This window comes from Alkalibacterium putridalgicola, assembly GCF_900109825.1.
Taxonomy (GTDB): domain Bacteria; phylum Bacillota; class Bacilli; order Lactobacillales; family Carnobacteriaceae_A; genus Alkalibacterium; species Alkalibacterium putridalgicola.
In genome coordinates this window covers 1-57,671 of record NZ_FOBL01000012.1, presented here as the reverse complement: position 1 = coordinate 57,671, position 57,671 = coordinate 1, and the positions used below count along the sequence as shown (strand labels likewise).

General features: G+C 44.5%; 43 protein-coding genes (1 of these 43 running past the window's edge). 9 read left to right on the top strand and 34 right to left on the bottom strand.

Going from position 1 to position 57,671, the window contains the following annotated elements:
• The 6 genes from BMX84_RS05535 to BMX84_RS12695 form a co-directional block, all read right to left on the bottom strand.
• On the bottom strand, positions 1–815 hold the 5' portion of the coding sequence (locus tag BMX84_RS05535; protein ID WP_091487911.1) for an SDR family NAD(P)-dependent oxidoreductase. It extends 46 nt beyond the left edge of the window; 815 of the gene's 861 nt are visible here — the first part of the coding sequence; the start codon lies at positions 813–815; its stop codon lies beyond the left edge, outside the window.
• Between the two features lie 19 nt (positions 816–834).
• On the bottom strand, positions 835–1,503 hold the full coding sequence (locus BMX84_RS05530; RefSeq protein ID WP_091487909.1) for a TetR/AcrR family transcriptional regulator: 669 nt from the start codon (positions 1,501–1,503) through the stop codon (positions 835–837).
• A gap of 137 nt (positions 1,504–1,640) precedes the next feature.
• Entirely contained in the window at positions 1,641–2,732 is a 1,092-nt protein-coding gene (locus BMX84_RS05525; RefSeq protein WP_091487906.1) for an ABC transporter permease, read from the bottom strand.
• The gene (locus tag BMX84_RS05520; protein WP_091487904.1) at positions 2,733–4,004 is read right to left on the bottom strand and encodes an ABC transporter permease; all 1,272 of its coding nucleotides are present in this window, start codon (positions 4,002–4,004) and stop codon (positions 2,733–2,735) included.
• A gap of 12 nt (positions 4,005–4,016) precedes the next feature.
• Positions 4,017–4,595, bottom strand: coding sequence for an ATP-binding protein DrrA1-3 family domain-containing protein (locus BMX84_RS12785; protein WP_281282305.1), 579 nt, complete (start codon positions 4,593–4,595; stop codon positions 4,017–4,019).
• Positions 4,592–4,948 carry an ATP-binding cassette domain-containing protein gene (locus BMX84_RS12695; RefSeq protein ID WP_281282304.1) on the bottom strand — a complete coding sequence of 119 codons (357 nt, stop codon included), beginning with the start codon at positions 4,946–4,948 and terminating at the stop codon, positions 4,592–4,594. Before BMX84_RS12695 ends, BMX84_RS12785 begins: the two co-directional genes overlap by 4 nt.
• Before the next feature lie 381 nt (positions 4,949–5,329).
• On the opposite strand from BMX84_RS12695, the gene BMX84_RS05510 reads away from it, so the two are divergent.
• Both BMX84_RS05510 and BMX84_RS05505 read left to right on the top strand, forming a co-directional pair.
• Positions 5,330–6,202, top strand: a complete 873-nt coding sequence (locus tag BMX84_RS05510) for a competence protein ComK (RefSeq protein ID WP_177165476.1) — start codon at positions 5,330–5,332, stop codon at positions 6,200–6,202.
• Positions 6,203–6,394: 192 nt separating this feature from the next.
• Positions 6,395–6,916 carry a hypothetical protein gene (locus BMX84_RS05505; RefSeq protein ID WP_091487900.1) on the top strand — a complete coding sequence of 174 codons (522 nt, stop codon included), beginning with the start codon at positions 6,395–6,397 and terminating at the stop codon, positions 6,914–6,916.
• A gap of 65 nt (positions 6,917–6,981) precedes the next feature.
• Here BMX84_RS05505 and BMX84_RS05500 read toward each other — a convergent pair whose 3' ends face one another.
• The 6 genes from BMX84_RS05500 to BMX84_RS05475 all read right to left on the bottom strand — a co-directional run bounded on the left by BMX84_RS05500 (position 6,982) and on the right by BMX84_RS05475 (position 12,668).
• On the bottom strand, positions 6,982–7,530 hold the full coding sequence (locus BMX84_RS05500; protein WP_091487899.1) for a cysteine hydrolase family protein: 549 nt from the start codon (positions 7,528–7,530) through the stop codon (positions 6,982–6,984).
• An 18-nt stretch (positions 7,531–7,548) separates the two neighbouring features.
• Positions 7,549–7,959, bottom strand: coding sequence for a GtrA family protein (locus tag BMX84_RS05495; protein ID WP_091487897.1), 411 nt, complete (start codon positions 7,957–7,959; stop codon positions 7,549–7,551).
• A gap of 58 nt (positions 7,960–8,017) precedes the next feature.
• Positions 8,018–9,127 (bottom strand): NADH-dependent flavin oxidoreductase, encoded by a 1,110-nt coding sequence (locus tag BMX84_RS05490; RefSeq protein ID WP_091487896.1) that lies wholly within the window; start codon positions 9,125–9,127, stop codon positions 8,018–8,020.
• Between the two features lie 116 nt (positions 9,128–9,243).
• Positions 9,244–9,729 carry a hypothetical protein gene (locus tag BMX84_RS05485; RefSeq protein ID WP_091487894.1) on the bottom strand — a complete coding sequence of 162 codons (486 nt, stop codon included), beginning with the start codon at positions 9,727–9,729 and terminating at the stop codon, positions 9,244–9,246.
• Positions 9,730–10,277: 548 nt separating this feature from the next.
• The gene (locus tag BMX84_RS05480; RefSeq protein WP_091487893.1) at positions 10,278–11,015 is read right to left on the bottom strand and encodes an SDR family NAD(P)-dependent oxidoreductase; all 738 of its coding nucleotides are present in this window, start codon (positions 11,013–11,015) and stop codon (positions 10,278–10,280) included.
• Positions 11,016–11,315: 300 nt separating this feature from the next.
• Positions 11,316–12,668 carry a diguanylate cyclase domain-containing protein gene (locus tag BMX84_RS05475; RefSeq protein ID WP_177165475.1) on the bottom strand — a complete coding sequence of 451 codons (1,353 nt, stop codon included), beginning with the start codon at positions 12,666–12,668 and terminating at the stop codon, positions 11,316–11,318.
• A 190-nt stretch (positions 12,669–12,858) separates the two neighbouring features.
• On the opposite strand from BMX84_RS05475, the gene BMX84_RS05470 reads away from it, so the two are divergent.
• The 3 genes from BMX84_RS05470 (at position 12,859) to BMX84_RS05460 (ending at position 16,823) form a co-directional block, all read left to right on the top strand.
• Positions 12,859–13,776, top strand: coding sequence for an alpha/beta hydrolase (locus BMX84_RS05470; RefSeq protein ID WP_091487890.1), 918 nt, complete (start codon positions 12,859–12,861; stop codon positions 13,774–13,776).
• 387 nt (positions 13,777–14,163) lie between these two features.
• A complete protein-coding gene (locus tag BMX84_RS05465) occupies positions 14,164–15,930 on the top strand; it encodes a DUF4153 domain-containing protein (RefSeq protein ID WP_091487888.1) in 1,767 nt (588 codons plus the stop codon).
• Between the two features lie 80 nt (positions 15,931–16,010).
• Complete coding sequence (locus tag BMX84_RS05460) at positions 16,011–16,823, top strand: aldo/keto reductase (protein ID WP_091487886.1); 813 nt, start codon at positions 16,011–16,013, stop codon at positions 16,821–16,823.
• Positions 16,824–17,201: 378 nt separating this feature from the next.
• Here the strand turns inward: BMX84_RS05460 and BMX84_RS05455 are convergent, their stop codons facing one another.
• Complete coding sequence (locus BMX84_RS05455; RefSeq protein WP_091487884.1) at positions 17,202–17,882, bottom strand: N-acetylmannosamine-6-phosphate 2-epimerase; 681 nt, start codon at positions 17,880–17,882, stop codon at positions 17,202–17,204.
• A 177-nt stretch (positions 17,883–18,059) separates the two neighbouring features.
• On the opposite strand from BMX84_RS05455, the gene BMX84_RS05450 reads away from it, so the two are divergent.
• Complete coding sequence (locus BMX84_RS05450) at positions 18,060–18,776, top strand: GntR family transcriptional regulator (RefSeq protein ID WP_091487883.1); 717 nt, start codon at positions 18,060–18,062, stop codon at positions 18,774–18,776.
• Between the two features lie 59 nt (positions 18,777–18,835).
• Here the strand turns inward: BMX84_RS05450 and BMX84_RS05445 are convergent, their stop codons facing one another.
• From BMX84_RS05445 to BMX84_RS05400, 10 genes are all read right to left on the bottom strand, one after another.
• The gene (locus BMX84_RS05445) at positions 18,836–19,909 is read right to left on the bottom strand and encodes a bifunctional glycosyltransferase family 2/GtrA family protein (protein WP_177165474.1); all 1,074 of its coding nucleotides are present in this window, start codon (positions 19,907–19,909) and stop codon (positions 18,836–18,838) included.
• A gap of 175 nt (positions 19,910–20,084) precedes the next feature.
• Positions 20,085–21,233, bottom strand: a complete 1,149-nt coding sequence (locus BMX84_RS05440; RefSeq protein ID WP_177165473.1) for a plasmid pRiA4b ORF-3 family protein — start codon at positions 21,231–21,233, stop codon at positions 20,085–20,087.
• Between the two features lie 98 nt (positions 21,234–21,331).
• Positions 21,332–22,024, bottom strand: a complete 693-nt coding sequence (locus tag BMX84_RS05435) for a nuclease-related domain-containing protein (RefSeq protein ID WP_177165472.1) — start codon at positions 22,022–22,024, stop codon at positions 21,332–21,334.
• A gap of 115 nt (positions 22,025–22,139) precedes the next feature.
• Positions 22,140–22,694 carry a GNAT family N-acetyltransferase gene (locus tag BMX84_RS05430; protein ID WP_091487877.1) on the bottom strand — a complete coding sequence of 185 codons (555 nt, stop codon included), beginning with the start codon at positions 22,692–22,694 and terminating at the stop codon, positions 22,140–22,142.
• Between the two features lie 581 nt (positions 22,695–23,275).
• A complete protein-coding gene (locus tag BMX84_RS05425) occupies positions 23,276–25,960 on the bottom strand; it encodes an HAD-IC family P-type ATPase (RefSeq protein WP_091487875.1) in 2,685 nt (894 codons plus the stop codon).
• A gap of 127 nt (positions 25,961–26,087) precedes the next feature.
• Positions 26,088–26,936 carry an aldo/keto reductase gene (locus BMX84_RS05420; protein WP_091487873.1) on the bottom strand — a complete coding sequence of 283 codons (849 nt, stop codon included), beginning with the start codon at positions 26,934–26,936 and terminating at the stop codon, positions 26,088–26,090.
• A 76-nt stretch (positions 26,937–27,012) separates the two neighbouring features.
• Complete coding sequence (locus tag BMX84_RS05415) at positions 27,013–28,413, bottom strand: M24 family metallopeptidase (RefSeq protein WP_091487871.1); 1,401 nt, start codon at positions 28,411–28,413, stop codon at positions 27,013–27,015.
• A 117-nt stretch (positions 28,414–28,530) separates the two neighbouring features.
• The gene (locus BMX84_RS05410) at positions 28,531–29,763 is read right to left on the bottom strand and encodes an MFS transporter (protein ID WP_143058673.1); all 1,233 of its coding nucleotides are present in this window, start codon (positions 29,761–29,763) and stop codon (positions 28,531–28,533) included.
• A 103-nt stretch (positions 29,764–29,866) separates the two neighbouring features.
• Positions 29,867–30,724, bottom strand: coding sequence for a metallophosphoesterase (locus BMX84_RS05405; RefSeq protein ID WP_218142335.1), 858 nt, complete (start codon positions 30,722–30,724; stop codon positions 29,867–29,869).
• Between the two features lie 371 nt (positions 30,725–31,095).
• The gene (locus BMX84_RS05400) at positions 31,096–32,136 is read right to left on the bottom strand and encodes an ATP-binding protein (protein WP_177165471.1); all 1,041 of its coding nucleotides are present in this window, start codon (positions 32,134–32,136) and stop codon (positions 31,096–31,098) included.
• Between the two features lie 284 nt (positions 32,137–32,420).
• Here BMX84_RS05400 and BMX84_RS05395 point away from each other — a divergent pair, with 284 nt between their 5' ends.
• On the top strand, positions 32,421–33,119 hold the full coding sequence (locus tag BMX84_RS05395) for an SDR family NAD(P)-dependent oxidoreductase (RefSeq protein ID WP_091487867.1): 699 nt from the start codon (positions 32,421–32,423) through the stop codon (positions 33,117–33,119).
• A gap of 601 nt (positions 33,120–33,720) precedes the next feature.
• Here BMX84_RS05395 and BMX84_RS05390 read toward each other — a convergent pair.
• From BMX84_RS05390 to BMX84_RS05375, 4 genes are all read right to left on the bottom strand, one after another.
• Positions 33,721–36,018 carry a glycoside hydrolase family 65 protein gene (locus tag BMX84_RS05390; RefSeq protein ID WP_091487865.1) on the bottom strand — a complete coding sequence of 766 codons (2,298 nt, stop codon included), beginning with the start codon at positions 36,016–36,018 and terminating at the stop codon, positions 33,721–33,723.
• 249 nt (positions 36,019–36,267) lie between these two features.
• Positions 36,268–37,956, bottom strand: a complete 1,689-nt coding sequence (locus BMX84_RS05385) for an alpha-amylase family glycosyl hydrolase (RefSeq protein ID WP_091487864.1) — start codon at positions 37,954–37,956, stop codon at positions 36,268–36,270.
• Positions 37,949–40,630 (bottom strand): glycoside hydrolase family 38 N-terminal domain-containing protein, encoded by a 2,682-nt coding sequence (locus BMX84_RS05380; protein ID WP_091487862.1) that lies wholly within the window; start codon positions 40,628–40,630, stop codon positions 37,949–37,951. The genes BMX84_RS05385 and BMX84_RS05380 overlap by 8 nt, the downstream gene beginning before the upstream one ends.
• Before the next feature lie 80 nt (positions 40,631–40,710).
• Positions 40,711–42,681: a fructose-specific PTS transporter subunit EIIC gene (locus BMX84_RS05375; protein ID WP_091487860.1), complete on the bottom strand. Its 1,971-nt coding sequence runs from the start codon at positions 42,679–42,681 to the stop codon at positions 40,711–40,713.
• Between the two features lie 193 nt (positions 42,682–42,874).
• Between BMX84_RS05375 and BMX84_RS05370 the strand changes: the two genes are divergently transcribed.
• Positions 42,875–43,633 carry a MurR/RpiR family transcriptional regulator gene (locus BMX84_RS05370; protein WP_091487859.1) on the top strand — a complete coding sequence of 253 codons (759 nt, stop codon included), beginning with the start codon at positions 42,875–42,877 and terminating at the stop codon, positions 43,631–43,633.
• A gap of 123 nt (positions 43,634–43,756) precedes the next feature.
• Here BMX84_RS05370 and BMX84_RS05365 read toward each other — a convergent pair whose 3' ends face one another.
• The 7 genes from BMX84_RS05365 to BMX84_RS05335 all read right to left on the bottom strand — a co-directional run bounded on the left by BMX84_RS05365 (position 43,757) and on the right by BMX84_RS05335 (position 57,225).
• Positions 43,757–46,078 carry a glycoside hydrolase family 31 protein gene (locus tag BMX84_RS05365; RefSeq protein WP_091487857.1) on the bottom strand — a complete coding sequence of 774 codons (2,322 nt, stop codon included), beginning with the start codon at positions 46,076–46,078 and terminating at the stop codon, positions 43,757–43,759.
• A 196-nt stretch (positions 46,079–46,274) separates the two neighbouring features.
• Positions 46,275–48,014 (bottom strand): glycoside hydrolase family 35 protein, encoded by a 1,740-nt coding sequence (locus tag BMX84_RS05360; RefSeq protein WP_091487856.1) that lies wholly within the window; start codon positions 48,012–48,014, stop codon positions 46,275–46,277.
• Positions 48,015–48,390: 376 nt separating this feature from the next.
• Positions 48,391–49,224, bottom strand: a complete 834-nt coding sequence (locus BMX84_RS05355) for a carbohydrate ABC transporter permease (protein WP_091487854.1) — start codon at positions 49,222–49,224, stop codon at positions 48,391–48,393.
• Positions 49,221–50,096: a carbohydrate ABC transporter permease gene (locus BMX84_RS05350; protein WP_091487938.1), complete on the bottom strand. Its 876-nt coding sequence runs from the start codon at positions 50,094–50,096 to the stop codon at positions 49,221–49,223. Before BMX84_RS05350 ends, BMX84_RS05355 begins: the two co-directional genes overlap by 4 nt.
• 116 nt (positions 50,097–50,212) lie before the next feature.
• The gene (locus BMX84_RS05345) at positions 50,213–51,520 is read right to left on the bottom strand and encodes an ABC transporter substrate-binding protein (protein ID WP_091487852.1); all 1,308 of its coding nucleotides are present in this window, start codon (positions 51,518–51,520) and stop codon (positions 50,213–50,215) included.
• A 34-nt stretch (positions 51,521–51,554) separates the two neighbouring features.
• Positions 51,555–54,608, bottom strand: a complete 3,054-nt coding sequence (locus BMX84_RS05340; RefSeq protein ID WP_218142334.1) for a glycoside hydrolase family 2 TIM barrel-domain containing protein — start codon at positions 54,606–54,608, stop codon at positions 51,555–51,557.
• Between the two features lie 283 nt (positions 54,609–54,891).
• Complete coding sequence (locus tag BMX84_RS05335) at positions 54,892–57,225, bottom strand: glycoside hydrolase family 31 protein (RefSeq protein ID WP_091487850.1); 2,334 nt, start codon at positions 57,223–57,225, stop codon at positions 54,892–54,894.
• A 190-nt stretch (positions 57,226–57,415) separates the two neighbouring features.
• Between BMX84_RS05335 and BMX84_RS05330 the strand changes: the two genes are divergently transcribed.
• A partial coding sequence (locus BMX84_RS05330) for a transposase (RefSeq protein ID WP_143058672.1) occupies positions 57,416–57,671 on the top strand: 256 nt, incomplete at its 3' end.

The following is a 57,671-nucleotide window of genomic DNA, read 5'->3' as shown; positions in this document are numbered from 1 at the left end:
TTATCCTGGCTATACTTGGATGATGACACTGTTTGCCTTTTTTCATCGAAGTATTTCCCCGACACAGTGTTCATTTCAGGCGAAAGGGCCAGATACGTATACGTTTCAGCCATCTCTTCCGGTGAAATCGAGAATTTGCTCTTCACTGCATACATGCGTTTCATGATTGCTGACAGATCAGGATACCTGTCCAGATCGACTTTAACGTTCGGCACGCGTATGGCGTTGACTGTAATGGGTGTGTCCTTCAATTTATCAGCCAGCCAGTACGTGTACATGACTTGAGCCAGTTTCGACTGATAATAAGCTTTCTCCACGCTATACTTGCTCTCCCTGAGTTCAGGATCCTCCAGATCGACTTTTAAAAAAGGGTGCATGACCAGTCCCTGTGACGACACAGTGAGTACGCGTCCTTGTTCGCTCCGCTTAAGTTCATCCATCAATAAGTCCGTGAACAATACGGGACCGATATGATTCGTTGCCCAGACCGTTTCAACGTCTTCTTTTGAAAACTGCGGCTTTTTTCTGCTGATATCGAAATCGGCGGCATTATGGATCAGGATATCCAGGACGGGATGTTTCAGCTTGACTGTCTCTGCGGCCTTTTTGATAGACGCCTGTGAACTCATATCGATGAGCAGCAGTTCGACCTCTTCGCTGCCGCTCTGCGCTCTGATATCTTCCAGTGCTGTGCGGCCTCTTTCTTCATTCCGGCAGCCGATAATGACCGTGACGCCGGCCTCAGCCAACTGGATCGCGGCTGCTTTACCGATACCTGAATTTCCACCTGTGATCAGACATACTTTCTTTTTCATGGGTCATTCACTCCCGTCTTCACTCAACGTCTTTAGACTGTTCACCCTTTGAGTTTTTGTAATAGATTTTTTTCAGATGATCCAGATGTTCATAAAACTCTTCATAAAAAGGCTTTAGGTTTTCATTCGTATAGTCCTGGAAATCTGCCTGTTTAAAACGCTGTTCCAGTTCGGCCCGGAAACCTTCGATCGTCCAGCGTATAAATTTAAGCGACGTTTCTTTAGGGATATCTTCTCTGAATTTTGAAAAATCGATATTTCGAGTCAGCAGACTGCCCCAGATTTCTTCAGCCTTCTGCCGCTTCTTAACGAGATCCTCCGGCAAAACATAGTTCTCCGAGTGCATCAGGATATGTGCCATAAAGCTGAGTGCCCGTTCGTAACGGGCATAGACTTGCCACTTCAATACACTCATTTCCTCTATACGATTGAAAAAATCTGTTTCATCAAAATCGATCCGACTCAAATATTCCCTGTAGGCAATCTCAAAAGCTTCGTTGATCAGGTAATTAAAAAGTGTTTCTTTGTTGCCGAAATAATAGAACAGTGTCCCTTTACCTATGCCTGCATCTTTAGCTATCTGATTCGTCGACGCCTGTTTATAACCTTTTTCACTGAACTCTTTAAAAGCCGCATTCAGGATCCTTTCCTGTTTCTCCTTTTCCAGAGATTGAAAAGCATCATCCATGATTTCCCCCCTCGCTGATACATCTTCGACCAGTGCGGTCAGTTTACCTTAAAAAAAATCGACCACTCTGTTTATACGCTTACAGTACCATATCTGACCAGAGTGGTCAATCATCTTCTACCATGACTATCATCTTTCTAAATACTGCTCTTTTCAGAGACACGTTCCACGAGATTAAGCCCGATGCCCATGAACAGTATACCCATGAGCAGCAGGGCTGAGACAGGTTCTAACAGCTCCGTGACCCCTCTGTCCTGGATCACAGCCCCCATCATCCCTTGTATGCCATGCTTGATCGGCGTAAGCTCGGCCAGGAACAATAAGATAGGGTTACTGACTACTTCAAGCGGCCAGAACGCTCCGCCGACCATTGCCATCGATGTTGCGACGATCGGGATCACGACCTGCAGCTGCTGCGGTGACGACACCAGTCCAATGATCAGAAGACCCAGCGAAACAATGGCGAACACGAAGCTCACCGTCACCACCAGCATGGCCACATAATTGTTCCCCAGGCTGATGCCTAAAAGTGCGTCCAAAATAACGAATGCCAGACCGATCTGAAACAGACCGACTAAAAAGTAGTGCAGCAACTGACCCAAATAAATAGTGGTTTTGCTCAAAGGAGAAAAAATCAGCCGGTTCCACGTTCCCGTTTTCTTCTCTTCGACAAGATTGATCATCAGCAGCAGGATCGAAAAAATCGAGAAGTAAAAAGTCATGCCGACTAACAGCATAATGGGGAAGACCTGATTAGTTGAAGCAGCCTCATTACCGGTCACAGTATTTAATGTGATAAAGGTTTCAACTTCCACAGGATCCGTCCCATCGGTTTGTGCGATGGCCGACAGCCTTTTTTCACGCGTAAAAATCTGATCGACATGCTGAACGATCGGAGACATCTCCATATTTTCACGTCCCACTAAAAACCGGTAATCGTCTTCATTCAGCTCCAGAGCAAAGGCTGTTTTATTCATTCGTATCCGTTCATAAACTGTCTCATAGTCACTCTCTTCAAAAATAAATGTTTCATCTTCGTTCAACATTGCCAGCCATTCGTCTAATTCTTCGCTCGACAGTTCCTGGCTGAATGTCCGCACGGTGATTTGCTGGTTGCCCTGGCTCCCGCCCATGAAGTAAACGAAAAGTACCGTCAATCCTAAAAACAACAGGACGAGTAACGGTTTTTTAAAAAGACGCTGCCACTGCAGTTTAAATACAGTCCACATTTAATCCAGCCTCCTTTTCGGAAAGATCACGATACTCATTCCAGCAAGCACGACAGCCATGATGACGACTCTGACCATGAGAGATGAGACTTCTGCAAGAGAAAAGCCCTGCAGGAGCTGCAGATAACTGGTCATCATCGCACCATTCGGGGTCCAGTTCCCTAATGTTTTCAAACTCTCGGAAAACTGTTCGACCGGGGTGAAACTCCCTCCGATAAAAGCAAAGAGCGTAACGATGAGCCCATCGAAGGTACTTGCTGAAGCATCGCTGTTTGAATAGAGCGTAATGGAGGTCAGCAGACTGGTGATCGCCCCTACGACAAACGCCAGGACTAGCGTGGCAAGGCCCGTATCCAGCCAGAATGACAGATTTCTGCCGGAAAACGTGCCAAATATGAGGGTACTCAAGCCAAAGAGGATAGCAACTTGAACGAACGTGATCCCCATACCGGAAACAAGTTTGCTCAAGAGATAGTTTATCGGCCTGGTCCCTGAGACGATAAGTCGGCCGAAGACGTGCTGTTCTTTCTCCTTATAGGCCCGACTCGCCAAAGCGGGGGCAGTGTATAGCGCGAACATCATCCCCATGCCCACCGTATAATATTGAAAGGAAGTGATGGGCTCTGCCGCATTCAGCGAAACGATCTCACCATAGTCGTTATCTGCAGCAGCAGTCTCCTCTTCACCCTCTAAAGCGAGAGCTATCGATAACTCGAGGTTGAACCGGTCCACAAATGTTCTGGTGATACTCCTCAGGATATCCGCCGGTACACTTTGAAAGTTAACCAGCGCCAGATCCAATCCGGACACGGCTCGTTCGTTCAAGAGGACAGTTTTCCAGAGGTTTACTGAAAAACCTTCAGGAATAACGATCACACCTTCTACCTCCCCTTCTTCAAGGGCTTCTTCTGCTGAGGTGCGGCTCGACATTTCTGAAATGGTGACCCATTCACTTACCTCATCACTTTCCAGGACATTGAACAGTTCGTCCCTCGGATTCAAATCGTCCGTGACAGCCAGGAGCTGCGTTCTTTCTGCTTCTCCCATACCGATAGCCATCAAATGGTTTTCAAATGTTTCTACCGCTTCAGCCTCAGTCTGTTCTTCTACGACCGCAACAGAAAAAGGCTCGATGGAAAAGCCGGCCGACAACAGATCTCCCAGAGCAAAGCCCAGGATAGCAATCAGGAGTAACGGCATCAGCAAAAGCTGCATCAGCTCAGAACGGCTGCGGGACAACAGTTGAAAGTCTTTTTTTATTAAATGCAGCATATCATCCCTCCTCTAATCCCTTAAGGTCCGTCCGGTCAGATGCAGAAAGACATCTTCCAGAGAGGGTGTCTGAACTGCCACGCCGATGATTTTAGTTTGTGAGCGTTTAGCCAGTTCGAAAACATCTCCAAGCAGGTCATCGCCTTTTGTGGCAATGACTTTATAGCCTTTCCCCTTCTGCGTCACTTTCTGAACGACGTCATGGGAAGCCAGCCGGTCAGCAAAGTCTTTGTAGAGCGTCTCGACCTCGATCCGGATCGTTTCATTGTTTGCCAAAATATTTTTAAGCTCCTGATTCGTGCCTGAAGCGATGATTTCACCGTGATCCATAATATAGATGCGGTCACACAACTTTTCCACTTCTTCCATATAATGACTGGTATAGAGGATCGTCATATCCTTTTCTCTGTTCAACCGGCGGATCATTTCAAGAATATAATTCCGTGACTGCGGATCGATCCCGACAGTCGGCTCATCCATGATCAGCACGCGCGGTTCATGCAGCAGGGTCACCCCGATATTGATGCGCCGCTTCATGCCCCCGGAATAAGTCTCGACCCGGTCCTTGCTTCTTTCTGTCAAACCGATCATATCCTGGACTTCTTTGATGGCTTTTCTAACCTTGCACCCTTTAACCCGTAAATACGCCCGAAAAACTTCATATTCTCATACGCCGTCAGTTCCTCATACAAAGCGATCTCCTGGGGTACCACACCTAATACACGTCTTAATTCCTGCGGTTTATCCAGGACATCGACCCCGTTATATCGGACCTCGCCGGAAGTCGGCGGAAGCAACGTCGACATCATGGAAATCGTCGTGGACTTCCCGGCACCATTCGGACCGAGCAGACCAACAGATTCCCCTTCTTCCAAATACAGGCTGACATTGGAGACCGCTTCATTGGACTTGAATTTTTTTGTCAATGCTTTCGTTTCCAGCATAAGTGACCCTTCTTTCCTGATCTATAGAGTAAGTATACAAAAAATCGAGACGGCTACCTACTGTTATTACTCCCTATTTTTCGGTTCGTCAAAGTGACCTAAGCCTTGGGCGCACAACGATTTACGATAAGGAGAATCCCTATGTTCAATGACGGATCGACTAGTTTTGTTTTTGGAAGAACTACCGTATGAACTTCGGAAAACAGAGCTATCTTTTAATATAAGTAAATATAACTTTTTATCACCAACTTTTAATGCAAATAGACTGTAATCATCATTTACTGAAACATGTGATATGATAAACTATTTCTATCGGTTAGTCGTCGCAGCCATTTGTAAGCGCTAACTTAATTTGAGATGTTCAATGAAGGAGTCCACGTTATGGTCCAGTTTCAAAAAGACGATGCGATCCATATTTATAAAGATTTAACTGCCTTTTATACAAATAGTCTTCTGCACGACGAATCTCCGCCATATGCCATACATAGTAACACGTATCAGTCCAAACGCACGCTGGAAATCAATACAGAGACACTGACCCGTTCACTGAACAAAGCTATCGAGCAGTCTCAGCTGCTTATTTCAAGGCATTCCTTTTATATTTATGATTTATCGTCTAATACAGAAAGTGAATACAATACCCTTGTTTTCCAGTTGTCGGGTGAAATATTGAAATCCAAAGAAACCACATCTCAGATCATGAAAAGGTATTTTGACTATCGGGAAGTCGACTATGCCTTTATCAAACATTTCGGCAAAACTTTAGGAATAACTCAGCGGTGTCCCTATGTCGTTGGAGAAACCATGTTTGCACCGGATAAAGGCACGGCTAAGAATCATTCCAGCTGGATCGCTTTTCATCATGTCCTTTACTATGAAGAACGTGCATCCAATCAGTTGACCTGCTTAAAAATCAGAGAGCTTCATGAACTGACTCTCCCCTTTTCAAGAAAGAAAGTGGATGATATGTTTATGAAAACATCCAGACTTTACCATACGACCAAAGCTCTATCGACAGATCTTCAGAACATGTTTTCTCCTTTTTATGAAGAAAACCGGTATGAGGATCTTAATATTGTAAAAAAAGAGCTGACCTCCCTGACTGCCGGTCAGACACCTCTTTCGCTGGTGAAAGTTTTTGACTATATGTCGTTACATAGAGCAAACGAGATACTGCAGACGGTTTTAGGCGAAGATAATCCCTATCTGGATGAGATAAAAGCACTGTTTCCTTATTCCATTATTTTTAAATAAATGAACCGGATCAAAGGATAAATGTTTTATTCCTTATTACTTCTTAACTAAAAGCTATCTCTGACGATAATAAGAGTAAGACATTATATTTGAAATCAGTTTCTATCTTCGATAGGATAAAATAGTGGTGGTTTTACCTGTCGCTTCAGCAAACGTTATTTTTCGTTATTTTTATTGAGAGGGGGATATGTCTTGAGCTTTTATGACCGATTAAAATACTTCGTTAAAAATCATTCCACTCAATCGATCGATTTTTTAGGCATGAATACGGTAAAAAGATCCAGTGATGTCTTATCTATTCAAAGCAAACATTATCTCCAGGCCAGCGAGTTGACTGCTGATCAGGAAACAATAGATAAAATAGTTAAAGTGATTATAAAAAAAGATAGAACGCATCGGTATTACATCGGAAAAAAAGATAACAATATAAAAGAAGGAAATAAGGAAATCTATAAGTATGAAAGTCTCTGTACGCATAACGTAACGATCACCCCGACTTCTGAAGGTAATTTTGACCTTTATTTAGAAGGAATCTCGCTGGGGCAGATACCGGAAAAGTTCAATCCGGATGTCAGACATTATCTGCAGACGACTATCTTAATGGCCTTTGCCTACGTTAAGGGTGGCCCCTATAAATATTACGATACAGAATCCCAGCGTGTTCAGGAAAAAAACGAACCGTTCGATTTAAGTATCTATATACAGTTCAGCTGAAATAAAGAACCTCTGCTTTCTCCTTATCGGATGAGAAAGCAGAGGTTCTTTTGTAACGTCTTTGACTAGATGACTTTAGCCCCAAGTGTTTCCTGAAAATGGCCAAGCGCCCACTCGTGACCCATCTGATTGAAACTGGCCACAGCATCTTTATGAACGACAATGGAGAAACCTTTATTATAAGCATCCACAGCGGTGTGCAGCACGCAAATATCTGTACAGACGCCGACAAGATGTACTTCAGTGATATCACGTTCTCTCAACTTCGTCTCCAGATCCGTGCCATGAAAAGCACTATAGCGCGTCTTGTCCGTATAGTAAACGGTTTTGGCCTCTTTTATTTCCTGATAATAGGCTTCCAGCTCGCCATAGAGATGGCGTCCTGCTGTTCCGTCAATATTGTGCGGCGGAAACAGGTCGGTTTCAGGGTGATACGGATCATTTTCCGTATGCTTGTCTATCGTAAAGGCCACAAACTCTCCTGCTTCAAAAAATTCTTTTGTCAAGGCAAGCACTTTATCATGAACAGCCTGTCCCGGCTCCCCGCAAGTCAGTGCTCCTTCTTCAGCAACGAAATCGTTGGTGTAGTCAATATTAATCAATGCTTTCTTCATGCATCTCTTCCTTTCCGGTTAGTGGTGATGTTTAAAAATGAGCTTTCGGCTTATGAGGTAGCTCGTTGAAGCAATGATAATCTCGACAATGATCTTTGCCCAGGTCGGATTCAAACTTATAAAACTGACCAGCACGAACAGACCGAGCATATTCAGCAATGATGCAGTGATCCTTACGGAAACGAACAAGCTAAATTCTCTGAATAGTTTCTTTCGAGATCGGGTTTTTGTTTTAAAAACGAAGCGTTTGTTTACGATATAGGAAAAGAGGATCGCTGTGATCACAGATACGGCGTTGGCTATCAGATACTGCCAGCCGACCCATTCATTCAACACATAAAAAACAGTGATAGCTATGACTGCCGTAGCCAGACCAAACAGGAAGTAATCGATAAACTGTTCAAACTTGATATACAGTTTTTTTATCATACATTCACATCCTTGAGGTCAGCTTTTCGAGCAAAATCTTAATCCTGCACTTAAATCCTTATCTTAAACGATCCGGCATCATACCCTGCATGAATCCCCAGACTCCATTTGTCAGAGCAAGAACATTCCGCTCTTCTTCTGCGACATTATATCTGATCATCTCTTCTTTATCAGCCATTACTTTTGATACCCAGTTCGGGTCTGACAAGAGGACACGTCCTAAGGCAACAAGCTCACTGTGTTTCAAGGCTGCTTCAGCATCTGCCCCTGTTCTGATATCTCCCACTGATATAAACGGAATTCGCCCATCGATCTGTTCGTTAAGGTAAGCGATCATTGGTTTGTCCTGATAGGTATCCAGCTCAGATACCTGGCTGTAGTTTCTTAGCGAGACATGCAGATAGTCGAGTGGTTTCTGACACAGCTGCTCGACAAGATACAGTGTTTCATTGAAACGGATACCTGGTGTTTCGATCTCCTCTGGTGAGAACCGGTAGCCGACGATAAAGGGTTCTGTGGCCGCCTCGTCAACACCTGCAGTAACGGCATCCACCAGCTTGTCGATGAAGGTGAACCGTTTTTCCATGCTGCCGCCCCACTGATCCGAGCGTCTGTTTGAATGAGGTGAAAAGAACTGCTGAATAAGATACGTATTCGCACCGTGCAGTTCGACACCATCGAACCCAGCTTTGACTGCTCGAACGGCTGCTTCTTTATAGTCTTTAATGATCTGATAGATTTCTTTTTCTTCCAATTCTCTCGGTACTTCTGAATTAGGACGGAGCGCTTTGACAGAACTAGGCGCAACCGGCTGCAGCCCTTTAAGAACAGACGATTGAGTGATACGGCCACCATGATAAAGCTGCAGAAAAGCTTTCGTGCCGTTGACTTTTATAGAAGACGCCAAATCACTCAGACCGGCGATATGCTTGTCGTCATAGACACCGAGCTCCCCTTCCCAGCCTTTTCCGTTCTCAGACACATTTGCCGCCGCAGTGATCACAGCACCGACTTCTTTACTCCGCATATGATAATACCGTTTTTCGTCTTCTGTGATCACACCATCGTAAAAACTCATTTTAGTCGTCATCGGTGCCATCACGAAGCGATTTTTCAAAGTCAGTCCATTTTTAAACGTAAAAGACTGAGCATATTTTTTATTAGTCATCATTTTCCTCCTTTTTCTCTTCAGTTCCATTGTACCGATTGGTTAAATGAAACACAATTTTTAAGCAAAAAAACAGCCAGATGGGGGTATCCATCTGGCTGAGGTAAGGGAACACATTAAGAATGAGCAGCACGCAACTGCGGGTACATATCTTTAACATTTTTCATTGGATCGATCACAATATAAAGCGTTTCGTTCATGACTGCAGAAGTCTGGTGCGCATTGTCATGACCATCAGTGTCGAGAGCTTTATAAGGGAAATAAATCGTGTCTTTTTCAACATCCATGCGTTTTTCGCCATTTTTGGTGTCACGATAGAGGATGTCCATTTTTTCGATATCCTGGAACTGTGTCACACGGGCAAACATACCGGCTTCCAGTCCGCCTTTATTGATATCATCGGAATTCACGTGATCTGCTTCTTTTAAAATTTCGATTTTCAGAGATTCGCAGGGATGGATTTCTTCAAATTCTCCATCGCCGATCCGACCGAAGCTCGTCGTTACCTGTTTGATCCATAAGTCACCGATTTGGTCGCGTTTAACTGTCCAAGTTTCGCCATTTCTAAATACAAAGCGTAAAGCGCACATAATTTTTTTCATTTTTTATCTCTCCTAATTTGTTCTATGTGAATAGTTTAACAAATAATATTAGAAAAATAAAGCTTTATTTACTGATGTTATCATATTTTTTTATAAATATTGTGTTTGTGTGAACATGCTGTTCATAAATAGTGATACGGTGCTTATTTTCTGAAAATAAGTTATCTAGATAGTCAGAAATTCATAGGATAATCTGAAGGAAAAGTAACTATTATCTCTTCAAGTGTTTCAGTTCCCGCTTCTAGTTCGGTAATTGATGCTTAAAGAGATATTGCGACTAGTTTTGCTCCTCTTGTCTTCAGAAAGGTGTTCCAATAGCCGGATTGCGACTGGTTTTGCTCCTCATGTCTCCAGAAAGTTGTTCCAATATACGGATTAGAACCAGTTTTGCTTCTCATGACTCCAGAAAGTTGTTCCAATAGCCGGATTAAGACTAGTTTTGCTCCTCCTCCCTCCAGAAAGTTGTTCTAATCACATTTATTGACCGTAGAGTACTATAAGGATAGAGGCTGGACACGCGTCCAGCCTCACCCTATTTAAAACAAACATTATCTTCCTGTGACCCAGCCGCCGTCCATCGTAACGGTGGATCCGTGCATGTAACTGGAATCGTCGGAAGCTAAAAAGACAGCCAGAGCGGCAACTTCTTCCGGTTTCCCAGCACGCTGAGCCGGGATGTCTTTCAACCGTTCATCTTCGATCCCTTCAGTCATCGGTGTATCAATAAAACCGGGAGCGATCAGATTGGCTTTGATCCCTTTTTCTCCAAAGTCATAAGCCAGCTGTTTGGTGAACCCTTCTATTGCATGCTTGGATGTGATGTAAGCGGATCCGCCAGGGCCAGCCACGTGTGTTGCCTGGGACCCGACATTGATGATCGTGCCGCTCCCTCTTTCTAGAAAGTGAGGAATGACAGCCCTGGAAGCGAGATATGGAGCCTTGACGTTTACCGCCATCAGTTTGTCGTATTCATCTTCTTCCACTTCTACTGCCGTCTTGTACTTGTCATGGATGCCGGCACCGTTATACAGGATATCGATATGATCATACGTTTCGATGCCTTTGTCAATTACCTGCTTCACTTCAGTGGCATCGGTAGCATCTGCTCTAACGAATATAGCTTCCATATTTTTCTCAGTGATCTCGTTAACGATACGATTCCCATCTTCCTCATCACGTCCAGTAACGACGACTTTTGCTCCTTCTTCAGCATAGGCTTTCGCAGTTGCTTCACCGATTCCGGATGTACCGCCAAAAACGACGGCTACTTTATCTTTCAACTTCATCCTATTGCTCCTTTCGATAATTTCTCTACATATATAGAGTACCTTGAAAGGACTGACTTTTTCAAAAAATAGAACTGAAAAGACCTCATCAGAAGAACTGACGAGGTCAATGGTTTAAATTTTTCCAACAATCACTTTGAGATGATCTTGCTTTTCGACGATGTCGCTGACAAAAGTCGTCGATACCCCGCTGATCAATGTCATAACTGAATTAAAAAGACAGTCGACCCAGGTTCACTCAGTTAAATAGGAAGAAAACCTATTCAGCGAAAAAGTTAAGTCCGTGATTTTAAGTGTGTCTTAAGAGTCCTGTTCCGATAATCGGTAAGACACAGGTTTCCCGCCCTTCTTGATCGTTTTATGTCTGTACATTTTTTTATCGACGATATCATAAAGCTGTTCAAAAGGAAGCCACTGACTGACTAGGGTCTGTCCGACAGATATGGACGGGCTGATCATATTACCATTTAATAGAATAGGTTTTTCGATATGCTGGATAACACGGTCTTTAATTGATTCTAGTGTTTGAACATCGATATCCTTTATAAGAATCATCATTTCATCTCCACCGATACGTCCGATCAGATCTTCTTTCTTCAAGCAATGTATGAGACGCTCAGCTGCAATAGTCAATACTTGATCTCCAATCAAATGACCATGTGTATCATTGATACTCTTAAAATCATTAAAATCGATCAGAAGCAGACCGTTATGTTTGGAGGAGCGCTTCAATACTTTTTTAGCTGAGATTTCAAAGGTTTTTTTATTCAACAGGCGAGTCAGTGCATCCATCCTAGACAATTCTCGTTTCTTATAATACTGAAGAACGAAAATAAAGACAAGAAAGAATATAATAAGGATAAAGAAGTAGAAAACAACGGTCTCTATACTATGAACCGAGCGATTATTATTCCATCCGGTTGAAGGAACGAGCGCGATCGTCCATTTATTTTCCGGTAAAAGAATAGAAGCTGTCACAGCATCTGCTTCAAAGACATCTGCATCTCCAAAAATCACAGGCTGAGCTCCTTTTGATTCTATTTCGATTGCGTAATTAAACGCATGTGATTCATCCGGTAATAAACTACTACTGATCAGGTCATCAAAATCGATCGTCACATTGGCAAAACCCCAGACCACTTCTGTACTGATTTTTTCAATAAAGACGGGCTTCCTGTTAAAAATCTTTGTCCCGCCTTGAAGCGCTTGGATCGGTCCCTGAGCGACAGCTTTTCTTTTATTTATTGCTTCTTCTAAAAAGCGTTTCCTGTCAGGGTCTTCCATTAGATTGAATCCAATAACTTCTTCATTGCCTTCAAGAGGATACACAAAATGGATAATACCATCTTTTGCTAGACTGACACTATCTACAAGAGGATTGCGTTCGACAATAAATGCACTATATTCACGGAGTTCACTTTCAGATATATCCGGGTTCTGGCTCACGAGCATTTCAAAAAAGTCAGCATAAAACAAACTGCTGTCCAGACGAGCTTGAATGTCATCGCGGATCAGATTCAAACGTTCACTTGTATTTATTCGCTGTTCTTCATACAACTGATTATTGTACTCAATATGTAAATCATTAACGGGAATATATAAAATAAGCGCTGCCATAAAGGCTATAAAAAAAGATATGACCCATTTTTTCACATTGCTCCCCCGATTCAAGTTGTTTATAGGTATAGTCATTATACACTATTTATCTAATAAATGTATATTAAAAAAGCATTTTTTCACAAATCAATACGAATTTGTACCAAAAGTTATGTGAGTTGTGAATATAATCGTTTAAAGCTACACTTAGTACAACCTTGACAACTTTAAGAAAAGAGCTGGACTCATGACTAAATATTCCATACATGATCAAGTGAAAAAATATAAACCCCTGGCTCTTTTCCTCTCGCCGGTGCTTCTTCCCTTTATCAACGGCACACTTTCCCTTGTCCGAAAAGCAGTTGATATGCCCAAAGGCGTTAATGTAAAAGAGATCCGGGTCTCAACGACTGAAGGTGACTTGATCACTCTAATAGTATACCTACCTGATAAAGTACGCTGTCCGTCTCCAGCGCTGCTTTATTATTATGGAAGTTCCTATTTCCTGACGCGTCCCCCACACATCAAGCGCCTGACAGCAGAATATGCTTTGAAAACGAATGCCATCGTGATAGATGTCGATTACCGGCTGTCCCCACAGCACCCTTTCCCAAAACCGTTTTTCGATGCAATGACAGCAAGTGAGTGGGTACTGGAACATACTGAGTATCTGGGGATCGATCCTAAAAGAATAGCCATCGGCGGCGACAGTTCAGGAGCCACTCTGGCCAGTAATGTCCTGCTCTATTACAGGGACCGGGACAAGTATCCTTTTTCTTATCAGTTCCATATCTATCCTGTTACCGATGTGCGAATGCGTGCTGAATCCCTCCATGCTTTTCCTTTCTGGAGTGTGAAACTCAACAAGATGATGTGGTCGCTTTATATAAGAGATGAAGTCACCCTGCCGAACAAGTATGCCTCGCCGATGGAGGCTGATTCCTTTGCCGGATTGCCCGACGCTTATGTGGAAGTCTGTGAGTATGATCCCCTGAGAGACGAAGGCCTGCTTTTTTCGAAAGCCCTGCAGAAAGACGGCGTTCCAGTGGAGACACACTGCGTTCGTCACGCCTTTCATTCATACGATCTAATAGCTTCGAGTGATTTGACGAAAACTATGCTTAAGACCCGTGTAGCTGCACTGAATCGTGTATTTTATGAATAGCACAGATAAGTTGGAGAGATTGGACATCACGTCCGATCTCTTTCATTTATATTAAAGACTTGTTTAAACGTTTCTGTCATATGTATAAAAGACCAAACAACATACATTAAGCGGTCACCTTTTGCTCAGATAGTCCTGATGTGAAGGGTACGCAATCTCACTTTGCGTGACGTTCAGCATCCCTTTTCTATCGCAAAGGGCACGCATTAAATTTTCTCAACCTTTCACCACTCCTGAAATCTACTCATTTCCTATCAAAAAGGTTTTTAAAACTGATCCTTCTTAATTTCTGTTTCTCATATTTATTCCCGCCGATTTAATTGCTAAATCCGTCATATAGTCGTAAAATTAGGTTAATATAAAGGTTCACAATTGGAGGAGATCAACATGTCTGTAAAAAGCTGGTTTATGAAAAGGAAGACGCAGTGGCTGGCAACCTTCTCGCGTTTTCCGCTCGCAACAAGTCTGCTTGTCCTTATCGTGCTGTTCACCATCATGACGATACACTCAGAAGGTGATTCGGATTATATGAATCAGGCCTTAAGTGCTGGCTTAGGGGTTCTGATGCTCGTTTCTATTCAGCTTTTTTCTGAAATCAAACCACTCAATAAACTCGTCACCTGGATAATCAAAGGAAGCAGCCTTATTCTACCGCTCTTATACTACTTTTATCTGCGTCAGGCACCGATGGGCTACAACCAGTCGGGTCAGATCCGGACAATGGTTCTCTACTTTACCTTAGCCGTTCTTTTAATAGCTGTACCGACGCTCCACCACAAGATTTCATTCAGTGACTCACTTATCCTGACCATTAAAGCCTTTTTCTCCAGTTTACTGATCTCCGTTATTCTCTTCATCGGTATCAGTGCCATCTTCAGTGCCTATACGACACTTATTTATGAACTGGATTATCGCTGGTTCGCGTATAGTGCAGCCATCGTTTTTCAGTTCATTGCGCCGGTTTATTTCCTGTCGCGGCTTCCACTTTTCAAAGAGACCGAACATACCGAAGCTCTCGATGAAGCAAAGAGTATCCCCTCTCTGCTTGAAATACTGATCGCCTATATTATTATCCCGGTCCTGCTTGTTTTCAGTGCCATACTCATTGCCTATATACTGACGAATATTTCCGGAGACTTCTGGCAGGACAACTTGATGGAACCGATGCTGATCAGTTATACGATCGTTGGTATCGTGACGCTGTTCCTCGCTGAAAATGTGGACAAGAAAATCGCTCGTCTATTCAGCCGTTTCTATCCTTATCTGCTTCTGGTCATAGCAATTTTCCAGACCGTTTCATCCAGTCTGAAAACGGCCGACTTCGGTCTGACGCACGGCCGCTATTTCGTTTTACTGTTTGGGATTTTCTCCATAGTCAGTGTGCTTATTTACAGCTTCCTGACTTCTAAAAAGTTCTTTATCCCCTTTTTTCTCATCTGCTTAGGTGTTCTATCCATTCTGCCGGTGATCGATGCTGTATCGATCGGGGTAAGGAATCAGGTCAACACAATCAATGATTTGGTCGCTCCTTATATTGAGGACGACAGTGTCGCAACGCCTTTGGACAGTGAACTGACCAATGAAGAAAAGGCTCGTTTCAGTTACAGTATGAATTACTTGAACCAGCAGGAACAGCTCGACCGTCTGGACTGGCTGCCTGAAGACTTCAGTTATTATCAAGATTTTGAGACTGTCTTCGGCTTTGATTCCAGCTATCATTACTACTATGCTGACGACCGCGACATATCTGGTCCATCCGGTCCGCGCTATGCCTTCATTTCGCTGGATACGACGGAGCCGATTGTCTTTTCAACTGAAGGTATCGACGAAGTGGTAGAAGTCGCCACTTTTCAGGTGAGTGACCGTGATATCCAGCTGAATCAGGAGCCTTACCGGATAGAAATGAACACAGAAAATGAAAATCTGACCATTGCTCTATTGGAAAATGATACAGTGCTGCTGGAACAGGACCTGTCTGAGCTGAGCGATACTGCCTGGGAGCAAAGCGGCACGAATCCGGAACGGCCTCTTTCAGAGATGCAGCTGACCACAGAGGATGAAAATTACCGTCTGACGATCATCGTTAAACGCCTTGAGATCCAGGAAAATGAATTTATGGATGGCGAATTTATCCTCCTGATCAGTTATGACTAATTTTATAAACAAAAAGTAAGCATTTTCATAAGATTTGCGTTATAATTATTAAGGATTAAAATTTAGGAGGAATAATTTATATGAAGAAAGACACATTTACATTTCACAACGGCGTTAAGATTCCAAGCATCGGATTCGGCACATGGCAGATCCCGAATGAAGAAGCTTACGATTCAGTGACTATGGCTTTAAAAAACGGCTATACGCATATTGATACAGCTCTAGCTTATAAGAATGAAGAAAATGTGGGTAAAGCGATTCGTGAATTCGCTACGCCTAGAGAAGACATTTTCATTACAAGCAAGCTCCCCGCTGAAATCAAAGGGTACGACGAAACACTTGAAGCCTTCAATGAAACGATCACCAATTTAGGCGTCGACTATCTTGACCTTTATCTTATCCATGCCCCATGGCCTTGGAGCGATCAGGGTAAAGACTGTACCGAAGGAAATGTTCAGTCCTGGAAAGCAATGGAGAAATTATACAACGACGGCAAGATCAAAGCGATCGGTGTATCAAACTTCCAGATCGAACACCTGCAGCCGATTTTAGATGAATGTGATATTGTCCCGATGGCCAATCAGATTCCATTCTATGTTGGTAAAGATCAGGAAGAACTGCTGTCATTCTGTAAAGACCATGACATAGTAGTCGAAGCTTATTCTCCACTGGCGACAGGTCAGGTCCTGGATATGCCTGAACTGAAAGAGATGGCTGAGAAATACGATGTAACAGTTGCACAATTGTCAATCCGTTACTGTCTGGAAAAAGATACGCTTCCTCTTCCAAAATCAACACACGAAAGCCGTATCATCGAAAACAAACAGCTGGATTTTGAAATTTCTGATGAAGATATCAAAACACTTGAACAGATCAGAGATGTCCGCGACTAAGTATTAAGTCATAGAAACCAATAAAACCCGTTAACTGACTGAGTATTTCTCAGCGTTAACGGGTTTTTCCATTTCATCTAACGACTTGAATGGATTATCGGTTTATATCAAACGGCTTTTGCAGAATATTTAACACACGATATTACTCATCCATCCTGCCTGTCAATATCCATGCGGTGTCTCCTTCTCCCCTATCGTCTTTGACCCTTACATCGGATATTCAATTAAAAAGTTTAGAAACATATCATTAGGGAAACTGTATATATTTTTATATAATAGGTAAAAGGAAGCGTCTATTGCTTTATGTTGACTAAAAGACCCCTGCACCATCGCCTTCATGTGATTTCTGTAAGGGGTCTGCTATTTTTTAGTATATATTCAGCTGTTCATCGTATCGACGAATCGTTTGGTGATCACCTGTGGACGGGTGATGGCACTGCCGACAACGACAGAATAGACACCATGATCCAAACAAGCTTTTGCTTTTTCGGGTGTATCCACGTTTCCTTCAGCAATGACCGGTATCGACACTTTTTCAAGATATTCTTTCAGCATTGCGTAATCATTTTCAAAAATAGACTGACCTTTGGTATAACTTGTATACCCGACAAGCGTTGTAGATACCACATCACAGCCCAGTCGCTCAGCTTCCACACCTTCCTCCACTGTCGACGTATCCGCCATGATCAGGACATCTTCATATTTCTCACGAATAGCACGAATAAATTCTTCCAGCGTCTCACCTTCAGGCCTTTCCTGCTTAGTCGCATCCACGGCGATCATGTCACACCCCGCATCCATCAGTTCATCCACTTCTTTCATTGTAACCGTAATGTATACCTTGACATCCGGATAATGGCGTTTCACCAGACCAATGATTGGTAGAGAGGTCTGTTTCTTGATTTCAGAAATGTCTTCCTTCGAATTTGCACGTATCCCCACAGCGCCCCCTTCCGTTGCCGCTTTAGCCATACGTCCCATGATGAATGAACTATGTAACGGTTCATCCGACAACGCCTGACATGAAACAATCAATCCATCTTTAACTTTTCTTAACATATTAGCCCCTCCAAGTGCTTGATTTTTACTTTTAATAAGTATAACATAACAAATATATGTCATGTTATTTAATTAATATGTCAAATGTATACTTATCATGTAATGGTACATTGTTCTATTCGCTGATGTGGTATACTCAAAAAAGTGAGTCAACTATAAAAGAAAGTTTGGTGCGTTATGAAAAAATATGAAGAAATATATACCGACATTAAAGGTAAAATTATTAATGGGGATTACACTGCCACTGAACAGCTTCCTTATGAAAAGGACTTATGCGAAGCTTACAACACGAGCAAGATGACAGTCAAGCGCGCATTGGATCTACTGGTTGACGAGGGATTGATCATCAAACGCCGCGGGTCGGGAACGTTTGTTAAAGACTTGAGTCAAAAAGAAATCAAGCGCATCACTCAATCCAATCAGCTCAGCGGATTCACTGCTTATCACCGCAAGAGCGGCCGTAAAGTCACAAATAAGATCCTGGCCTTTGAAGTCATACAGGCTGACGACATCGTGCAGGACAAGCTGAATCTGAAACCAGGAAGCTTCGTTTACAACATTCACCGTGTACGGTATGTGGACGGCAAACCTATTTTGATAGAAAAAACAGCAATGCCTATCGAACGCGTCCCGGGATTAGAAAGAACCCATTTAGAGACCTCTATCTATCATTATATCAAAGATGAGCTCGGATTAAAGATACAAAGTGCACATCGTCGTGTTACGGTGAAGAAAGCCGACGAAGAAGAGGCGCTTCATCTGGAAATCAATAAAGATGATCCGATCGGTGTCACAGAACAAATCACCTATCTGGATACGGGTGATACAATAGAATACGGTGTCACGAAGCACCGTGCTGATTCTTTCGCCTCAGAGAATATCGTAAGTAATTAATTGAAGATAAATTGAGTGTGCGTCTTCCTTCTATAGCATGGGAAGATGCGCACTCATTTTTATTTTTCATGAGACTTGAAGATCAGTAATTTCTGGATACGGTAACTGATCATAAAGAGGATGGCATCAACAAATACTTTAAGTATCACTTCTTTTATCCCAGTCAGCTGGAACAGCCAGTAGACACTCACCCCTGAAATAAGCGCCTGGACAGCAACAAGTCCATAATAACTAAAAAGTGTCTGATTCCACCGTTTCTTGCTTTCAAAGACCCACTTGTGGCTAATCGAAAAATTAAAGAAACTGGACACTGCCCGTGCCAGTATAGTCGCTATAATGATTTCTCGACCCACTGTCATAAAGCCCAGTATAAACAGAAAAAGTTGAAAGAAAGAAATATCGATCAAAAACGAAGTGAAAGATACACTCATGAACTTAAAAAAATTCTTGAACAGCAGCACATATATTTCAATTGAATCTTTCACTGGATTAAAATGGCTTTCCTCGTTATCTTCGATATAAACGGTAGCGATCGGGACTTCTTTCAACCTAAGTCCTTTATGAACGGCAACGATCAGCATATTGGTCTCATAACTGTACCGCTCTCCCTCGATCGCGGCAAAGTCCGGCAATACATCTGTCGATATCCCTCGGAGGCCAGTCTGGGTGTCGTTCAGTCCTTTACCATATAAAAGTCTGAACAGATGTCTGGTGATGGTATTCCCCATCCGACTCGTCCATGGCACATTCTCTTCCTGAAAATGTCTGACTCCAAGTAGAAGGCTGGAAGATTTTTCCTCTAATTCACTGCAAAGTTTAAGTACATCACTTACTTTATGCTGCCCGTCACCATCGACCGTGATGACACCATGCTGTGTCGCTAAATCGGAATCATTTAATATGTAATTGAAGGCATTCTTAAGTGCCCGGCCTTTGCCCATGTTGACGGCATGAGTCAGCACGGTCACTTCCGGCAGTTCATCAAGCTTTTCAAAGATCTGGGTCTTTTCATTGGAACTGCCGTCATTGACAATGATGATAGACTTGAAATCTTCACTGATGAGCTGTTTCACATATGGCGTGAACGCGTCGTTTGGATCTAATACAGGAATAACGATAATACAATTTTTCATAGACATTCCTCACTGAGTCATATTTATGATAAATTCACAGATTCATCATACTAAAGTCACTTTCTATCATACCATATATACAGTTTTTTATAATCTGATACCTACCATTATAAGAAAATCCTTATGCTGCCGGGATGAAAAGATATCATTCACAGCAACATAAGGATGCTTTAGTTTATATGTGCATGGACTTCAGATCATGATTAAAGTGATTCACGTCATTGAACAGATTCAAGCGGGAAAGATAATCATTTGCCCATTCTTTGATGACACTGTGTTCGTCATGTGTCGGATCATTGATGACTTCCAGAAAATAGGCATAGCCTGGGGGTCCTCCTATGTTTTCTGGGACTGGATCTCCAGACATGAGGCTGAGCTTAGGAAACACCTGTCTGTTCTCAGAATAAAAGGTCCTGACCCGGATGCTGTGTACCCAGTCGTCACCGAAGTCGTACACATAGGTAAAGACCCCGTTTGTTTCCGGTGTGATGACGTCTGCCAGTTTAAGCTGACTCGCAGCATAAGCCTCCTCTTCTCCGCCCATCTGATAACGTTCCATATTCACTTTCTGCTGGGCGCCGATAATGGTCGAGCCATCTTCCATAATAAACTGATGCAGATGCGCATCCTGCCACATAAACACCTTCTGGATGACCCGGTGCAGATCTTCGAAGGTAAGCTGCATGGGCATCTGGATGATACGGATCACATCAGGTAGACCGCCCATTTTCAATCGGACCTCGATTTCAGCCAAATCGACGTGATAGTTCACTGGACCAATGATTTTTTCATATTCACTGATGAACTGTTTGAATGGCCGGTGTTCCTGCTTAAGCGACCGGTTCAAATGACTTATCTGATACTGCCAGTAACTTTGAATCGTATATTCATTTTCCTGATAATGATCCAGCTGTCTGATCAGATTCACTGCTGACGAATTGCGTCCGATCTTCTTGAAATCCGTCGCTTTGCTGACAGTCAGATTCGATCCCTTTGAATGGGTGAGATACTGCTGGATACTTTTATGAGTGAAGCCCAGTTTCCCCAGCAGGTCATAAACCGCTTCTTCAAACCACTCATAAAAATCAAGTAATTCTTCTGCATCCGTATTCAAAAAAAGCAGAGTCAACCCCGACAGATCATGTGTTAGAACGAGCAGATCCTCCTGATTTATCTTGACACTGTTTATATGCCACTCAAATAGTTCCTCTTCTTCGGGTGAACCACTGTCTGCCAGGATCTCGATATTTTCTATAGACCCTCCAGCCATCTTCTCGGCTTTTTTAAAAGCCTGCAGGACTTTCCTGGTTGCAAAAATGTGCATGATTCCTCCTCCATCCCTCATCGCTTTGTAAAATAAGTATACCATTGATTGCATCGATACACTAAAATTTACTCAGTAGTAAGGCAATGAAGACCCACCTAAAATTTTATTTGTTTCTGTTTGACCCTGGCAATATGCTGGTCTCTGATTTCACCGGACACTTGAGCCAAAGGTTTGAGATTAACATAGACGGTGTCCATATCTTTTTCCGTCAAAAGGACGGGTAAAGTGGCATAGTCCCTGGCCAGTTTTTTCCTGAGTTGATGTCGCTTAAGGATGGGCACCGAGGCCTGCCAAAGCTCTTCCGACTTAATAGTGGCATTCTCTCCAAAAATGATGATGGAATGAAAGTAAACATCTTCTATCCCCATATAGGCTTTTAGTGCACGGATGTGTCCTTTGTTTTGCATGATCGGATTATAGAAGGAATGTTTTGTTTTATTCGGAAAAGTCTGGGTCCAGTATCTGCGTTTTTCTGACCCGTAGATCCAGCCGCCGTAGTTTTTAGATTCAAAAACGTAGATACCTGTTTTGGCAATAAAAAGCAGATCGATTTCAGAAGTGGTCCCTTCCTTTTTCGGAACATACACATTCGGCAGGACTTTTGCGTTATCATCCAGTTTCATAAGTTCCTGGTATAGACGGTATTCTCCCAGCCTGCCTTTATCAAAATAAACCTCAATATAACTGTGCTGACTGATTTCCTTGTAGCCCGACTGATCGTATTTCCTTTTTGATGACTTTAAAATCAGGATCCCTAAAAGCACCAGACCTATAACTATCCCGTCCATCTCTTCCCTCCTCAAAATACTGTCTACTGTTATTATTGTCATTTTAAATAAAAACTGACGTAAAAAGATGATACAAAAATGAAAAGGATAGGATCTGCATCCTATCCTTCCTGTGTTATTCGTCTGTCTCTCTGTGCCACTCATCTTCCAGTAAACCGTAAATGACCATCGTGATGTACTTGCCGCCGATCAGTTCATCATCCCGACGCGTGCCTTCCTGCACAAAGCCAAGCCGTTCCGGGATCCTCCGACTTTTTACATTTTCTTCTGCCGCCCAGATTTCCACCTTATGCAGACCCAGTTCGTCGAAGGCATAATCTAGTATACTTCTGACAGCCCGGGTCATGATGCCTTTCCCAGTATAGGCACTGCCCAGCCAGTACCCGATCTCAGCCGACTTAATGGACCAGTTGATCTCTTTCAGGCTGATATCTCCGGCTACTTCGCCATTATAGAGGACCACGAAATGCATCGCTTCTTTTTTTACGAACTGCAGCAGCTGACGGCGCGTGACTTTATCAACATCGTCCGGTGACTGCACCTCATCCACCCATGTCATCCACTGTTGCAGCTGATCCCGAGATGCGTCGATCAACTCGAACACTTTTTTTGAATCCTGATATTCCTTCAGTTTCAACGCGATTACTTCATCGATTTGTTGTGTGAACATACCTGTCGCCTCTTTCTACACTACTATTATATCAAGTATAGCATCAGAACAGCGGGAAAGGGACGCTTTTGTCTTTTATAAGGAGATACAACACTGGTTCATTACTCTATAAGTGTGGGGCGAGCGAAAAAGTATTGGGTTCGGTCGTTTCCTGATCCTCTTTTGCTGGTACATGTCGAAGTTCCGGAAGTTCGGTCATTAGGATATGGTTTCCCAGTTGTACACGTCGAAGTTCCGGAAGTTCGGTCATTAGGATATAACATCCCTTTTGTACACGTCGAAGTTGCCCCGACTTCGGTTGATAGAAAAGAATGAATTTAACCTACTTACCGAACCTGGCCTACTTCGGTAAGTAGGAAAGACTTGAGCAAATCTAACGACCGAACCTCCTCCAACTTCGGTAGATACGATATCGCTCCTTCAACGTATCTACCGAAACCAGCCAAGTTTGGCAGGTACGGGCATGAACTTAATCTGTAACTGTCGAAGTTGTCTTAAAAACGATTATCGTGTTAACTATACCCATTCATCTCGTAAAAAAAGAGAGTTCGTGAGTAACGAACTCTCTCCTCTCCATTCAGTTATTCGTCTTTGTTCAGCACTTTCAGCCGAATCAGCTTGTCTGCTTCAGTAACGATCAGGACGATGAGCCCGACGCCTATCGCGATCATCCATTCCAGCGGGTCCAACCCTGCAGTATAGAAGTAACGCTGCATGAATGGAACGTATGTCAGGATCAACTGCAGCACGAGCATGATTCCGATAATGACAAAAGCCATCTTATTACTAAAGAAGTCTTTTGAGAATGCCGGTTTACGGGTACGGATATTGAACAGATAGAATATCTTACTCATGACCATGATATTCACGACCGTCGTACTGGCCGTCGCCTGGTCAACACCATATGAGGTGGTGAGCCAATTATAAGCAAGCAAGCTCAGTCCCGCCATCAGTATGGAGACATAAGCAATCTCGAAAGCCTGTCGCTTACCTATAAACGGCTTTGTCGTGTCTCGCGGCGGCCGTTCCATCGTTCCCTCTTCTGCCGGTTCGAATATAAAGGCAAATTGGATCGTGATGGCTGAAACCATATTGATCCACAGCATTTGTGTGGCTTGAAGCGGCAAATCGTTCTGCAGCAGCAGAGTGATCGCAATGATCAGCCCTTCGGCAAAACTGGTCGGCAAAAGATACAGGATACTCTTTTTGATGTTGTCATAAATGCGTCGACCTTCGTGGATAGCCGTTTCCATGGTGGAGAAGTCATCATTGGCCAGCACCATATTCGCAGAATCTTTCGAGACGTCTGTGCCTTTCTGACCCATGGCGACGCCGATATCGGACGTTTTCAGCGCAGGTGCATCATTCACGCCGTCACCGACCATGGCAATGACTTTTCCGCTGCGCTTGTAAGCTTTGACAATTTCCAGTTTGTTGTCCGGTGTCGTACGGGCAAAGACGTGATAATCGTTGATTTTTTCAGTCAACTCGTCTTCGCTCATCTCTTCCAGTTCCAGACCGGTGATCGCCTTGACGTTTTCTGCCAGTCCCAGCTGTTCAGCAATGGCTTTCGCTGTGCTTGGGTGGTCCCCAGTGATCATTTTCACTGCCACACCGGCTTTACGCATGGTTTTAATGGACTCGATCACTTCATCCCGCGGCGGGTCCATGATACCGACGATACCTAAGAAGGTGATGCCGTCTTCCATGTCAGGATGATCGATATCTTCCTTCTTCTGATCCAATTGCTTCACGCCGACTGCAACCACTCGCTGCCCTTTGGAAGACAACTCCTCCACTTTATCCTGCCAGTGTGACAGGTCAAAGTCCGGATCTGACCCTTCTGCCATTTCAAAAATCTTGTCCGGCGATCCTTTGATATAGATCTTCTGATCCCCAGATTCTTTATGCTGTGAAAGCGAGGCGATGTAACGGTAGTCTGAATCAAAAGGGATGCGGTCGATTTCTTCGTAGTCCGATTCTTCCGTTCCATGACTTTTCTGATACAGCGTCAGGAAGGCCCCGTCAGTCGGTTCGCCGTTGATGACCCACTTGTCTTCTTCCTGTTCAAGAGTCGTTTCATTGGCTTCATAGCCTGACTGGATCAGTTCCTTCAAGGCGTCCAGTTCATCGATATTGACAGGTTCGTCGTCTTTTAAAATATCTCCTTCTGGAGAATAACCGACACCGGTCACTTCATAGGTGTCTTCTGTCGTCACGATCGTCTGAACGGTCATTTCATTACGTGTCAGCGTGCCAGTCTTGTCTGTCGCAATAACATCCACTGAACCGAGCGTTTCAGCTGCAGGCAGAGTTTTGACAATCGTGTTCTTTTTATTCGCCAGCGTCCTGACACCCATAGCTAAAACCACGGATGTCGTAGCTGGAAGTCCTTCCGGGATCGAACCGACGATCATCGTGATGACGGCAAGCGACAACGCTCCCAGTGTATAATCGCCGATGAAGAATCCAAGTGCAAACAGCAGTGCAGCGACACCCAGGATCACATACGAGATATTTTTACCTAACCCGTCGATTTCTCTCATCAAAGGCGTTTTCTGATGCGACTGTTCACTGACGGCCGAACTGATTTTGCCGATCTCGGTTTCTTCGGCAGTTGCTACAACGACGCCCGTTCCGTTCCCGTTGGTGACAGATGTCGAAGAAAAGGCCATATTGCTCTGGTCCCCCGTCGACTTTTTCCCTTCCAGAGGTTCCGCTTCCTTGCTCACCGAACCGGATTCACCCGTCAGCGAGGATTCCTGCACTTTCATATTCTCTGCTTCTATAAGACGCAAATCAGCCGGTATGTTGTCTCCGGCCTCGATATAGACCAGATCTCCTTTCACAACTTCTTCGGCCGGTATATCGACACGTTTGCCGTCTCTGATAACTGTCGCCTGGGTGGACAACATATCTTTGATTTTCTCCAATGCATTGGAAGCATTCACTTCCTGGTAGTAGCCGATAAAGGTATTGGCAATGATGACCAGTCCGATAACGACAGCATCTGAATAATGTCCCATGCCTAAAGTCAGCGCCACCGCTGCGATAAGTATGTAGATCACGACATTATTCAATTGTCTGATCAGAATCGTCCACTTAGATACCTCGTCCTGCTCGATCTCATTCGGTCCATCACGTTCCAGACGCTTCTGCGCTTCATCAGAACTTAATCCTTCTTCTGCATCTGAATCGAACTCCTTCACGACATCCTCGTTTTTATATTGATAGTATGTTTGCTCTGTCTCATTGTCTTTAGCCATTATCATCATCCTTTTTCAGTAAGCTGTTATGTCTTAATGATAATATAAAAGAAGTTATTTCATAAACAAAAACGCTCAGTGAAAAAATTCACTGAACGTTTTAAATTCTTTATTTTAGATCGGGACCCTAATCGAACTCTTCGTATTCATTCGGATGCTGACCTTCCACTCTTCCAGGTTCACCTTTATCCAGCGCGTTGATCTTTTCGATTTCTTCAGGCGTTAGTGAGAAATCAAATACATCAAGATTGGCTCGCTGATTTTCCGGTGACGCTGATTTAGCGACTGTCAGCACATCATTGTCGATATTCCATCTCAAGACGACCTGTGCCGAAGACTTGCCGTACTTCTCACCGATTTCTTTCAGGACATCGATCCCTAGAACATCCACTTTATCTCTGCCAAAAGGACTCCAGCCTTCGGTGAGGATGCCGCGTTCCTTATTCACTCGAACAAGTTCGTTGTTGTTGAAGTAAGGATGACGCTCGATCTGGTTCGTCGCCGGGACCACACCCGTCTCTTCAATGATCCGGTCCAGATGCTCTTCCAGGAAGTTAGAGACACCGATCGATTTGATAAGACCGAATTTCTGTGCATCCACTAAAGCCTGCCACGCTTCAACATACTTATCCTGCTTCGGCAGCGGCCAGTGGATCAGGTACTTGTCAAAGTAATCCAGACCCATGCGGTAAAGTGATTCCTGGATCATCATGATGGCTTTATCGTAGGCATGCACCTCTCCGGGAAGTTTGGAACTGATGATAAATTCTTCCCGAGGGACAGAGCTTCGGCGGATCGCTTCTCCCACCATGCCTTCATTGTTATAGTTGGTCGATGTATCGATCAGGCGGTAGCCGTTTTGAATGGCCGACAAGGTACTTTGAACCCCCTTGGCTCCTTTGATATAAACCGTGCCTAAACCGATTTTCGGCAGACGTTCTCCGTCATTAGTTTCAAAATAGTGTGATTCTTGCATACATTTACTGCTCCTTTCTTCTGTCTTCTTCTATTATATAAAAAGTGAGGCGTAATTTCTAAAGTTAAATGCCAAACTAGACATTCCCGCGCCAGACCATGGCTTTTTCCTTGTTCAAGGCAAAGGGACGCAGATACGGAGTGGCGTGACCGGTCAAAAGGATATCCTTGTGTACATTTATCCCTAAAACTTCTTTTACATAGGTCTTTCTTTGTTCCATGCGCGTCCAGACATCTGGGTAGGCTTTCTTGATTTCCTCCTGCAGCGCCTCGTCTGCCAAGGCGATGCCACCTTCCACACTCACACCTGGATAGCCTTTGACTGACGGGATGATATCCACTTGAAACAACATGCCGCTTTGAAGGGTGGTTTCTGAAGATTTCGAGACCGGTGAAGCCATCCATTCCTCGTCGGCCGTTAAATGGCCCGGATTCAGCTCCCAGCCGAATTTTTCTTTAGGCAGGACGCTGTCGATCACGTCATAAAGCTCTCTGCCTTTCATGCCGACATGAACCTGTTCCAGCCAGGCCGTAACCGCTGTAAAATAGGGTTTTGCGACGTTGTCCAGATAATCCTGATGCTTTTCCGGAAGCTCTTTTGCGTCGTGAACGGCGATCGGCCCGCGGCTTTGAAGCCCGCCTTTATAACCGACAGTAAGTGACAGTTTGTCGCCAAGCTTGACTTTTTTCTCGGAAGGATACAGATTAGCCTGTTCAAAGCGCTGACCCGTTGCGGCGATCGTCACCACGCTGTTTGGCTGGCCATATGCATTTAAGATACCGCCAAGTTCCCATTCGGACTTGCCTATCTCAATAGCATCCAGTGCTTTAAGCATACGCTTAGAAGCCAAGGCTGCACCGAATTCGTAATGTGCCACTTCGTTTGCGTTGTTCGTTGTTCGTACGCCTTCTGATCCAATAAAGAGGTCAGTCGCATTGACGACTTTTTCTTCCCCGAAGAGATTTATGAACTGTTTGACGATATAGTGCGGGACGTCAAACTGCTTACTTGCTGCGTCAGACTTCCCGGTAAAGAGTTTCCAGCCCACCACGCCGACATTCTTGTCTGACTTGATCAAGTCTTCAGTCACTAATTCGTCAAAGCGCTTCATTGGTTCCATCGGCTGATTTGGCAGCGAGAAATGCGGGATGTGTACCAGCTCGCCTTCCAAACGCGCGTGATCGATCAGTTTCAGATTTTCATTGCCCAGCAAATAGTAGACTTGGCCGTCATCGTGCAGGATTAGAAGCCCTTCTTCAAAACGCGTCAAAAAGCCCGTCAAGTACTCAAAGTTTGACCCGTGTTCCAGGTCTTCGTAGATCACCAGGGTCGACAGGCCGTTTTCTTTCATCTTCCCTATGACCTTCTTGTAGCGCTCCTGCATCGTCTCATCAGTCAACGGGACCTGCTTCAGATCCTTTTCCGGTGCCGGTGCCTGTACCTTTTCATATTTTGCATACTGATAGTGATAATTCATCCGTGATCCTCCTATGTCATCATTGATTCAATCATAGCATATCTGCATTCAAAAAGCCGATGCATAAAGCACCGACTTAAGAAATAATATTCAACTTTTAAAAATCTCTCCCTCTGCTTAGACGGCTTTTTGCTTGCTGATCCGGTTTGAAATAAAGAGCAAGATCAGGATATTTACAAGGTTTATACCTAAAGCGACCGCAAAAGCCGGTGCATATGAACCAGTAAAGTCGTAAATAAAACCGACTGCTGCCAGAGAAATCGCTCCGCCAAGACTCGTTGAAAAGGCCAGGATCGGGTACAGTCGTGTAAAATTATAGCGTCCAAAGAACTCTTTCGTCAGCAGCGTCACACTGACCGACGGAATAGAAAAAGCTGCACCGAAAAGAAAGGCCCCAACATAAAGCAGCGGAACAAGCTCGAAAGTCAATAAAATCACGCTTGAAACAGCGATCAGCGCTAGGATGCTCACGGTACTTCTGACAGGCCCCCAGTGGTCGCTCACGTAACCGAGGCCTAATTTAAAGCCGATACTGCTGACCATCGCGATCGAAAGCATCGTCGCACCCATGTCAGACGAATAAGAAAGCGACTGAGCAAACCCTGGGAAATGCTGCGGGACGCCGATCAGAAGGGTCTGGAACAGTGTAAAAATGAATAAATGCACGAAAAGGAAGAGTGAAACGTCGCGCTGCTCATCACGTTTAACGACTTCGCGTTCCCTGGCCATTCCTTTTTCAGAATCGTCCGTGCCGTATGGCAGATAGCCGCTGTCTCTCGGATCTAACGTGAACGGAACTAAAATAGCCGGCAGTGCGAACAGGACGATCAGTATCCCCATGATGCGGTAAGACTGTTCCCAGCCCAGTGAATCAATCAGATTCGAAAAGACAGGAGAAAAAATCGCCCCAGTGATACTGCTGAAGCTCAATACGACACTCGTGACCAGACCGTGCTTCTCGCTGAACCACTCGTTGATGACGATCGTCAGTGGGACCCAGGCCAACAGACCCGTCCCGATCCCACGTAAAGTGCCTAAGATATTGAAAAGCCAGAGCGAACTGACCCAGCCAAGCAGATAGTTGGACCCGCCTGCCAGTATGACACCAAGAATGATCGTACGCTTGAAGCCGAACCGGCTGATCAGTCTCGGCACATATAAGGACATCACGGCTTTCATGAACAGCGTCAGGGTATTGTGCATTGCCACTGACCCGCGGTAAACATTCAAGCTGTCAGCGATCGGCGTAATGAATACCCCGTTCGTCATGATCGGCAGACCCACGGCGCTGATTGCCAGTCCGCACATCATCACCGCTACCAGCCAATGCATTCTACTTCTACTTTGCACATCATCTCTCCTCACTCAAAAATCAATACTGTTCATTATACGTGAACTTACTGTGAGAAGTAAGGGCCTTTTACGATTTCTCATCAAAGCATCACGCGCGATTTTATTCTGCCTTTAATTCAATGACCACGAGTTCCGGCCGATTGAAAACACGCAGCGGAAACAGACTGTTGCCCAGTCCGCGGCTGACGATCATGGTCGTTCCGCTTTCTTCATACCTACCGCTGGTATATTCCGGGAAGAAGCCCTGCGACGGCGCGTAAAGGCCTTCGATAAACGGCAGCCTTATCTGACCACCATGTGCGTGGCCGGACAAGACGAGGTCCGACTCAGTCTCCACGTAGAGATCCATCAGCTCCGCCCTATGAGAAAGCAGGATAGAAAACTCAGTGTCCTGTCCTGAATAAAGCTCCGTCAAGTTTTCTAAAAGAACGGTATCTCTTTCTCCGACTTCCTCTATCTCTTCTGCCATCAGAGTGAGCGGATCAGACAGTCCAACAAGAGACAGCACGTCTCCGTCTGCTTCGATCACTGCAGTCTCGTCATCCAAGTTTTTCACTCCAATTTTACCGAGGATATCTTCAAGTTCAGGGTACTTGTTTGATGCAACTTCATGGTTGCCGGATACAAAGTACACGGGCGCAAGCGAAACGGCCTGTCTAAGGAATTCTTCTGCCTTAGCTAGATCGGTGCGGTTGCTGTCAATAACATCTCCCGTGACTAGAATAAGGTTGGGATCTTGGTCTTTTATCTGATCGATCAGTTCACCATGAAAATCTTTATTATGCAAATCAGACACCTGAACGATCCTGTAGCTATCAAAACTGGCCGGTATCGCTTCGTTACTATACTCATAATGAGTCGTCTCGATTGCATTATTTCCCCAGTAAAGATAATAGGCCGTACCTAAGATAAGGATCAGAAGTAGCATGGCTTTTTTTAATGGTCTGTTTTTATTCATTCAAATCTCCTCGTTGCTTATATATAGAAAAACGATGTTAATTTACTCAACAGCTTATTTAAACAGTATATGACGTCTGCCTATCAGTCGCAAGGAAACGGTTCGCCTAGCTATAGTGCTGAACTTTTCATTCGAGGCCTCCAAGATCATACTCTTGGCACATCCTACTACCCATTTTCCTAGGCTTCTTGCCTAATAAATCAACTCATTCTACTATATACGCAATTGAAAACTTATTAAAGAATTTTTTCTTTTTTCGTACAATAAAACCAGGTAGCTGAAACGTTTTCGCCCTTTAAAAATCCTGTCATCAAAAAAGACTCTGACGATTTATCACTTGTCAGAGTCTTTCTGCAATCTAAGGACTGTGTCTATAGTTTGTCTAAGTTTTTGAGGTAAAAGTCCAGTACAGGATTGGCCATATCTCTCTGCTCGCCTTTCCAGTGGAACATGCTCATCGGTCCGGGACTGAATTCGACTTCTGTAACGACGTAATCACCGGCTTTTGGATCTAGAGTGATATCATTGGTGATAATATCCACGCCGCCGTAGTGAAAGCCTGGGATCGACTGGATCGCTTTTACAGCAATCTCTTTAAAGGCTTCATGCGCGGTATCTGTATAATCAATACCGTCGCCGCCGCTGGCTATGTTCGATTCGTCTCTGATGACGATATATTCGCCTTTTTCAGGTACCGTTTCAAGTGTGCGCCCTTCTCTGTACAGCCGTTCCAATTTATCTTTGTCAGTAGGAATAAGGAACTCTTTCAGATCCCGGTTCTGCTTCCTCAATCGGTTTTTCTCTTCAATCAGCTCAAGGACAGTGTGTTCTCCGTCTCCAGTCACGTTGGCCCGCGACCGCTTCGAAGCCGCCAGCACTTTACCGTCAACGACAAAAAAGCGGTAATCGTCCCCATTGAACTGTTTCTCGATCAGGATCTTTGAAAACTCACTCCCAATAAGCCCAGCTATTTTATCAAGGTGTTCATCCAGTTCCTCATCTGATGCGATATTGGTATAAACGCCTTCGCCTCGCGATAGATCGTTTGGTTTGAGCACGACTGGGTAGCCTACTTTATGGGCAAACGCTTTGATCTCATCACGTTCGTAGATACGTAAGTACGTCGATTCGGGGACAGTGACCCCCTGCCTCTTTATCAGTTGGCGTGCTCGGTATTTGTCATCCACGATCCGCATCATTGCTGCCGATGAAAGCGGCCCGTTCATATCCCGAAACAATAACTCTTTGCCATGTAAAGTAAGTATCATGGTGTCAAAACCGAGCCGTTCAGCCTTATACCCGCGCCTGTAAGCCGCTTCCTCAAGCAGCTTGGACTTTAGACCTTCTCTTGATTCGAAATCAGCTTCTTCTTTTTCGATTTTTTTGAGTGCACTGGTTCTATTTTCGACCATTACTATTTTCCCTCCAGACTTTCGACCACAGTGTTTTTGCATTTATCTATATTATTATATCAATTTTAACATAACTGATAAGGAATTAATGTTTTCAACAACTGAAGGATCTTCTGATAATGACTGTTACTCTATATCCTTTCCAGAAGGTTGCGTATTCTATTTATTCAGACAACTTTTTGTTTCATCCTATTTTAAGCGATCCAGCCGTCGTAATCGTTGCTAAAAGAGGATATATTTGGTACTTTGATAGTAAGAAAGATACCGTGAAGGAGGAAATGGCAATGGATTCAAAACATGTCGTGATCACAGGTGCCGGGAGTGGGTTAGGTGCGTCGCTGGCCCTAAAGTATGCAGAGATGGACTACCATGTCACTTTGCTCGGCCGCACATTCAGTAAGCTGAGATACGTTGCAGACAAGATGTCCTCAGATAAAGTATCTGTTTATACCCTGGACGTCTCGTCACACGAAGAAGTAGCGAAAGTCTTCAAAGAGATTACAGAGGATAACGGGGACATCGATGTACTCGTAAATAATGCCGGTGTGGGCGTCTTCGACGATGCCGAGAACATTTCGCCTGATTCTGTCGACCAGATGATCGATATCAACCTGAAAGGAACCATCTACTGTACCCAGGCCGTGCTCCCTCGTATGAAAGAACGAAACGAAGGCACGATCATCCAGGTCATTTCCACAGCCGGACTAGACGGCAAAACCTCTGAATCGGTTTACTGCGCAAGTAAATTCGGCGCCCGCGGCTTCACTGAAAGCATCATCAAAGAACTAGACGACACAGACATCCACGTCCTGGCAGCTTACATGGGCGGGATGAAAACTAGCTTCTGGGATGATATCTACTCAAAAGAAGAAATCCAGCATCTCATGGATCCCGATGACGTGGCGGACATCATCCTGGCTAATGTGAAAGCCCGTAAGAACTTAACAGTTCCTGAAATCGTTATAAAAAATCACTTGACTTAAAATCTTGAGATGAAGAGCCTTCGAAAGCGAAGGCTCTCTTTTTTTCTTTAAGATTCGCGTTTTATTATATGGGTTGTGACTATTGATCGAGTTCCATTCTCTGAGTAGTCAGAACTGAAAACCATTCGGACAACCGCGCCTCTTATGGGCTTCGAGTATGCCTTACTCGGGTGCTGTTGTGACTGGTCATTTGAACTCAGCTGGTGGGTGGGTAGAAAATGCCACTTTTACTGCCTGCTCAACGCCATATCTAATCCGGGTCGTCCTTTGAATAGCTATCAAGAGCCTTCTCAAATTTATAAGACCTCTGACTGGTCACTACCTTCGTGTTTTAGTGCCGACTGAAGTAGAGTATATAAATGAGCGGTCACTTGATGACAGAAGTATGGCCAGCTCAACTGCTAGACAATCTGAGCAGACAGAATAAAATATTTTTAAGCCTGCTCACAGAATATTTTTTTTGAATCGATCTAATGATGGTCATACTCGCCTGAAGCGAGTATGGTCTTAATATAAAATCTGGTATATTCCTTTTAACGAAACTAAAACGACACAAAAAAGTGCTGACCCATTGAGGTCAGCACTTTTTTCATGATTAGATTTAGTCTAGATGCTTCTCTTCATCAAAATGACGGATGACGAGCGGTTCGCCTTTTAACAAGGTATACTCGGTATCCTCTTTACCGATCGCCACCTTGATCAAACGGTGACGGAACTGAACTTTGAAGGTGACGCGTGTCCAGTCTTTCGGCAGTCGCGGTCTGAATTGGAGGGTATCGTTTAACAGACGCATGCCTCCAAAACCGTAGACCATGCTCATCCACGTCCCTCCCATGTTTGCCGCATGCACACCGTCTTTCGTATTGCTCTGCATATCCGTGATGTCCATCAGCGCCGTATCCATGAAATAGCTGTAAGCTTTATCCATCTCTCCTAGATCGCTGGCCATCATTCCAAACACAGAACGTGACAAGGACGAATCATGCGTTGTGAAAGATTCATAGTAATCGTAGTCTCTGGCTTTCTGTTCCTGTGAAAATTCATCAGAGAACAGGAACTCGGCAAGCACCGTATCGGCCTGCTTGTTGACCTGGTAGCGGTAGATCGTCAGCGGATGATAATGCAGCAGCAGCGGGAACTTGTCTTTCGGTGTGTTTTCGATATCCCACACTTCTTTATGGAAGAAACTGTCATCCTGCATTGTGAGTCTCTGTTCCTCATCATAGGGTAGGAACATTCTGTCAGCGGCTTTCTTCCAGTTTTCCAGTTCCGTCTTGTCAAAGCCGATACGTTTAAGAACGTCCAAGCCGGTTTCATCTTGGGCTTCAAGAACTGCTTCCACCATTTGGGCTGCATACTTGAAGTTATGCTTGGCCATGAGGTTCGTATAATAGTTGTTATTGACAATCGCTGTATACTCATCGGGTCCGGTCACATCGTTTAGAACAAAAGCACCGTTTCGCTTTTCATCGAAGTGGCCCCAGCCAGCATAAAATCGCGCAGTCTCTACAAGGATCTCAAGGCCCTCATGCATACCGAAACGTCTGTCCCCGGTCACTTTAACATACGAGTGGACAGCATGCGCAATATCGCCGTTGATATGGATCTGAGCGGTACCGGCAGGATAATACGGGCTGGCTTCTTTTCCGTTGATCGTGCGCCAGGCAAAGAGCGCTCCCTTGTCTACGGCCATCTCCCTAGCTCGGTTGCGTGCTTCATGCAGGATCGTATAGCGGTAATTCAATAAATGCTTGGCGATCTTCGGCTGGGTATAAAGGAAGAAGGGGAGCATGTACATTTCAGTGTCCCAGAAATAATGACCTTCATAGCCTTCACCGGTCAGTCCCTTGGCCGACATGTTCCGCTTTCCGTCTCGCCCGGCTGCCTGGTACAAGTGGAAAAGATTGAAGCGCAGACCTACCTGCAATTCGTCGTCTCCCTCGATTTCTATATCAGATGTTTCCCAGAATTCTTCCATATGGTCCACATGCTTTTCTTTCAACCCTTCAAAACCGATCGCTGAAGCTTCGTTTATGATCGTGGAAAGTTTTTGTGCTTTTTCTTCTTTATAAGAAGCGTCTTTAAAAATGTTGCTATACCCAACGATACGTTCAAGTGTTACCGTTTCGCCTTTGACTGTATCTATTTCCCAGCTTTCCGCTCCGTTTTCAAAGCGGGACTGAACGGATGAATCCGACAGCTCATTCTTTTCTCCCATGATCATGTGTAGATCTGTGCTGTTAGTTTCTATATGCAACAGCTGATTTTCGAAGTCTTCCAACCGTTCGGACTTGAAGCGTCGTTCTTTCTGAGCCTTGATCCGCGGATCATTACTCTCTTCTTCAGAGAGGCTTCCCATTTCTTTTAAGTCATCCAGCGTTGCAACAATCTGAAGGTCACACCCTTCGTCATATGGTGTGATCTTGATATTTTGTGCCAGCAGTTCTGGATAATCGTAAGAGACGAATCGTTCTATTATCACGTCCAGTTTATGTCCCTTTGTATTCTCCCAGGTGAAGGACCGTGTGAGCAGTCCCTTCTTCAAGTCGAGCTGACGCTTGTGGTCCGTCGTCTTCCCGGTTTCCAGATCGAACAGGTCATTGTCCAGCTTGATTGCCAGCTTCTTCCCGTTCGGGACTGGGATGACTGTCTGGTGTTTTTCGGCGTATCCGTAGGCCCACTCGCCATACTCGATCGGTTCGCTGTCATAGTAGGCATTCACGAGCGTGGCCTCGCTGTGACTGTATTCCCTGGTCCGCTCAGCCTCTTCCAAACTGCCGCGTGTACCGAAATGCCCGTTCGACAAGGCGAACAACGTTTCATTCTGTCTGATCATTTCCGGGTCTGTCCCTTTCTCTGTTAAAACCCATTTCGAATCTTTAGATATCAATGAATTCATAGCGGTCTCCTTTCAAACATACTGCTTGGGGTCTTTACACTTATCTTTATTATAGAATACATGTCCTGGTTATTACCAAGCATATGAATATCGGACGGTCAAACCTTCAAATGATCATTCAAAAATTGAGGAGTATAGGTTGAACTATTGTCGTTTCTCATCGGCTGAATTTTAAATACGATTACTTTATTATACTAAAAAGCAAGAAAACCAGTCAGCTCATTATAGCTGACTGGTTTTCTTGTTTAATTAATCTTTGATCCAGACAAACTCGTATGGATCTAAGGCTAATTTCTTGGATAATTTATTGCTAGCATAGAGATTCTCTCCGCTGAATGGTAAGTCTAAATCGACGGGTTCATCAGACACATTGACCGAGAAAAATACTTTTTCATCAGTCTGCTTGTTTGAACGGATAAGCGAAAAGAGCCGTTCGTCATCCGTCAGGACTTCCTGATCTGCAAAAGGGGAAAAAGCTGAAGACGACTGTCTGACTTTGATCATATCTTTCATGCCTTCAAAGACTAGGCGGCGTCGCCCTTCTTCTTGAAATTCAGCTTTCAAGCTGTCGTAAGAGAGTTTCTCTCTGTTGATGCGGCGATTGATCCCTGATTTTTCTAGACCCTCTCTGTCATTTTGTGAACCAAAAAGTGAATGGTAGTAAATGGCCGGGACGCCTATAAAAGATAAAAGGATCGCATGTGCAGCCAGTGCTTTCTTCACATGAATCTCCAGCGAATCCTCCTTGTCTTTCAGCATGTCCATATAGTTGATGTTCAGCTCATAGGGTGACTTGGACCCGTCCGGATTGGATTTATAAGAAACCGCTCCGCCGTTTTGCTCCACTTTTTCAAGGAGCACACCCAGTTCTTCATCATTAAGGATCCCCTCAACCGGTCTGACACCGATACCGTCATGACTGGCTAAGAAGTTGAAGTAAGTCGCCTGGTCCGAGATTTTTTCGATCGTTTTTGCCCAGTTTGTCAGTTTGGCTGCATTCTTCGTTGCAAAGCTGTACTGGACAAGCGGAGGGAGCGTGAACTGATAGACCATATGCGCTTCATCCGTGCCGCTACCGAAATAAGAAATATTCTCTTTATGCGGTACGTTCGTTTCCGTAATGATCTGAACTTCCGAATCGACTTTCTCAGTGATCGTGTGCCAGAGCTTGATGATTTCATGTGCTTCCGGCAGATGTATACTAGTACTTCCCGACTTTTTCCATATAAAGCCAATCGCATCAAGGCGTATGCTTGAAGCACCTTTAGCAATATATTCCAGCAAGATCTCTGTCATTTCCAAGAGTACCGGGAAATGTCTGAAGTTCACATCGACCTGATCTTCACTGAACGTCGTCCAAGCTGTTTTTTTACCTTGTTTGCTTTCATATGAATGAAATAGCGGTGAAGTTCTTGGACGCACTACTTCAGATGCATCAAAGGCTTCATCTTTTTCGATAAAATACTTGGCATACTCGGGGTCATCTTCCAGGTATTTCTTGAACCAGCTGCTGGATTTAGAGATATGATTCGCCACGAAGTCGAACATCAGTCGAAAATCTTCTGAAAATGCCTCGATATCCTGCCACGTGCCATAGTCGGGATTGATCTCGCGATAGTCCACAACTGAAAAGCCGTCATCAGATGTATATGGAAACATCGGCAGAAGGTGAACATCCGTTATGATACCATCAGTTTCTTCTTTAAGAAAGTGATGCAGGGTAGCTAAAGGGGCTTCATCTTCTTTTTGGATGCTGTCACCGTAGGCAATGAGATAGATATTCTCTTCAGTCAGCGGTTCACTCTTTTCCTGTTCATTTGACTGCCATTTTATAACAAGATCATTTATGTCAGTGACAAAGTCTTCCTGAAAAGCATCCCCGTATATAAATGTCAGGTGCTGCCTTAGCTGATCTTTAAATTTTGATTGGTCATTCACTTGGATCTGTCCCTTCTTTTTCTATTAAAACGGTCTGATACCCACGGCTTGGCACAGTTATCTGAGATACTTCAGCTTGTTTTTCTTCTTTCAAGTCCGTCGTGAAAATAGTCTCACCCAAAGACGTCTTGATAGAAAGCTTGACTTCCTGGTCAGTCGGATTATAGAGTCTCACGACTGCGCCCGTTCCTTCTTCGGCATGTTTCAAAGCACTGATGAAGACCTTTGGATCGGAAAGTTCAAGCAGAGACTGGCTCTTTTGAAGTTTGCTTATCGGATATGGAATCTCAAATCGGTCTAACCGTTCTTCAAAGGTATTGAGTTTCTGGTGCTGATAGGTGAACACCTGGCTATTATACTGATCGGCGAGGTCAAACAGAACCTTATCTGAATCATTACCGAAGCAGACGGCATAATCAAATGTCATCGCTCCAAGCATCTGTGCGTCAGGGGTTTTGACGACCTTATTGTTGATACCTGAAGCTCGTCCCGGTCGCCAAGCCAAATCATCGCGTCCAAGCAGCCCCACACTGCGAAACAGAGTCAGAGCAAATCGACGGGTATCCTTCAGTACTTCATATTCTTTGATCCCTTTCGTAAAGGCAGTAATGGCTGTCTTTTCACCCTTTAGTCCGGCGAAACGCTCAACGGTATAGATCGGGACTGGTGCTTCTTTGTAGCCGCGTTCTTTCCAGTCAGCCATACGTTCCTCGACCAGCGGGCGTTGGATCAGGCTGTAACCCTGATCGCCGTAGGAATACAGAGGCTTCTCTACTGGTGTCTGAATCAAAACGCGTAGACGGTGATCTTTGACAGTGTTCTCGATTTCATGATGGACATGGACGAAGACATCATCCGGTTTCAAAGTCAGTCGGGTTTTGATCGTGATATTTTCTGTTGATGCCTGCTGTTTATTGTGGTCAGCCTGACGGCGTTCATCTAAGAGTTTCGGCAACTGGGCTTTAGTCTCTAAGTCCATCAACTGTACACGACCAGACTGTGAAGTCGTGACACATTCGAATTGATCGATCAAGATCGGTTCACTTCCAGGCAAGGGTGAATAGTCATAAGAATCCCCCGCATCTGCTGTATCCTCGAACTGCAGAAAATCTTTAAGTGTTTTATCGGATACTTTGTTATAAAGGAAAAGCGAACCGTCTTCCACAAAGATTTTTACCTGATCATTTTCAAGTGACTGAACAGGCGTAGTTTCGTGATCCTGGTTTGGTTTAACTTCTGCATTTATATTCAACGTCGTATAGCCAAAAGAAGGAAGAGAAAGGCTTTCAATCAGGACCTTAGTTTTAAAGTAACCCGGAAGCGGGACTTCTTTTTCACCCTCATCTGTGACCTGGATCTTTTTCCCGCCATCCATTTCTATCTGTTCGAGCAGAGAATAGCTGAGAGTTTCTCCTTCATTACTGATCAGTTCAAAGGATGGCTGATCGGTGAACAAAATAGCTTCCACATTCTGTTTTGCAGCTTTTCCGTTCGTATTGAACACAACGAGCAGCTGCTCTTCTTCAGACTGATTCACGATGGCTTGAGTCATCTGTCGCTTGATAATATTCATCAAACCATCGATCTGACGGTCGATCTTATGAAGACGTTCCATGATATTTTGATTCGTTGCGTCTGAATTGCAGCCGCCGATACTATCGTGTGCATGGACATCGAACAGTTCTTTCCACATTTCATCCAGACGCGCTTTCGGATAGCGAAGACCAAGGGCATGACCCATGACCGCTAAAGGTTCAAGCTGTCCAATGAGTTTGTGTTCCACCTGATAATTCCAGTATTTGATGTCATAACGCTGAGAACGAATCGTTCGGTGCATCCGTGAGGTTTCGGTTGCGATAAGCTCGCCTTCGATCGTATTATTGAAGGCTTCCTCATTCCATGTTTCATCCATGTAAGTCTCATAATCTGACAAGACATAGCTGTTTTCTCCATCCATAGCATTCAGTGCTCTAACCGTTTCCGGGAAATGCTCACGTACAAGAACCTGGTCCCCACCGGACGGAAAGAGGATATGATCAGTATGTTTGCTCATATCACTCACTTTGTCTACAAGCGGTTTAAGATGGTCATTCATATAATCCTTACTGGCTTCAAGAAATTTCCCAGGTCCATACCCTAGTGGCAGGACCGCTCCCTTGACCGATTCCCCGTCAGGCGACTGCCATTTAAAATGGACATCACCATTCAGTTCATCCGTATACAGCCCGCGCTGGAAAATACCATAATCGATGCCGAAGTTTTTAAAAAGCGACGGCAGATAGGTGTTTTGTCCAAAGATATCCGGCAGATAGCCCACATTCATGCTGTGCCCCATTTTTTCGGAGCCTGAAACACCATACAGCAAATTACGAACAAGTGACTCTTTATGTGTCAGCAATGAATCCGCCTGCGTGTACCAGGGACCGATAAACAAGCGTTTCTTCTCGATCAACTTCTTCAAGCGATCCGTTTGCTTCGGTTCGATCCTCAAAAACTCTTCCACCACAGACAGCTGTCCGTCAAAGACATACCCGTGATAAGCCGTGTCTTGCTCCAACACGTCGAGCAACCGGTTAATGTTTTCAACTAATATTAAATTGGAATCTTCGATCGTAAAATACCATTCCCTGTCCCAATGAGAATGAGGAACGATATATACTCGTTTCGATGTCATCTTTAAGTCCTCCTGTGAATAAAACAGTATCCGTGGAGACTTACTTCCTCCACGGACCTATTCCTTTTTATTTTCAGTGATTAAACAGTCATTTTTCCGCGCTTGATCATATTGTTTCGGATAAAGATGTTTGACAGTGCAATAAATAATGTTCCTACGAGCAGTCCGATGATATAAGCCAGTACGTTATCGACTAATGGCCAGCCCCAGACAGCTGGAAGCGGTAGCCATTGTACGGCACCTAAAAGCACGGCTGTAATAGAACCCAGGATGGCTCCGATAATATTGATCGGGATCGTAATGATCGGATTCTGCAGCATGAACGGGATCGCCCCTTCACTGATGGCTAAGAAACCGAGCAGGATCGATGTGTTACCTGTGACGCGCAAGTTTGCATTGAATACGCGCTTACCAACGATATACTTGTCAAGGACGGTTGCTAGCCCTAAGCCGATCGGTGGGATAACGATCGATAGGACGCGTGCAGTCAGTGGGAAGATCCCGTCTGCAGCCAGTCCGATATTGATGGCCCCAGCAGCTTTGTTGACAGGTCCACCCAAGTCAAAGGCTGTTGCTGCTGCGATGATCGAAGAAAGAATGATTTCTCCGCCTTCAGCAGAAGCTGTGATCGCTTGTTCCATCAACTGGTTCAGCCCACCAAATACAGGATCGACGATATAGAAATTAGCCAGGAAGATAACCAGTACAGAAACTGCAGGGATCAAGAACATTGGTTTCATTGCCTGTAGATTGCGGTTCAGTTTGATTTTTTCGTTCAAGAATCGTGACAGATATCCGGCGAGTAGACCAAGGACAAGTGCTCCCAAGAACCCGGAAGCGACGCCTCCTTCGATCCCCCAGAAACGGAAGTGAACACCGTTGGCAAAGAGTCCCCCGACAAAACCGGCTACGATACCAACTCGGTCAGCAATAGAATAAGCTGTATAGGCTGCGAAAATAGCATAGATGAACTGGAAAATCATAAAGCCGAGTTTATCCAAGTGATGTAATATAACAAAGAATTCATTGCTGTGTGTCGCGTAAGAAATATCATTGATCTCATTGACCAGCCCGAAAGGCATAGCGCCAAGCTTGGCGATACCCATCATTAAACCACCCGCAACGAGGAGTGGGATCATGTAACTGATACCAGTCATAACGGCCTGGACCATTTCACTTAGGACACCTTGTTTTTCGCCGTTGTGATTCTCCTGTCTTGGAGCCACATCGCTGTCCTGTACTTTTACTTTACCGTCAGGTTTCCCAACTACTTTGGTCAGAAGCGATTCACTATTCTTAAGCGGGTCAGCAACACGGGTCTGTACGTAAGGAAGTCCGGCAAAACGTGCTTTCTCTTTAACCGGCAGATCTGTAGCAAAGACGATACCGTCTGCTTTTTTGATCATCTCTGCACTTATACGGTCTTCGATACCAGTTGCTCCCTGCTTTTCGGTCCAGATCGTATACCCCAACTTGTCAGCTGCTTTTTCAAGCGCTTCAGCTGCCATGTAAGTATGGGCGATACCTGAAGCACACGACGTCACAGCCAGGATCGTTTTTCCTTCTTTGCTGACGGCTTTCTTCCCGGCTTTTTCATAACTGTCCAGCGCCTTCATAAAGTCGTCTGAATCTTTGGCTTCAAGAAGACGCGTGTAATAGGCCTTATTCATCAAGCGCGTGCTCAATTCAGCCAGCACGTTTAAATGCGTGGATCCTGCTTCACTCGTTGGGATAGCCAGTAAAAAGACCAGCTCCACTTGATTATCAGGATCGATACTTTCCCATTCCTTTACAGGACGCTCAAGGCGTGCCACAGCAAAAGCTGCTTCGTTAACGGTTTCAGATTTCCCGTGAGGAATGGCCAGCCCGTTTTCCATTCCAGTAGCCGAGGTTCCCTCTCTTTCCATTACACTGTCATAAAAGGTCTGCTCGTCATTGATAATGTTTTCTTTGTATAATGAATGAACAAGTTCTCTGATCACTTCTGCCTTATCTGTTGATGTGATATCATACCGAACCAGCTGCTTAGATGTTAGTTTCTTTAAGTCCACGTTGTTTCCTCCTTGTTTTTAAAAACGTTTTCAGTTGATCTATGTATAGAATACACCACGTTATATCTAAGGACTAGTACATCCCCTGTACAATTGTACATCCTGAAGTTAGCAGACGATCTACATGACAGATGTACTTGCAGAAGTGTTGTGTTAAAATGAAAGAAATGCTTACAATAAAGGACGAGATGATATGGGCAGGCTTTTAGATATTCATGCAAACGAACTGGCAAATCTGACTTATACCGAGAAACAAATACTTTATTACATTGAAAACAACAGCGAGGACGTCGCCGAGATGTCTTTGACAAAGCTCGCCGAAAAAAATGCCGTCAGCACAACGACCATCGTCCGCCTGAGTCATAAATTAGGCTACGGAGGCTTTTCAGAATTTAAATTCAATCTGAAAAAAATGAACGAACAGTTGACCCGCAGCGAGAATCTGGAGAATCTCGACCCGGTCGACCAGTACTTGGATGGTCTTTCTACCGGGCTTGCTCACCTAGATAAAAACGTTCTGAAAAAAGCTGCCGAAGAAATGAAGAAAGCAGACAAGATCATCATCATTTCAGTTGGACTCACAAAAGTGGTCGGCGAATATATGAGTAAGCGACTAATGCAGATCAACCGGGCGTCTTCTTATATCTATGAATCCCACATGATCGATTTAGTCAGTAACTGGGTCGACAGCCATGATCTAGTCATTTTCATCTCATCAAGCGGCGAAACCCAGACGCTGGTCAAAGCCGCTGAAAAACTGTCTCACTTAGCAATACCGACGATCGTTCTGACCAACAATCCCGATAGCGCCTTGATGAAAACCACAGATATAGGCGTCAGCTTCTCAATTCAGCACTATTTATACAAAGGTTACGATATATCAGCAAGATCATTTCTTGTGATTTTGTCAGATCTCGTCGTTGACTATTATAGAATGATCGAATACGAATGAGTTCCCTGACCCTTTGTGTGACATCAATTGGCATCATTTTTATAAAAACACACCGTACTCAACTCTTCCATGTTGAGTACGGTGTATTTACTGTATAGTCTTAATTCTATAGTACTGCCAGGATCAGCTGTTCTTGATATAAAGCAGTTCAAACAATGACTGACTAAGCTGTTCTTCTTCCATTTCATTGATCAGCGCAAGCAGACTGAAGTCAGAAAGGTCACTGTTGAAGGCATTGAGCAGGTCGTCTTTCAGGAAATAGCCGACTTGAGCTTTGTCCAGACGCTTGAATAGTTCTTCACTGATATCCTGCTGGGCGATCGCTTTGAAACCGTTAAACCTTACTGTCAGCGCTCCGCTGCCTTCTGGCTTAAGCGTAACGGTGGTCCGGTTCAGTTTTTTATCGAATACTGACGCTTCGACTTCGCCGTTTTGCACGTCTACTACCTTCACTTCATTTGATCCATTGAAATGAATGACATGCCTGCGCTCTTCCGGTAAAACTGTCTTCTCACCTTCTATATTTATAGACAGAATCTGCTCGGAATGATTCAGTTCAAAAGTGGTTACCGCTCGCTGATGGTCGGCGTCTTCGACCAGTTCAAAGCGGTTGCTGGCTCCAGGATAGATCAGCCAGTCCATATTTTCTGGTAAATTATGGGCATCTGTTTCAGTTGGCGCTGGATCGAGTGGGATGATGCTGCCTTCTTTAGCAAAAACCGGGATGGTCGTTTCATCTCTCAACACTTTCAGTTCCGACTGACCTTTATAGCGGAAGTTGGTGAACACATCGAACCACTGACCTTCAGGGAAATAAAAGACTTCACTCCCGTATAGCGTCTCCTCATCTTTCTTGCTGGTTACCGGCAAGACGAGGAGTTCACTTCCAAAGAAATATTCATTCCTGATATGATAAGCCGACTCCTCGTGCGGGTATTTATAGTAGACCGGCTGAATGACCGGGATGCCCTGCTCGCTGTTCAACACATTCAAGGTATAGAGGTAAGGGATCAGCGCATGACGCAAACGCAAAGCTTCCGTCATGTTCTGTCTGATGCCGATGCTGTACTTCCAGGGTTCCTTGCTCGAAAAGGCACTGTTGGAACTATGCAGACGATTGATCGGACTGAATACGCCGAACTGGAACCATCTCAGTGCCAGTTCTTCATCCTTATAGCCTTTGAAGTGGCCGCCGATGTCATGGCTCCACCAAGTGTAGCCGATATTAGAAGACGTTGCCGTCAAGTAAGGCTGGAACTTCAGCGAATCCCAGGTGATGATGGCATCTCCCGAAAAGCCGACGGGATAACGGTGACTGCCTGGCCCTCCGTAACGCGACAGGATCAGTCCGTCTTTGCCCCGGTCTTTCATGTCTTTGAAATGATAATGATTTAAGAGCCACAGGGGATCGATGTCGCTGCTGCTGAATTCGCCCTGTTGCCAGTCGATCCACCAGAAGTCAACGCCCAGTTCTTCCATAGGATGGTGGACGTCCTCGAAATAGACCTGTCTGAAGTCGTCATCCATCAAGTCAAAATGGGCCGGTTCTTCGATAGATGTACTGAGATCAAGCTTTCCTGCAACAACTTCATACTGTTCTTCAAAAGCCCGGATACCGTCCGCTGGATGCACGTTCAAAGTCACTGCCAGTCCTTTGTCCTGAAGCGTTTCTAAGAAACGTTCGGGATCAGGAAACAGCTCTTTGTTCCAGGTATAACCGGTCCAGCCGCTTCCATACTTTGAAGGCACGTCTGTAAGGTGCCAGTCCATATCGATGACACTCACTGCCAGCGGAATATCGTCTTCTTCAAATTTATCGATCAGCTTCAGGTAGCTCTCTTCCGTATAACGCCAGTATCTGCTCCACCAGTTGCCCAAGGCATAGCGCGGCAGTAGCGGCGGGTGGCCGGACAGTCGGTAAAAGTCCTGAACGGCTTTCTCATACTCTCTGCCATAAGCAAAAAAGTACATATCCGTCTGCGTGTGATTCTTCACCTTGATGTTTTCATTTTCGTCAAAAACAAAAGACCGCGAATCATCAAGCGTCGCGTAGCCGTATTTAGAAATGATACTCTCTTCCAGCGGTGCTTCCCCGTCCACCTTGTCGACGGTCCGTAATGCCCCTTTAAGCGTCGGGATATACTGGCCGAAGTACCATCTGTTCGTGTAGTTCGTATAGTTGTATCTGACATCTATCGACAGGTTCTTTGGCGAAAACTCTTTTTCCTTCATATAGCGAAGGTGAAACGAATCGGTGATGATCTCGATCATCTGATGTGTTTCCTTGAGCTCAAAATCCACTTCGCCTAAATCACGATTCTTTACAATTTGAGTTGGACGGTCTTCGAAAATGCCGTCTTTGGAATACTCCATTCGCAGCAGTTTGCTGGTCAAGACAGTAAACCGGTAAGTATTTCCCTTGATGATGTTTTTTAGTTGGTTCATACACTTCTCCCTCCGGAATATAAAAAGCCCCTTTAGTTATATTAAAAAATTATTTTAACCGATGGTAATTCTATTATAGCGAATACAGCCGCTCGTTTACAAAAATATAAGTAGCTATAAATTAGAGACAATGAAGATTTTACCTCAAAAAAAGGCAATGCTCAAATGAACATTGCCTTTATGGTTACTATATTGGTCAATACGGCGGCTTGTTAGAAAATATAAGTTCTTCTTTCACCTTTCCTTCTGTTTCAAAGACCACGATCTGGTTAAGGCCTTCCTTAAGTAACGGCGCGGGTACATAAAGTTTATACTGCGGTCCGACTTCCCAGAAGCGTCCGAGGTTGAAGCCATTCATAAAAACGATGCCTTTGCCCCAGCCTGTCATATCGATAAAGGTATCCGCTGTTTCTTCTATTTCATGTTCGAACAAGGAAAAACTCGGCGCCTGTTCTTGGTAGGGTTTCTCATAATCTACTTTATCAATGTTATCCAGTGGTAAGGGGTAATGCGTCCAGCCACTGCGGTAAGCACCGTTCAGGAATACGCCATCTGTGATCCCTTTGGATTGCGCTTTGAGACGCGGGCCGTAATTGACACGCCCCATATTCTCCACCAGGATATTCATAGTCATCTCATCTTCAGTCAGTTCAAAAACTTCTTTATCCCCTAATTCTTTGTCGTATTGTGTCAGCTCCAATACGCCGTTAAGGAAGATTTGTGCACGGTCGTTTGTCCCCAGCAGTCGGAAATCCTCTACTTGTCTTTTAGGACCGGCTTTTTGTCGATATAAAACATAGCCGTAATCCTGGTCCAGTTCTTCCATCGAAAGCGTGTACGGACTCTTTACACCTTCACTAATCGTGTCCAGATTTTCAAACAAAGAAGTACGAGCTTTTAGAGCGACTTTCCCGTAGTCCATTTTCTTGACCAATTCGGGTAACGGAGGCAGTTCGCTGTTTGTGACCTCCTGGATCACTTCCCTGAACGCCTTATACTTTTTAGTTACATCTCCCCATTCGGATAAAGGCGCATCGTAATCATATGAAGTGATGTCCGGTGTCAGTTGATCGTAATAGTTGGATCCGTTCATAAAGCCAAAGTTCGTTCCGCCGTGGAACATATAGAAATTGACATGGCCTTTATTTAAAACTTTACGTAGCTCTTCTGCCTGTTTTTTGTAGTCTGTCCGGTTATATTTCTTATTACCCCAGGCCGTGAACCAGCCGATCCAGAACTCCATTACCATCAAAGGAGAATCTTTACCGATGAAGTGCTCGAGTTCACCAAAATGATGAGCAGCATCAGAGCCGAAGTTGACAGTTGGATGAGCATATTCAGGAAGTGTCCCGTTTTCCAGCATATCAAGCCATGTGCCATCGCTGGTGACCAAAGGAACATCTACCCCATACTTTTTCATCATGTCGACTAGCGCTTTCAGATAGTTTTTATCATTGTTATAACTGCCGTACTCGTTTTCAACCTGCATCATAATGATCGGCCCGCCATGTGTGGCCTGCAGCGGAACCAGTTCATTAAATAACTTTTCAAAATAGTGATCGATCTTGTTAAGCAGCGGCTCGTAGTACGTCCTTAGCTGCATGTTTTTATCTTTCAAGAGCCAGCTAGGCAGACCGCCAAATTCCCATTCAGCACAAATATAAGGGGACGGCCGGACGATGACGAACAGATTCAGCGACTGCGCTGTTTTAATGAACTTTGCCACATCATGCATGCCGTCAAAATCGTACTGCCCTTCTTTTGGTTCATGAAAGTTCCAGGGAATATACGTCTCGACTGTGTTGCACCCCATCGCTTTCAGCTTTTTCAACCGGTCTTCCCAGTATTCGGGGACTACTCTGAAATAATGAATCGAGCCAGAAATAATCTTAATAGGCTTTTCATTCCAATAAAAATCTTCTCTTATCTCAAACATTGATGAACCACTCCTTTTATAAATGATCGTATCTAAATCATCTCTTTCACTTTTTAGTTGACTAATTTGAACGGCTGTCTATTCATTCCGGTCGAGCTTACTTATTCAAAATCAAACGGAAGCAATCAGTTAGCCCGTAACTCAGCCGGCTTATAAACTTTCCCTCTTAGCTCACTTTAAGCTAGTACGCTTGGTCTGTTCGCTTATCTACTCACACATTTAACTCGAGGTGCATATGCAAGCATCGAGCGTGGTCTACTCACTCATATCATGATTTCACATCAAGCTTTTAGACAGCACATATAAGAAAACACCCAAAAAGGAATCGCAGTTCTTTTTGGGTGCTTCCATAAGCGTTTTGACTTGTCTCATCACTTTATTTAAGCGAGCCGACCATTCCTTGTACGAAGTATTTCTGTAAGACAAAGAAGATGATGGCGGTCGGGATCGTCGTGATAAAGATGGCGATCATAACAGAACCGTAATCGATCGTGTAGCCGGAGCCCATTGCTGAAATGACCAGCGGCACCGTGTAGTTCTCTGGTGACTGCAGTACGATCAGAGGCCACAGGTAGTTGTTCCATGAGTTCATGAACGTGACGATACCGGCTGCGGCATAAGTCGTTTTCATAGTCGGAATAAAGATTTTGACAAAGATCCCTAATTCTGACAAACCGTCGATACGGCCCGCTTCAATGAGTTCTTTCGGGAACATCTTGGTGTTCTGTCTAAAGAAGAAAACCAGGAAGGCCGTAGAAACGTAAGGTAAAACAACACCAAACAGCGTATCGATCCCCAAGGCCGGTGCGATACCGGAAATGGTCCCAAATAGTCGGAACAGCGGAACCATCAGCGCGGCGAACGGGATCATCATGGATAAAAGAATGATGTTATACACGACTTCCTTGCCGCGGCTGGGGTGGACTTCAAAGCCGTAGCCTGCCAGAGACGAGACGAAGATGGAGATGATCGTCTGACCGACAGACACTAAAGCCGAGTTCCAGATCGACAGACTGATCGGGGTCGTTTCGATCATCGTTTTGAAGTTCTCAATGAGGTGACTGCCTGGAAGCAGCTTTCCTCTTGTAATATCGATCGACGGATTGCTAATACTGACGATCAGGAAATAGAACGGGAAGAAGAAAATGAGCGAAACTAGTATTAAAAAGACATAGGTCGCGATACGTTTAGTCCGTTTTTCATTTTTCATTTTCTTTCCCTCCCTACTCTAAACTGAATGGCCGAAAGTATCAGTACAAAGACAACGATACTGTAGGATACCGCGGATGCATAGCCGAAGTTCGGCGTATACTCGAATGACAAATTATAAATATACTGTGAAATGGTGGTCGTGGCATTCCCCGGTCCCCCACCGGTCAAGTTCATCGGTTCATCGAACAGCTGCAAGGTCCCAATGGTCGACGTGATCGACGTAAACAGGATGACCGGACGCAGCATCGGAATCGTGATCTTGAAGAACTGCTGAACAGCACTTGCCCCGTCGATACGGGCCGCTTCATAGATCCCTGGATCGATATTTTGCAGCGCGGATAAGTAAAAGATCATATTATACCCTGTCCAGCGCCAGGTGATCGCGATGATGATCAGTACTTTAGCCCAGAAAGGATCCCCCAGCCAGAATATCGGATCATCTATGAAGTTAAAGAACATCAGGATCTGATTGACCACTCCATCATTTGAGAACAAGTACCTGAAGATCAGTGAATAGGCAACCAGTGAAGTGATCGCCGGCAGGAAAACCAGTGTCCTGAATACGCCTTTGAAATGCAGCGTCTTCTGATTCAATAGCACCGAGAAGAACAATGCCAGAATGATCATCAGTGGTATCTGAAAAATGAAGAAAATAAACGTATTCTTGACAGCCGTTATAAATGCCTGATCATTGAATAATCGTCGGTAGTTATCCAGTCCGGTAAAGTCCAGATTGACCCCAGTTCCTGTGTGGAGTGAGATCCAAAAGGCCTGGATCATTGGATAAAAGTAAAACGTGATAATAAATAAAGTCGGAATAAGGACAAAGGTCCAGCTCATCCAGACACGGTTACGCTGGAGTTTTCCCATTTTTTTCTTTTTGACTTTCTTTTTTTTGTCAGACAACTTAAATCCCCCTTCTCAAACTAGAATTAAAGACTCTTTCAAAAACAGATTGAAAGAGTCTTTAACAGTCTAACTAAAAATTACATGTTTGACTCTGCCTGTTCCTGGGCATTCTGGAGGACTTCATCCAAGTCAGCACCATTCAAATATTCTTGAAGAGCAACAGCCAAGATGTCCTGGATTTCATAAGTTCTTTGACCGAAATCAACTTCAGGGATCTCCTGAGTCCATTCAGCTAAGTCCTGGAAGATCTGCTGTCCGCCATAGAATTCACTTTCTTGTTCATAGGCTTCCCCTTCAGTTGCCGGTTCGTACGCTCCCAGAGCATTGATCTCTGTGACCAAGTCCTGATAGAAATCAACATCTGAACCGAATGTTGCAGCTAAGAATTCAGCTGCCGCTTCCTGTCCTTCTCCCTGGAGAACATAAATGGACGAGCCGCCTAAGTTAGAAGCGTTGACTGAACCTTCGATATTCTGTCTTGGGATCGGAGCAATTCCCCATTTGCCTGACTGATCTTCAGCCTGCATGATAGAAGCTGAGATCCAGTTACCCGTTGGGACCGTCACTACATCACCATTATTGAATGTCTGAATGAACTGATCCCATTCGTTATGGACATTCATGATACCTGAATCGTTCATTTCCTTGTAATCTTCAAAAGCTTCTTTTAATGCCATGTTGTCAGCAATGTAAGGTGTCGTCCCGTCTTCTTCTGTCCACCATACCCCAGAGGATTGAAGCATGACACGCATGATGCCTAAGTCCCCATGGTCATTAGTCAGCCACTTGATACCCGTCTGATCATATACATCTTTCCCGATTTCGATATATTCGTCCCAAGTGATGTCTTCCAGATCTTCCAGGCTGTAACCGGCATCTTCCAGATAATCTGTACGGACATAAAGTCCAGTTACCCCAGTATCGAATGGAATGTTATAGACATTGTCATCAACTGATCCAGCTGCCACTTTGTAGTCAGCAAACTCATCGGTGTTGTAGTAGTCACCTAGTGGATAGAATGCCTCGTCATAAGAATTCAGGAAACTTGGTGCACGGTAGTCTTCAATAAAGACGATCTGCGGAAGCCCTGTATCTACACCGGAGCTTAAGCTGGTATTCAGTTTTTGAACCACATCTTCCTGAGCATTTTCAATAATATTGAGTGAGAAATCCGGATTTTCTTCCTGGTAACGTTCTTCCGCCATTTCCAAAGCTTTAACGTTGAAGTTTGGATCCCAGGTCCAGACGGTCAGTTCGTTCATATCCCCACTGGTTTCCTCCGTTGTTTCTTCCCCAGTATCTCCCGTTTCATCGTCTCCGTTACCACAAGCTGCGAGTAATAATACGGCTGAAGCACTTAAAAATAAATGTTTTTTGCTGAACATGTAAAACCCTCCATTTTTATTTTTATTTGACTGCTTATCTTGTGTATGGTTCCAGACTTAAATGATACTGATAACTGTCATTCGTCAATTTGTACTTATCCAACACCCCCGGTCCACAACTCGAAGACCCAATGCCGTTCAGTTTGTGATCGATATTCAATTCCCATGCGTCTTCTTTGACAAGTTCATAAATGTGTTTCGCTTCGTCCAGTATTTCCGTGCTGTATTCCCTCAGACTGAAGTTCAAGTCGTTCCCTTTTATCAGGAAGCCCGTTCCGTCGCTGTGTGTGAAGCTTACCCAGTCGACATCGCTGCGGTTTCCGTTTTCCTGAGGCATAATATAAGATGTTTCCAGTTCGTCACTCTTCAGTGTCCAGACATCTTTCCTGGTGGCGAACTGAATATCCGGATAAGATTCTCCCGGACCGTTTCCATACCATGTCACCTGATCGAGCCATTTTGAGATGTTCATCTGCAGGCCGATCTTCGGTAAAGTCAGCGGGCCATTCCCGAATTTTTCGCCTTTCACATCAATCGTAATGACGCCGTTCGGTCTGACCGTATACGTGACGGTCGAGCGGAAGCCCCAGTTGAGGACGGGAGGGGCCAGTGTGCTTTTCACTTCAATGACGAAATCGTCGTCGTCCAGATCGACCGAAACCTCTTCGATACGCTCCTGGAAGTGATCCACACCGTACTGTTTCCATGCTTCTTTGTTGGGACGCGTATTGAAATCGTCGTGTCCGATGCTGTCATTGTCGGTCATGGGCCTCCAGAAATTATTTTCCGGTCCTTCTTCGATGAGAAGGTCACCATTGACCCTATACGTTTTGATTTTTCCTTCAAAGGTATCAAAGACCAGTTCGAACTGTCCGTTTTTCAAAAAGAGCAAGTCACCGTCTTCCATGACTGCGATCGGTTCATCTGTTGCATGTCGTTCCGGCCAGGTCACTCCCTTGCCGATCGTAAACTGGTCCCAAGCCACAAGATGACCGGAATCACTCCAGCGTTCAGTGTTTTTCGTGTGGCATTCGACCAGCAGCTGGGATTCTTTCGTGATCTCTGACACGTCAAGCGGTAAGTCAAACGTTTCAGACTCCTGAGCTTTGATGCCGGTGACATCCAAGTCGCCCTGATCCAGGATCCTGCCGTTCTGTTTCAGCACCCAGTTGGCTTTCAGCTTGCTTAAATCGATAAAGTCATAGCGGTTGGTGATCGTCAGCTGATTCCCTTCCAGCTCGGCTTTCACCGGCTGGATCGCCCGCTTGTAGTCAAGTAGTGCCGGTGATGGGGTACGGTCAGGGAAAATCAGGCCGTCGATGACGAAGTTGCCGTCATGCGGGTGTTCCCCGAAGTCACCGCCGTATGCGTAGAATTCTTCATTGTCTTCATTGATCGCCTTGATCCCGTGATCGATCCATTCCCAGACAAAGCCTCCTTGAAGACGCGGGTATTTATTGAACAACTCGGTGTATTCCTTGAAGCCGCCGGGACCATTCCCCATCGCGTGAGCAAACTCACATAAAACATGCGGTTGCTCCAGATGAGTCTGTTTACCCAGTTTTTCCAGGCGACCAACATCTGTGTACATCGTTGAGAAGAAGTCGGCACTCTGATTCAGTGTCTTGGGTTCATAATTTGATTCATCAAGGATACGGATTGTTTCCCCTTCATAATGCAGGAGTCGGGTCTCGTCACGACCTCTCGCCCACTCAGCCATCGCCAGATGATTCTGACCGAATCCTGACTCGTTACCGAGAGACCAGATGATCACAGCCGGATGATTCTTGTCCCGCTCGACCATGCGTTTAATGCGGTCGATATAATTCTTCTGCCAGTCCTTGTTGTCGCTCAGCTGATCCAGATCATTGATCAAGGTAAAGCCGTGCGTTTCCAGGTCTGTTTCATCGATCACATAAAAGCCGTATTCATCGCATAAGTCGTAAAAACGCGGATCGCTTGGGTAATGTGAGGTCCGGACTGCATTGATGTTGTGCTGCTTCATCAGTTTCAGGTGCTGTTCCATCACATCTAAAGGAACGGCCCGTCCGTGTTCCGGATGAAATTCGTGACGGTTCACGCCTTTGAATAAAATGCGTTGGCCGTTCACCTTGATCAGCCCGTCTTTGAGTTCCACTTGCCTGAAGCCGATTCGCTGTGGCACGACCTCTAAAACGTTTCCATTATCTTCAATAGTAAACAGCAAGTGATGAAGCGTTGGATCTTCTGCCGACCACTTAACAGGTGTTTCAACGGTTTTTGAAAACTCAACTGACTCTTTATCGAGTGATACGGTCTCTTCAAAAACTCTGTCATGGTTTTTATCGAAGAGTTCGATCTTCACGTCTTTGCCGATCGTTGCTTCCGTCACATCCAGTGACAGATTCAGTTCGGCATCTTTATAGTCTTTGTCAAAGATCGTCTTTACAAAGTAGTCTTTTATGCCAGTGGTTTCTTTAGACAGGATATACACATCTCTGAATATGCCTGACAGCCACCACATGTCCTGGTCTTCCAGATAACTCTGCGCTGACCATTTGTATACTTTGACCGCCAGAGTATTATGACCTTCGATCAGTAGATCCGAAATATCGAATTCAGCTGCGATCCGGCTGCCGGTCGAGTAACCGATATATTCACCGTTCAGCCATAGATCAAAGGCACTGTCGACGCCCTCGAACCGGATCACTGAACGTTCTTTCACTTCGCTTAAGTAGAAGGTTTTCCGGTAGGTTCCCGTCGGATTGTCTGACGGAATATGCGGCGGATCGACCGGAAATGGGTACTGCACGTTTGTATAATGAGGTTTACTATAGCCTTTCATTTCCCAGTGGGATGGAACATGAAGCGATTCCCACGCTGCATCATTGAATTCTTTCTTGAAAAAATCGTCGTCTACATCGTTCGGATGCCTGCCGTAATGAAACTTCCAGGCGCCGTTCAGTAAGGTAAAGCCTTGTGAATATGACCGATCATAGCTGAGGGCACTTTCTTTATCTTTATAGGCGAAAAAGTAAGCATGTTCAGGCTGACGGTTCACTTCCAGGCAATCCTGTTTCAAATAATTCGTAGAGATGATGATTACCACCTTCCTTCAATAATTATGAACAGAAATCTCATTGTAACCCCTTTCTTATATTGTTGTAATAATCATATAAAAAATACTAAAGAATGCAAGCGTTTACGAAATGTTTTAGTAAAATTAGTAAACGTTTTTGTTTTCTATATCTAAGTGCTATACTTTAATAATAAACGATATCGAAAAACTTCAGAACTGACTAGTAAAAAAAGACTTACAAAAAGCCTGCCGGCCAACTGTAAGTCTTCATTTTATGCATTAGTTTTTCCTCTGCTAGGATTGTTTCTATTAGTCAGCTGTTCTTGATATACAGCAGTTCGAATAGGGATTCGCTCAAATACTCTTCTTCTATCTGATCCACGAGGGCGAGCAGGCTGAAGTCGGTCAGATCACTGTCAAAGCTGCTCAAAAGATCATTTTTCAGATAATGTCTTACCTGTGCCCGATGCAGTCGTTTGTATAATTCACTGCTGATATCCTGCTTTTTGATTATTTTGAAGTGATCGAATCTGATAGTTGTGTGATCGGCATTTTGAGGAATGATCGTAACCGATGTCCGATTCACGTCTTCTGAAAATCTTGCAATCTCCACTTTCCCATTCTCAAAGCTTGTGACTTCAACTTTTTTTGAGGCGTTGAATTGGATGATATGCTTACGATTTTGAGGCAGGATCTTTCCCAGATCCTCTGTTTTGATGGTCAAACGCTGATCTAAAACATTCAACTCCAACGTTGTAATGGATCGAATGCCATTTTGATCTTCCACTAAATCAAAGGCATTGCTTTGGCCGGGATAGATCAGCCACTCGATCTCTTCCGGCAGATCACCGGCTCTGGTTTCAGTCGGTTTATGATCCAAAGGGATGATGCACCCAGCTCGTGCGAAGGCAGGGATCATTGACTCATCGCGATAGATCTTCATTTCAACTTTGCCTCCGTACCGTAAATTGGTGAAAATATCGAACCACATCCCTTCAGGCAGGTAGACACGCTCGCTGCCGTAAAGCGTTTCTTCATCTCTTTTATTCGTGATCGGCAGAACGAGCAGCTGATCACCGAAGAAGTACTCGTTCTTATTGTTGTAGCCGGCTTCATCCATCGCACAATTGTAATAAAGCGGCTGGATAACTGGGATTCCTTCTTCACTGTTGCGGACATTCAGTGTATACAGATACGGGATCAAGGCATGACGAAGCCTCAAAAATTTTACCATATGTTTTCTTATATTATCCGTATAGTTCCACGGTTCTTTGCTCGTAAAGGCGCTCTTTGAACTGTGGAGCCGGTTGATGAGACTGAATACGCCGAACTGAACCCATCTTAGTATCAGTTCTTCATCTCTATGCCCTTTATTGTTTCCTCCAATATCATGACTCCACCAGGTAAAGCCGATATTGGAAGAGGTCGCGGTCAAATAAGGCTGGAACCGCAGAGATTCCCAGGAAATCACCGAATCACCGGAAAAACCGACGGGATAACGTTGACTGCCGGGCCCCGCAAAACGTGACAAGATCAGCGCCTCATTTTCACGTTTTTTTAGATCTTCATAATAATAGTGATTGAGCAGCCAGAGCGGATCGACAATGCTGCGGCTGTACTCGCCCTGCTGCCAGTCGATCCACCAGAAATCGACCCCCTGTTCTTCCAGCGGATGATTCACATCTTCAAAATAGGTTTCTCGAAAAGTCTCATTCATCAGGTCGAAACTGGCCGGCTCTTCCATCTGTTTATTTAAATCCAGTTTATCAGCCACAATATCATACTGTTCCTCAAAGCCTCTGATACCGTCAGCCGGATGCACGTTCAAGGTCACGGCAAGTCCCCGGTCATGAAGCTTTGTCAAAAAAGATTCTGGATCAGGAAAGATTTCCTTGTTCCAAGTGTACCCTGTCCAGCCGCTCCCGTATTTAGATGGAATATCAGTCAAATGCCAGTCCATATCCAGGACGGCCACTGAAAAAGGAATGTCTTCCACTTCGAAACGGTCCATCAGTGCCAGATACGACTGTTCTGAATAGGTCCAGTAACGGCTCCACCAGTTGCACAAAGCATAGCGCGGCAACAGTGGCGGATGTCCGGACAGCCGGTAAAAGTCCTTGATCGCTTTCAGATAGTCTCTCCCATATGCAAAAAAATAGATATCTTTCTGCTGGTGGCCTCTTGGACTGATCGTATCATCTTCATTAAAAATAAAGGAATTGGAATCATCCAGTACCGCATACCCGGCTTTGGATATGATACTCTCCTCTAGCTCCGCCTCGCCATCCACTTCATCCACTGTTCGAAGGGATCCTTTTAAAGTGGGAATGTACTGGCCATAATACCAGCGGTTCGAATACTCGGTAAACCGGTACCTTGCATCAACGAATAAATTATGTGGAGCGAACGCTTCCTCTTTCATATAGCAAAGATGGAAGGCATCCGTCAGAATCTCTACCATGTTCTCAGAGTCCTTCACTTCAAAATCCACGTCGTCAGTAAACCGGTTGATGACGATCTGAGTGGATCGGTCCTCAAAAATCCCTTCTTCAGAAAATTCCATTCGTATTAGTTTGTCTGTGATCACGGTGAAGCGGTACTTTTCTCCCTGAACGATCGACTTATCGATGATTTCTGGTTGCTTCATGAGGACCGGCTCCTTTTCTGTAAGCTTATCCAAATAGTCAGTTTGCTTAGCTTCATTATAACTAAAGTTATCGCCTTTACACAAAGATAAGAGACAAGATTATTTTTCACACTTCCGTTTTTTTGATGTTAGTATGAAATCCTGGACACGTTTTGATAGAATATAAACTATCGAAAAGGAGTGTCTATCGATGTCAAACCGAAGAACCTATGATGTCGACTATAAGAAAACGCTAGTCAGTTTGTACGAAAATGGTCATTCAGTAAAGAATTTAAGTGAGGAACATGGCATAGCAGAACAAACCATTTATCGGTGGATCAAAAAATATTCCACGGATGAAAAAACCGGGTATTCTGAAGCAGATATCGAAAAAATCAAAGCAGAGAATGCCCGTCTTAAGACAGACAATGATATCCTAAAAAAGGTCTTAGCCATGTTCACTCAAA

Bases quoted from the DNA above. Each gene is read 5' to 3' on its own strand.
- BMX84_RS05530 (WP_091487909.1), bottom strand. From the start codon at position 1,503: ATGGATGATGCTTTTCAATCTCTGGAAAAGGAGAAACAGGAAAGGATC.
- BMX84_RS05525 (WP_091487906.1), bottom strand. From the start codon at position 2,732: ATGTGGACTGTATTTAAACTGCAGTGGCAGCGTCTTTTTAAAAAACCG.
- BMX84_RS05520 (WP_091487904.1), bottom strand. From the start codon at position 4,004: ATGCTGCATTTAATAAAAAAAGACTTTCAACTGTTGTCCCGCAGCCGT.
- BMX84_RS12785 (WP_281282305.1), bottom strand. From the start codon at position 4,595: ATGATCGGTTTGACAGAAAGAAGCAAGGACCGGGTCGAGACTTATTCC.
- BMX84_RS12695 (WP_281282304.1), bottom strand. From the start codon at position 4,948: ATGCTGGAAACGAAAGCATTGACAAAAAAATTCAAGTCCAATGAAGCG.
- BMX84_RS05510 (WP_177165476.1), top strand. From the start codon at position 5,330: ATGGTCCAGTTTCAAAAAGACGATGCGATCCATATTTATAAAGATTTA.
- BMX84_RS05500 (WP_091487899.1), bottom strand. From the start codon at position 7,530: ATGAAGAAAGCATTGATTAATATTGACTACACCAACGATTTCGTTGCT.
- BMX84_RS05495 (WP_091487897.1), bottom strand. From the start codon at position 7,959: ATGATAAAAAAACTGTATATCAAGTTTGAACAGTTTATCGATTACTTC.
- BMX84_RS05490 (WP_091487896.1), bottom strand. From the start codon at position 9,127: ATGACTAATAAAAAATATGCTCAGTCTTTTACGTTTAAAAATGGACTG.
- BMX84_RS05485 (WP_091487894.1), bottom strand. From the start codon at position 9,729: ATGAAAAAAATTATGTGCGCTTTACGCTTTGTATTTAGAAATGGCGAA.
- BMX84_RS05480 (WP_091487893.1), bottom strand. From the start codon at position 11,015: ATGAAGTTGAAAGATAAAGTAGCCGTCGTTTTTGGCGGTACATCCGGA.
- BMX84_RS05470 (WP_091487890.1), top strand. From the start codon at position 12,859: ATGACTAAATATTCCATACATGATCAAGTGAAAAAATATAAACCCCTG.
- BMX84_RS05465 (WP_091487888.1), top strand. From the start codon at position 14,164: ATGTCTGTAAAAAGCTGGTTTATGAAAAGGAAGACGCAGTGGCTGGCA.
- BMX84_RS05460 (WP_091487886.1), top strand. From the start codon at position 16,011: ATGAAGAAAGACACATTTACATTTCACAACGGCGTTAAGATTCCAAGC.
- BMX84_RS05455 (WP_091487884.1), bottom strand. From the start codon at position 17,882: ATGTTAAGAAAAGTTAAAGATGGATTGATTGTTTCATGTCAGGCGTTG.
- BMX84_RS05450 (WP_091487883.1), top strand. From the start codon at position 18,060: ATGAAAAAATATGAAGAAATATATACCGACATTAAAGGTAAAATTATT.
- BMX84_RS05445 (WP_177165474.1), bottom strand. From the start codon at position 19,909: ATGAAAAATTGTATTATCGTTATTCCTGTATTAGATCCAAACGACGCG.
- BMX84_RS05440 (WP_177165473.1), bottom strand. From the start codon at position 21,233: ATGCACATTTTTGCAACCAGGAAAGTCCTGCAGGCTTTTAAAAAAGCC.
- BMX84_RS05435 (WP_177165472.1), bottom strand. From the start codon at position 22,024: ATGGACGGGATAGTTATAGGTCTGGTGCTTTTAGGGATCCTGATTTTA.
- BMX84_RS05430 (WP_091487877.1), bottom strand. From the start codon at position 22,694: ATGTTCACACAACAAATCGATGAAGTAATCGCGTTGAAACTGAAGGAA.
- BMX84_RS05425 (WP_091487875.1), bottom strand. From the start codon at position 25,960: ATGGCTAAAGACAATGAGACAGAGCAAACATACTATCAATATAAAAAC.
- BMX84_RS05420 (WP_091487873.1), bottom strand. From the start codon at position 26,936: ATGCAAGAATCACACTATTTTGAAACTAATGACGGAGAACGTCTGCCG.
- BMX84_RS05415 (WP_091487871.1), bottom strand. From the start codon at position 28,413: ATGAATTATCACTATCAGTATGCAAAATATGAAAAGGTACAGGCACCG.
- BMX84_RS05405 (WP_218142335.1), bottom strand. From the start codon at position 30,724: ATGAATAAAAACAGACCATTAAAAAAAGCCATGCTACTTCTGATCCTT.
- BMX84_RS05400 (WP_177165471.1), bottom strand. From the start codon at position 32,136: ATGGTCGAAAATAGAACCAGTGCACTCAAAAAAATCGAAAAAGAAGAA.
- BMX84_RS05395 (WP_091487867.1), top strand. From the start codon at position 32,421: ATGGATTCAAAACATGTCGTGATCACAGGTGCCGGGAGTGGGTTAGGT.
- BMX84_RS05390 (WP_091487865.1), bottom strand. From the start codon at position 36,018: ATGAATTCATTGATATCTAAAGATTCGAAATGGGTTTTAACAGAGAAA.
- BMX84_RS05380 (WP_091487862.1), bottom strand. From the start codon at position 40,630: ATGACATCGAAACGAGTATATATCGTTCCTCATTCTCATTGGGACAGG.
- BMX84_RS05370 (WP_091487859.1), top strand. From the start codon at position 42,875: ATGGGCAGGCTTTTAGATATTCATGCAAACGAACTGGCAAATCTGACT.
- BMX84_RS05365 (WP_091487857.1), bottom strand. From the start codon at position 46,078: ATGAACCAACTAAAAAACATCATCAAGGGAAATACTTACCGGTTTACT.
- BMX84_RS05360 (WP_091487856.1), bottom strand. From the start codon at position 48,014: ATGTTTGAGATAAGAGAAGATTTTTATTGGAATGAAAAGCCTATTAAG.
- BMX84_RS05355 (WP_091487854.1), bottom strand. From the start codon at position 49,224: ATGAAAAATGAAAAACGGACTAAACGTATCGCGACCTATGTCTTTTTA.
- BMX84_RS05350 (WP_091487938.1), bottom strand. From the start codon at position 50,096: ATGGGAAAACTCCAGCGTAACCGTGTCTGGATGAGCTGGACCTTTGTC.
- BMX84_RS05345 (WP_091487852.1), bottom strand. From the start codon at position 51,520: ATGTTCAGCAAAAAACATTTATTTTTAAGTGCTTCAGCCGTATTATTA.
- BMX84_RS05335 (WP_091487850.1), bottom strand. From the start codon at position 57,225: ATGAAGCAACCAGAAATCATCGATAAGTCGATCGTTCAGGGAGAAAAG.